At 57.3% G+C, this 57,671-nt stretch carries 48 protein-coding genes (2 of these 48 running past the window's edge); 28 read left to right on the plus strand and 20 right to left on the minus strand.

All coding sequences use genetic code 11. The features are described 5' to 3' along the window. Positions 1-879, plus strand: the 3' portion of a protein-coding gene (locus ABD890_RS11070) for a hypothetical protein (RefSeq protein WP_345088759.1). The gene continues 228 nt to the left of window position 1, outside the view; 879 of the gene's 1,107 nt are visible here — the last part of the coding sequence; its start codon lies off the left edge, out of view; its stop codon occupies positions 877-879. 126 nt (positions 880-1,005) lie between these two features. Here ABD890_RS11070 and ABD890_RS11075 read toward each other — a convergent pair whose 3' ends face one another. Both ABD890_RS11075 and pepT read right to left on the minus strand, forming a co-directional pair. Beyond that, positions 1,006-1,905 carry a glycosyltransferase family 2 protein gene (locus tag ABD890_RS11075; protein ID WP_345088761.1) on the minus strand — a complete coding sequence of 300 codons (900 nt, stop codon included), beginning with the start codon at positions 1,903-1,905 and terminating at the stop codon, positions 1,006-1,008. Positions 1,906-2,093: 188 nt separating this feature from the next. Beyond that, positions 2,094-3,341 carry a peptidase T gene (gene pepT / locus ABD890_RS11080; protein ID WP_345088763.1) on the minus strand — a complete coding sequence of 416 codons (1,248 nt, stop codon included), beginning with the start codon at positions 3,339-3,341 and terminating at the stop codon, positions 2,094-2,096. Between the two features lie 192 nt (positions 3,342-3,533). Between pepT and ABD890_RS11085 the strand changes: the two genes are divergently transcribed. Both ABD890_RS11085 and ABD890_RS11090 read left to right on the plus strand, forming a co-directional pair. Next, positions 3,534-4,349: a 3'-5' exonuclease gene (locus ABD890_RS11085; RefSeq protein ID WP_345088765.1), complete on the plus strand. Its 816-nt coding sequence runs from the start codon at positions 3,534-3,536 to the stop codon at positions 4,347-4,349. A gap of 19 nt (positions 4,350-4,368) precedes the next feature. After that, positions 4,369-5,646 carry a glycosyltransferase gene (locus tag ABD890_RS11090; protein WP_345088767.1) on the plus strand — a complete coding sequence of 426 codons (1,278 nt, stop codon included), beginning with the start codon at positions 4,369-4,371 and terminating at the stop codon, positions 5,644-5,646. 29 nt (positions 5,647-5,675) lie between these two features. Here ABD890_RS11090 and ABD890_RS11095 read toward each other — a convergent pair whose 3' ends face one another. After that, entirely contained in the window at positions 5,676-6,818 is a 1,143-nt protein-coding gene (locus tag ABD890_RS11095) for a formylglycine-generating enzyme family protein (RefSeq protein WP_345088769.1), read from the minus strand. Positions 6,819-6,933: 115 nt separating this feature from the next. On the opposite strand from ABD890_RS11095, the gene ABD890_RS11100 reads away from it, so the two are divergent. Then, a complete protein-coding gene (locus tag ABD890_RS11100) occupies positions 6,934-7,911 on the plus strand; it encodes a HEAT repeat domain-containing protein (protein WP_345088771.1) in 978 nt (325 codons plus the stop codon). A gap of 3 nt (positions 7,912-7,914) precedes the next feature. On the opposite strand, the gene ABD890_RS11105 is transcribed toward ABD890_RS11100, so the two are convergent. Next, the gene (locus ABD890_RS11105; RefSeq protein ID WP_345088773.1) at positions 7,915-8,616 is read right to left on the minus strand and encodes a hypothetical protein; all 702 of its coding nucleotides are present in this window, start codon (positions 8,614-8,616) and stop codon (positions 7,915-7,917) included. Between the two features lie 182 nt (positions 8,617-8,798). Here ABD890_RS11105 and ABD890_RS11110 point away from each other — a divergent pair, with 182 nt between their 5' ends. After that, a complete protein-coding gene (locus ABD890_RS11110) occupies positions 8,799-9,137 on the plus strand; it encodes a four-helix bundle copper-binding protein (RefSeq protein WP_345088775.1) in 339 nt (112 codons plus the stop codon). Between the two features lie 111 nt (positions 9,138-9,248). Here ABD890_RS11110 and ABD890_RS11115 read toward each other — a convergent pair whose 3' ends face one another. Further along, a complete protein-coding gene (locus ABD890_RS11115) occupies positions 9,249-10,247 on the minus strand; it encodes an endonuclease/exonuclease/phosphatase family protein (protein ID WP_345088778.1) in 999 nt (332 codons plus the stop codon). Between the two features lie 181 nt (positions 10,248-10,428). Between ABD890_RS11115 and ABD890_RS11120 the strand changes: the two genes are divergently transcribed. Then, positions 10,429-11,676 carry a HEAT repeat domain-containing protein gene (locus tag ABD890_RS11120; protein ID WP_345088781.1) on the plus strand — a complete coding sequence of 416 codons (1,248 nt, stop codon included), beginning with the start codon at positions 10,429-10,431 and terminating at the stop codon, positions 11,674-11,676. Between the two features lie 12 nt (positions 11,677-11,688). Here the strand turns inward: ABD890_RS11120 and ABD890_RS11125 are convergent, their stop codons facing one another. Next, positions 11,689-12,087 carry a hypothetical protein gene (locus ABD890_RS11125; protein WP_345088784.1) on the minus strand — a complete coding sequence of 133 codons (399 nt, stop codon included), beginning with the start codon at positions 12,085-12,087 and terminating at the stop codon, positions 11,689-11,691. Between the two features lie 106 nt (positions 12,088-12,193). After that, positions 12,194-12,556: a DUF2237 family protein gene (locus ABD890_RS11130; protein ID WP_345088786.1), complete on the minus strand. Its 363-nt coding sequence runs from the start codon at positions 12,554-12,556 to the stop codon at positions 12,194-12,196. Between the two features lie 397 nt (positions 12,557-12,953). On the opposite strand from ABD890_RS11130, the gene ABD890_RS11135 reads away from it, so the two are divergent. The 4 genes from ABD890_RS11135 (at position 12,954) to ABD890_RS11150 (ending at position 20,574) form a co-directional block, all read left to right on the plus strand. Continuing rightward, positions 12,954-14,738 (plus strand): tetratricopeptide repeat protein, encoded by a 1,785-nt coding sequence (locus ABD890_RS11135; RefSeq protein ID WP_345088789.1) that lies wholly within the window; start codon positions 12,954-12,956, stop codon positions 14,736-14,738. 157 nt (positions 14,739-14,895) lie between these two features. Beyond that, positions 14,896-17,163, plus strand: a complete 2,268-nt coding sequence (locus ABD890_RS11140) for a hypothetical protein (protein ID WP_345088792.1) — start codon at positions 14,896-14,898, stop codon at positions 17,161-17,163. 202 nt (positions 17,164-17,365) lie between these two features. Further along, positions 17,366-18,529 (plus strand): formylglycine-generating enzyme family protein, encoded by a 1,164-nt coding sequence (locus ABD890_RS11145; RefSeq protein ID WP_345088795.1) that lies wholly within the window; start codon positions 17,366-17,368, stop codon positions 18,527-18,529. A 509-nt stretch (positions 18,530-19,038) separates the two neighbouring features. Beyond that, positions 19,039-20,574, plus strand: coding sequence for a sulfatase family protein (locus ABD890_RS11150; protein WP_345088798.1), 1,536 nt, complete (start codon positions 19,039-19,041; stop codon positions 20,572-20,574). 251 nt (positions 20,575-20,825) lie between these two features. On the opposite strand, the gene ABD890_RS11155 is transcribed toward ABD890_RS11150, so the two are convergent. Continuing rightward, positions 20,826-21,707, minus strand: a complete 882-nt coding sequence (locus ABD890_RS11155) for a hypothetical protein (protein ID WP_345088801.1) — start codon at positions 21,705-21,707, stop codon at positions 20,826-20,828. Positions 21,708-22,340: 633 nt separating this feature from the next. Between ABD890_RS11155 and ABD890_RS11160 the strand changes: the two genes are divergently transcribed. From ABD890_RS11160 to ABD890_RS11180, 5 genes are all read left to right on the plus strand, one after another. Beyond that, positions 22,341-22,706 (plus strand): cupin domain-containing protein, encoded by a 366-nt coding sequence (locus ABD890_RS11160; RefSeq protein ID WP_345088804.1) that lies wholly within the window; start codon positions 22,341-22,343, stop codon positions 22,704-22,706. Positions 22,707-23,017: 311 nt separating this feature from the next. Then, positions 23,018-25,837 carry an outer membrane protein assembly factor BamB family protein gene (locus ABD890_RS11165; RefSeq protein WP_345088807.1) on the plus strand — a complete coding sequence of 940 codons (2,820 nt, stop codon included), beginning with the start codon at positions 23,018-23,020 and terminating at the stop codon, positions 25,835-25,837. Between the two features lie 61 nt (positions 25,838-25,898). After that, positions 25,899-27,605: a PQQ-binding-like beta-propeller repeat protein gene (locus ABD890_RS11170; protein WP_373355711.1), complete on the plus strand. Its 1,707-nt coding sequence runs from the start codon at positions 25,899-25,901 to the stop codon at positions 27,603-27,605. 97 nt (positions 27,606-27,702) lie between these two features. Next, positions 27,703-28,074: a PleD family two-component system response regulator gene (locus tag ABD890_RS11175; protein WP_345088810.1), complete on the plus strand. Its 372-nt coding sequence runs from the start codon at positions 27,703-27,705 to the stop codon at positions 28,072-28,074. Positions 28,075-28,076: 2 nt separating this feature from the next. Then, positions 28,077-28,415 carry a tRNA-binding protein gene (locus ABD890_RS11180; RefSeq protein WP_345088813.1) on the plus strand — a complete coding sequence of 113 codons (339 nt, stop codon included), beginning with the start codon at positions 28,077-28,079 and terminating at the stop codon, positions 28,413-28,415. Positions 28,416-28,442: 27 nt separating this feature from the next. Here ABD890_RS11180 and ABD890_RS11185 read toward each other — a convergent pair whose 3' ends face one another. Together ABD890_RS11185 and ABD890_RS11190 are read right to left on the minus strand one after the other, a co-directional pair. After that, positions 28,443-29,474, minus strand: coding sequence for an agmatine deiminase family protein (locus ABD890_RS11185; RefSeq protein ID WP_345088816.1), 1,032 nt, complete (start codon positions 29,472-29,474; stop codon positions 28,443-28,445). Then, positions 29,471-30,358: a carbon-nitrogen hydrolase gene (locus ABD890_RS11190; protein WP_345088819.1), complete on the minus strand. Its 888-nt coding sequence runs from the start codon at positions 30,356-30,358 to the stop codon at positions 29,471-29,473. Before ABD890_RS11190 ends, ABD890_RS11185 begins: the two co-directional genes overlap by 4 nt. Before the next feature lie 67 nt (positions 30,359-30,425). Between ABD890_RS11190 and bioD the strand changes: the two genes are divergently transcribed. The 6 genes from bioD to ABD890_RS11220 all read left to right on the plus strand — a co-directional run bounded on the left by bioD (position 30,426) and on the right by ABD890_RS11220 (position 38,345). Further along, the gene (gene bioD / locus ABD890_RS11195) at positions 30,426-31,145 is read left to right on the plus strand and encodes a dethiobiotin synthase (protein WP_345088822.1); all 720 of its coding nucleotides are present in this window, start codon (positions 30,426-30,428) and stop codon (positions 31,143-31,145) included. A 133-nt stretch (positions 31,146-31,278) separates the two neighbouring features. Beyond that, positions 31,279-33,474: a vWA domain-containing protein gene (locus tag ABD890_RS11200; protein ID WP_345088824.1), complete on the plus strand. Its 2,196-nt coding sequence runs from the start codon at positions 31,279-31,281 to the stop codon at positions 33,472-33,474. Between the two features lie 477 nt (positions 33,475-33,951). Continuing rightward, positions 33,952-34,947 carry a DUF1559 family PulG-like putative transporter gene (locus ABD890_RS11205; RefSeq protein ID WP_345088827.1) on the plus strand — a complete coding sequence of 332 codons (996 nt, stop codon included), beginning with the start codon at positions 33,952-33,954 and terminating at the stop codon, positions 34,945-34,947. Between the two features lie 61 nt (positions 34,948-35,008). Then, entirely contained in the window at positions 35,009-35,434 is a 426-nt protein-coding gene (locus ABD890_RS11210) for a carboxypeptidase regulatory-like domain-containing protein (RefSeq protein WP_345088830.1), read from the plus strand. A gap of 265 nt (positions 35,435-35,699) precedes the next feature. Then, the gene (locus ABD890_RS11215; protein WP_345088833.1) at positions 35,700-36,782 is read left to right on the plus strand and encodes a WD40 repeat domain-containing protein; all 1,083 of its coding nucleotides are present in this window, start codon (positions 35,700-35,702) and stop codon (positions 36,780-36,782) included. 54 nt (positions 36,783-36,836) lie between these two features. Continuing rightward, entirely contained in the window at positions 36,837-38,345 is a 1,509-nt protein-coding gene (locus ABD890_RS11220) for an acid sphingomyelinase family protein (RefSeq protein ID WP_345088836.1), read from the plus strand. A gap of 71 nt (positions 38,346-38,416) precedes the next feature. Here ABD890_RS11220 and efp read toward each other — a convergent pair whose 3' ends face one another. After that, positions 38,417-38,983: an elongation factor P gene (gene efp, locus ABD890_RS11225; RefSeq protein WP_345088839.1), complete on the minus strand. Its 567-nt coding sequence runs from the start codon at positions 38,981-38,983 to the stop codon at positions 38,417-38,419. 88 nt (positions 38,984-39,071) lie between these two features. Between efp and epmB the strand changes: the two genes are divergently transcribed. Then, positions 39,072-40,118 carry an EF-P beta-lysylation protein EpmB gene (epmB, locus tag ABD890_RS11230; RefSeq protein ID WP_345088842.1) on the plus strand — a complete coding sequence of 349 codons (1,047 nt, stop codon included), beginning with the start codon at positions 39,072-39,074 and terminating at the stop codon, positions 40,116-40,118. Positions 40,119-40,207: 89 nt separating this feature from the next. Here epmB and ABD890_RS11235 read toward each other — a convergent pair whose 3' ends face one another. The 3 genes from ABD890_RS11235 to ABD890_RS11245 all read right to left on the minus strand — a co-directional run bounded on the left by ABD890_RS11235 (position 40,208) and on the right by ABD890_RS11245 (position 43,044). Continuing rightward, positions 40,208-41,344: a TlpA family protein disulfide reductase gene (locus tag ABD890_RS11235; protein ID WP_345088845.1), complete on the minus strand. Its 1,137-nt coding sequence runs from the start codon at positions 41,342-41,344 to the stop codon at positions 40,208-40,210. A 111-nt stretch (positions 41,345-41,455) separates the two neighbouring features. Further along, a complete protein-coding gene (locus tag ABD890_RS11240; protein WP_345088848.1) occupies positions 41,456-42,592 on the minus strand; it encodes a TlpA family protein disulfide reductase in 1,137 nt (378 codons plus the stop codon). A 239-nt stretch (positions 42,593-42,831) separates the two neighbouring features. Next, positions 42,832-43,044 (minus strand): hypothetical protein, encoded by a 213-nt coding sequence (locus tag ABD890_RS11245; RefSeq protein ID WP_345088851.1) that lies wholly within the window; start codon positions 43,042-43,044, stop codon positions 42,832-42,834. 145 nt (positions 43,045-43,189) lie between these two features. Here ABD890_RS11245 and ABD890_RS11250 point away from each other — a divergent pair, with 145 nt between their 5' ends. After that, positions 43,190-44,542 (plus strand): outer membrane protein assembly factor BamB family protein, encoded by a 1,353-nt coding sequence (locus tag ABD890_RS11250; protein WP_345088854.1) that lies wholly within the window; start codon positions 43,190-43,192, stop codon positions 44,540-44,542. Positions 44,543-44,561: 19 nt separating this feature from the next. Here the strand turns inward: ABD890_RS11250 and ABD890_RS11255 are convergent, their stop codons facing one another. Next, entirely contained in the window at positions 44,562-46,091 is a 1,530-nt protein-coding gene (locus ABD890_RS11255) for a hypothetical protein (protein WP_345088857.1), read from the minus strand. Between the two features lie 126 nt (positions 46,092-46,217). Between ABD890_RS11255 and ABD890_RS11260 the strand changes: the two genes are divergently transcribed. Both ABD890_RS11260 and ABD890_RS11265 read left to right on the plus strand, forming a co-directional pair. Further along, complete coding sequence (locus ABD890_RS11260) at positions 46,218-46,643, plus strand: hypothetical protein (protein WP_345088860.1); 426 nt, start codon at positions 46,218-46,220, stop codon at positions 46,641-46,643. A gap of 17 nt (positions 46,644-46,660) precedes the next feature. Then, positions 46,661-47,686, plus strand: a complete 1,026-nt coding sequence (locus tag ABD890_RS11265) for an extracellular solute-binding protein (protein ID WP_345088863.1) — start codon at positions 46,661-46,663, stop codon at positions 47,684-47,686. A 34-nt stretch (positions 47,687-47,720) separates the two neighbouring features. On the opposite strand, the gene ABD890_RS11270 is transcribed toward ABD890_RS11265, so the two are convergent. Together ABD890_RS11270 and ABD890_RS11275 are read right to left on the minus strand one after the other, a co-directional pair. After that, positions 47,721-48,929, minus strand: a complete 1,209-nt coding sequence (locus ABD890_RS11270; protein ID WP_345088866.1) for a DEAD/DEAH box helicase — start codon at positions 48,927-48,929, stop codon at positions 47,721-47,723. A gap of 428 nt (positions 48,930-49,357) precedes the next feature. Beyond that, on the minus strand, positions 49,358-49,615 hold the full coding sequence (locus tag ABD890_RS11275) for a hypothetical protein (protein ID WP_345088869.1): 258 nt from the start codon (positions 49,613-49,615) through the stop codon (positions 49,358-49,360). Positions 49,616-50,184: 569 nt separating this feature from the next. On the opposite strand from ABD890_RS11275, the gene ABD890_RS11280 reads away from it, so the two are divergent. Further along, positions 50,185-51,792 (plus strand): HEAT repeat domain-containing protein, encoded by a 1,608-nt coding sequence (locus ABD890_RS11280; RefSeq protein ID WP_345088872.1) that lies wholly within the window; start codon positions 50,185-50,187, stop codon positions 51,790-51,792. 83 nt (positions 51,793-51,875) lie between these two features. Here the strand turns inward: ABD890_RS11280 and ABD890_RS11285 are convergent, their stop codons facing one another. Continuing rightward, on the minus strand, positions 51,876-53,069 hold the full coding sequence (locus ABD890_RS11285) for an amino acid aminotransferase (RefSeq protein WP_345088875.1): 1,194 nt from the start codon (positions 53,067-53,069) through the stop codon (positions 51,876-51,878). Between the two features lie 351 nt (positions 53,070-53,420). Here ABD890_RS11285 and ABD890_RS11290 point away from each other — a divergent pair, with 351 nt between their 5' ends. After that, a complete protein-coding gene (locus ABD890_RS11290) occupies positions 53,421-54,623 on the plus strand; it encodes an inositol-3-phosphate synthase (RefSeq protein ID WP_345088878.1) in 1,203 nt (400 codons plus the stop codon). On the opposite strand, the gene ABD890_RS11295 is transcribed toward ABD890_RS11290, so the two are convergent. Next, entirely contained in the window at positions 54,620-55,759 is a 1,140-nt protein-coding gene (locus ABD890_RS11295; RefSeq protein ID WP_345088881.1) for a sodium:calcium antiporter, read from the minus strand. The two genes, ABD890_RS11290 and ABD890_RS11295, sit on opposite strands and share 4 nt — an antisense overlap. 12 nt (positions 55,760-55,771) lie before the next feature. Continuing rightward, positions 55,772-56,749 (minus strand): aldo/keto reductase, encoded by a 978-nt coding sequence (locus tag ABD890_RS11300; RefSeq protein WP_345088884.1) that lies wholly within the window; start codon positions 56,747-56,749, stop codon positions 55,772-55,774. Between the two features lie 285 nt (positions 56,750-57,034). Between ABD890_RS11300 and ABD890_RS11305 the strand changes: the two genes are divergently transcribed. Further along, positions 57,035-57,671, plus strand: partial view of a leucine-rich repeat domain-containing protein gene (locus tag ABD890_RS11305; protein ID WP_345088887.1) — the 5' portion only. The gene runs 479 nt beyond the window's last position; only the first 637 of its 1,116 coding nucleotides appear in the window; it begins with the start codon at positions 57,035-57,037; its stop codon lies off the right edge, out of view.

Consider the following 57,671-nt stretch of genomic DNA (forward strand, 5'->3'; position numbering starts at 1 on the left):
GGACAGAAGAAGATCAGCTCGCTGGTAACCCTGCTCAATCGAGCCACCAAAGAAGACGCCGGTTTCGAGCCCTCGCAGGCCGCTGCTCGTGAAGTTCCCGCCGAAGACAACTTCTCGACCAAGAGCCCGCTGGATGCCGACGGTAACTTCGATCCTTCCCTCGTATCGGAAGTGCTGTGGCTTCGCTGGCGTGAAACGGTTCGTCGCCACAATCTGGGCAACGAACGCCTCGGCCGTCTCGCTCCAACCCTGACCGACTTGCCAACGGTCATCTGGAACACGCCGCTGGAATTCTACATGGGTCACAGCCTGGCTGAGATCCGCCGCTTGAAGACGCATGGCGAAAAGCGTGTTCGCGTGGTGCTGGAAGTGTTCTATCGCGTGCACGAAACGCTTGACCTCGCTCAGGGCCAGCCTCACCTGTCGATCATGCTTCGCCCGAAGATGGTTCCCGTTCTGGAATCGTGGAGCCTCGATCGTCTGGTCAGCGAAACCCCGATCAGCCGCAGCGACGTCATGGATCGCCTGACGCGCCCACTGCTGCAACAAATCATGACCGACGCCGGTCAAACCGTTTACGATCTGGCCGCAGGCCGTCTGGGGATCGAATCGGCTCCGCAAAGCGTTCGCATGCAGGCTCGTAACCTGGGTGTGACTCGTGCTCGCATCTACCAGCTTCTGGAAGACTGCCAGAAGATCATGGCCGTTCGCTGGCCAGAAGGTCGTGCCCTGCTCGATACGCTCTGCAAGAAGATCGAAGAGAAGCCAGGCGAAGCCGAAGCCTTCCAACTGCTGACCGCGACTCGCGACTTGTTCTATGCCAGTAAGACGGAAGAAGACGACGCGACCGCCGACGAAATCGAAGCCGCTGGCGTTTAATCGACACCCGGCTTATCCCAAACAACAAAAAGGTCCGCAGCGAATTCGCTTCGGACCTTTTTTTGTTCTTGAATTGTTTCAACCGGAGCCACGACCTGGCATCATTCGTCAGGCCGACGCAAAGGCTTAGGCGGCGTTACGATGCGGCGTCGTGGTTGGGTTGTCGTGTCGGGGGTCGAAGCGAAAGGTCTGGTTCCGACCTTCCACTACCGCTCGGACGTCCTCCAGATCGGGCAGGCGATGGAGCGCCGCGCGACTATCTGCCTTGGCCGTCAAAGCCGAAACCATCGTCGACAGCGATCCGCTCCCGACGCTACGCGACAACCAGCCCAGCTTGCCGGCATTGGTCCCACGCGAAGCGAACCACTCTTGGTGGCGAAGCTGCAAGGTCTTGGCCAGCCGGATCCGATCGGCCGTGACGCGGCTTAGATCGTTGGCCACGTTCAGTTCGATTTGCGACTGCGTTGCCAGCTCGCACGAACCACCAGCCTGGGCGATCCACAGACCAATGTCCAAGTCCGCGTATTCTTCCAAGCGTGTCGGGAAGCCCCCCAGTGCCGCCAACAGCGAATAGCGGTAGAACGCCGCTTGTCGCATTGGTGCCAGCAAGCCTTCGCCGTTGGTCGCCGAGCGAATCCCGAACTCGTCGGTCCGCAGACCGCCAATCGGTTGGCTCCCGTCGTTGAAGTGCACCACCGGGCTAACGGCCATGACTTCAGGGCGATGGAACTTGGCTAAAGCATCGTCGAGCCAGCCAGCTTCCACCGTCGCACCAGCACCCAAGGTGTGGACGATCGGGGCCTGACACATCGACCATGCCACCGCCAGCAGCTCTAGCTCGCTCTTGGCGGCCGGAACTTCAATCAGGCGGACTTCATCAGCAATGTTGTAGGGGTCATCGTAGTAACCGGAATGGGGCACGACGATCTCGCAATCGCTCGGACGGTTCTCCAGCAGCGATACCAGGGTCGTTTCCAGTTGACGAGCGTTATCCACACTCGGGATGACGATAGAGACGTTCAGCACAGATTATCATCCTTCTGCCGCGGCCTTACATTCAGGGGAATGCCAAATCACGCTCGGTAAGGGCTAGGTCGGCCGGGCTCACGTTGGAAATATTCGGAACGAAGGTGGTCACAAGTTTACCTGTTTTGCCTCAAAACCGACGCTGCTGCTGGCTATAGAAAGCACTGATGGCAATGCTAGCGGCCCTGTTACGTGCTCTTTTTCTCCTGCGACCACAGCTCGAGCATCTTCAAAAGCAGCTCGACCGCTTGCTCCATTTCGTCCAGACAGGCCCACTCCAGCGGCGAGTGAGGGTTGTGCTGTCCGGTAGACAAGTTGGGCGTCGGAAGCCCCAGAGCGGTCAACTGAGAGCCGTCGGTGCCACCTCGGATGACACTCTTCTTCACCGTGCGTCCGAGAGCCTCGTGAGCCTTCTCGGCGATCGGCACGGCGCGGGGCTCTTTGTCCAAGCCATCACGTAGATTTCGATACTGTGGCGTGATAGCAACGGTAACACTGCAACCAGGAAATTTGGCTTCGACTCGCTGGGCGATGTCACGCAGCGTCTCGGCCTGGGTGGTCAGCTCTTCGGTCTCGAAGCTTCGCAGAATCAACTGGATGGTCGCTTCCCCCACGCCACCGCTGATGGTGACCGGATGGATGAAGCCTTCGCGCTCTTCGGTCGTTTCCGGCGACATCCGATCACTGGGCAGCAAGGCAATGAAGATCGATGCCGCACGCAGGGCATTCACCATCCGCCCCTTGGCGATCGAAGGATGAATGTTGATGCCGCGAATCGTGACGGTGGCACCGTCGGCCGAGAACGTTTCGGCGTTCAGCTCGTTCGCTCCGGGACCATCCAACGTGTAGCAGACATCGGCACCCAGTTTCGCCAGATCGACGTGGTCGACACCATGGCCGATTTCTTCGTCGCAGGTAAACAATATCTTCAGTGGTCCGGTCGCGGCCGGCCCCTTCCCTTCCAGGATCCGCTGGGCGACTTCCATGATGACCGCCACGCCTGCCTTGTCGTCGCCGCCAAGCAGTGTCGTGCCGTCGGTCGTAATCAAAGTGCAGCCATGCAGGTCCTTCAGCTCCGGGTTCTCTTGCAGCGTGATCACGCGGGTCGCATCGCCAGGCAAGGCGATATCGCCACCGGCATAGTTGGAGATGACCTGCGGTTTGACGTTGGCACCGGTCGTTTCAGGCGAAGTATCGACATGCGAGTTGAGCGCGACCACCGGGCAATCGGTCACCGAACCGGGCACGGTCCCGTAAACGATACCGAACTCGTCTTGCTGGGCGTCGCTGATCCCCATCGCCTGCATCTCTTCGGCCAGCAGTTTCCCCAGGACGAGTTGCCCGTCTGAGCTTGGATATTTGGCGCCAGGCACTCCGGCGGTGGTGTCGATCTGAACATATTTCAAAAAGCGTTCCAGCAGGCGTTCGCGACTCATAGTAAATCCTTGCGAGGGCATATCAGTTTCTATCAGCTTAGTGAAACCGATCTGAATCCAACACCCTCCGGCGTTCTCCCGTCGTTTCCCACCGTGGGTTGTGTTAGCCTGTAGAGATCTAATCGCAGGCGCAGCCTGGCAAGCCACTGCCTGTCACCGATTTCTCTCGACTTCTCTAGGAAAGCAAAGCCAATGTCGGAAGCCGCCGTTCGGTACCTCGTGTTCGATGTCGAATCCGTCGCCGATGGCAACTTGGTATCGCGATTGAAATACCCCGACGAAGGGCTCCCGCCACAAGAGGCGGTCAATCGGTTTCGGGCGGAGCTGCTAGAAGAAAAGGGAAGCGATTTTATCCCCTACACCTACCAGGTGCCGGTCTCGGTGGCGATCGCCAAGCTCGACATCGAACTGAACCTGATCGACCAGGTGGTGCTCGACGCCCCTGCCTTCCGCCCGCCGGTCATTACCGAACACTTCTGGCGGGGCTGGAAAGCGTATCGCCGGCCAACGTTCGTGACGTTCAATGGGCGATCGTTCGACATCCCACTGATGGAGCTGGCCGCGTTCCGTTTCGGCTTGAGCGTACCAGATTGGTTCAATCTGAACGCCAAGAACTTCGAGCAGTCTCGTTATCGCTACAACAACGAAGCTCACTTCGATCTGTACGACATTCTGACCAACTACGGTGCCAGCCGATTCACGGGCGGTTTGAATCTTGCGGCCAACTTGCTGGGGAAGCCTGGGAAGATGGAAATCGAAGGTTGGATGGTCCAAGACCTCTACCACGAAGGCCAGCTGGAAGAGATCAACGAATATTGCCGCTGCGACGTGCTCGACACCTACTTCGTGTTCCTCCGCTGCTGCGTGCTGCTGGGGAAGATCACACTGGAGCGCGAGCAGGAACTGATCCACCAGACCAAGCATTGGCTGGAACTGCGAACCGCCGAGACTCCCATCTATCAAACTTATCTCGATGGCTGGGGCGACTGGGAAAATCCATGGGAATAAGACGGCATCGGTTGGCAGCATGAAGATTGGCCTGCACTGTCCCGAAGTGCCAGGGCACCTGAACCCGCTGACGACGCTCGGCAGCGAACTTCAAGCCCGCGGTCACGACGTGATCTTTCTCGGGTGCCGCATGGCGGAACCAATCGTCCGCCGCGCCGGCCTCCCTTTTCATGCCCTTGGTCCTGAAGACGAATTTTCAGACCAACTCGAAGCCTCGTTTTGTGCGCTGGGCAAAGTCACCGGCACCCAGGGAATGCTGCTGACCGGAAAACTGTTTGGCATTCAATCGACGCTCGTTCGCCGCTACTTACCAGAAGCATTAAAAGCTCATTCGTTCGATGGGCTAGTGATCGATCAAGTCGCCCCCGCATGTGCTGTGGAAGCCGAGCGTTTGGCGATTCCCTATGCCGTCGCCTGCAATGCCTTGGCCGTTTACTGGGATCCGCTGATTCCACCACCTCCATTGGCGTGGGATTATCGCACCGACTGGTTCGGGCGTGTCCGCAATCAAATGGCCAAGCATGCGGTGCTCATGGCGTATCGTCTTTTGGCTGGGGAACGCAAGGTTGGCGTCGATCCGCTAAAGCTCATTCGAGGTGGCGACCCGGCCCTGGTTCACCTGTCGCAACAGCCTCCCTTCTTCGAGTATCCCCGGACCGCCTACCCCCAGCATTTACACTTCACCGGACCATGGCATCGCGCGGCCCGGGATGATCAGGCGATCGACTTCCCGTGGGATTGGCTCGACGGGCGACCACTCATCTATGCGTCGATGGGAACCCTCCAGAACGCGGTGCCGCATGTCTTTCGCGCGATCATCGATGCGGTGAAAGATTTGCCGGTGCAGCTAGTGCTGAGCAAAGGTGGCGGCGAGGTCGATGTGCCAGGCAACATTCCGGCGAATATCTTGCTCGTCGAGAAAGCTCCGCAGTTACGCCTGCTGGAAAAAGCGAGCCTGGTGATCACGCACGCCGGCATGAACACCACGCTGGAATGCCTGGCGTATGGCGTGCCGATGCTTTGTTTACCGGTCACCAACGATCAGCCAGGCGTCGCCAAACGCGTCGAGTACCATGGCAGCGGCCGCGTGATTCCGGTGCAGAAGGTAACGACCAAGCGGCTTCGCGCAGAGCTCGATCGGCTGCGAAACGATCCGAAGTTTCAACAGAAAGCTGACCAGTTTCAAGCCGACATCGCCTCGCGCGATGGCCTAGGACTGGCGGCCGATCTGATCGAACAAGCATTCCGCACCAGGCAACCGATTACCAATCAGCAACACCCTGAGCCGGTGCGGTGAACGCTTCGCAACCGAGGTAGATTCCGGGGTTACTTCACGGCGGAAAGATCTGGCTCGACGAAGCCTTGCACCGCCCGACGCTCCTCAAGCTGATCTTCCACGTCCTGCTTGAGTTGCGGAATGTCAGGCAGATAGTATTTCGCCGCTTCGATCGGTGGTACGTCTCGAAGTGGCCGCATCACGCGGAACCCGATGCAATCACCGGGATAGTCGGTATACCAGTGTGGGCTGAGGGTAAACATTGGGTCTTCCGACTTCCATCCTTCGTCGTCGCTCCCTAGCTTCGCCGCCAGACGACAAAGCGCCGCACCATCATCCCAGCTTCCCCCCTTCCGCATCAAGGGATCGATTTGCGTGGGCCACAATACCGACTGAAGCGCCGTCGGTCGTTGGCCTGCTAAACGCTGATAGCCTTCGCTCGAATATTGATCGAGCACCCATTCCCACACATTGCCATGCATGTCGTACAGCCCGAATGCGTTCGGTTTCTTCTGCTTGACGAAGTGTGGCGACTCGTCGGAGTTGTCGACAAACCAGCCGTAGTCGGCCAACTGCTGTGGATCGTCTCCGAAATGATACGCCGTTTCAGCCCCGGCTGCGGCGGCGTACTCCCACTCTGCCTCACTTGGTAGGCGATAGGTATGCTGGGTCAACCGGCTGATCCACTTGGTATATTGCCGGGCCGCGAAGTTCGTCAGCATCGTCGCTGGTAGCCGTTCGTCGGTACCATGCACATAGACGAGCGATGGGTCGTAGATCATGGTGGGCGAAGTGATGGCCTGCACGCTCAGCTTCTCGAGCAGATCGCGATCGAAACCTTGATCCCGAAACTGACGTTCCAGATCTTGAAAGGCTCCGTATTGCCCCCAAGTCGTTTCGGTTTCCGCGATCCAGAAAGGAGCCACCCTGACTTCGACCTCAGGCCATTCTGCCGGTGTATGTCCAAATTCCGATCTTGGACTTCCGAGTCTTACCGTGCCGCCAGGAACCGGAATCATCGTGATGACTGAGTTCGATGTCGGCAACGCGATCTCGTAGGGCACCATGTACCCACCTTCGATGGCAACGCAGGGTCCCTTCTCAGGGCGTTCCGCTTGGACTCCCACGGTCTCGGCACGCACCGTTTCGACAAGCAGCAGCAATAAGAGTGTCGAGAACGTAACGCGATTCATGGTGCTTCGACCGCCAATGGTTTCCGGCGAACAAACAAGCCTTTACGATATCGCCTGGGGAAACCCCTGGTCAAACAAACTTGCATCCGCGTGCCCTCCCCTTTTGCGAGAATCCATGAACGACGACATCGTCGGCAATCAACTACGCCAGTTGCGACTGCTGGAAGATCGACTCGATCAGCCAGAGGCCCGTCGTGAAGTGCGGGCCGCGTTAGGGAATGCCTCGAATCAAGTCGTGAAGCGAGCCGCCGAGTTGATTGTCGATGCGAACGATCGGGACGCAATCGAATCGCTCGTCAAAGCGTACTGGCGGTTGAAGCGAAACCCGCTCAAAAAAGACCCCGGCTGTCTTGGCAAAACGGCCGTGATCAAAGCGTTGGCTCATTTAGAGTTCGCCGACATCGACCTCTTTCGCGATGGCATTGCCTTTGAACAAATCGAACCGCTGTACGGCGGCGAGGTCGACGCGGCTGCCGAACTGCGGGGACTTTGTGCCATCGGTCTGACGCACTTCGCACCGACGGCGGAGGTATTGAATCGCTGCGCGGTGCTGCTGGTCGATCCCTGGCCGGCGGCTCGTTACGGAGCGGTTCAAGCGATCGGCGTTCTCGGGGTGCTGGAAGGGGCTCCGCTCTTGCGGCTGAAACTGTTGGTAGGTGACGACGAAGCAGACGTCATGGGCGAGTGTTGTTCATCGCTGCTCAAGATCGAGAAGACCGACGCTTACGACTTTCTGCAGCCCTTCCTGCTTGATGGCGACGCGGACATCTGCGTTCAAACCGCCCTGGCGATTGGCGAATCGCAACTGTCGGGAGCGTTCGAGAGATTGCGAACGGCGTGGGGTCGTCGCCCGGAACTCGCGGCACGCGAAAGCATTTTGCTTTGTATCGGTCTGTTGCGATCGACCGAATCGCAGTCATTTCTGCTGTCGCTGATTCACCCGCGGGATCTCCGTACGGCCAGCGATGCGGTGAAAGCTTTGCGACTGCACGGAGCAACGGAAGATCTGCGCCAACGCGTGGAAGAGGCCGTACAGCAAGTCGACAGCGAACCACTGCTACGCGTCTTCCGGGAGGAATGGAACGGGCAGTAGTCGCTACGGAGCGAACGGATCTTCAACCCATATCGACTGAAACGAATCGTCGGATCCCGAGAGTGCATTGGGATCGAACGGGTCTTCTGTGGTGAATGAATCCGGGTAAAGCTCGTGAATATCCTCAGCAGCCAACGCGGCCTGATCCTCCGGCGTGACGAGCGGAATGAACTCTTCGAATTCCCCCGGAAGAATCAATTCGACTTCGGGATGTCGAGTCACGAATTGCCGAGCGGCTTCCTCGACCGCCGCAATTCGCTCGCGAGCCTCCGCCGGCTTATCCACCCCGTCGAAAAAATTAAGACTCAAATGAATCGACTTCAGACAACGAAACGATTCGAGATGCTCGATAAGCTCTGGATCTGCCTGACTACCTAATTCAATGGAGTGAACCCGGCGAAAGAGTGCCAGTTCTCCGTCGTCCGACGAACGAGTCCGCCCCAGCCATTTCGACATCCGGTCGGGAATCTGCATACCAGGTGCCGGATCCGTTCGAACGATCACATCATACCAGTATTCACTGAGATCAATGGTCCCGCGACGATCCACCAATAGATACGTACCACGCAAACCGGACTTGATGCGATTCAGTGCGGCCTGCTCGGCGGCACAAGCACGAACGTTGGCGGCATACCATCCACAACCTGCGGCCAAGATTCCTATCACGACCAAAAGTGTCCGCAATCCGATCCGAAATCTCATCATCGGCATCCTTTGGCAAACCAAACGTTCGATTGATTCCGAGCATCCATCATCGCCCGTTGTTACAACCACTACAAACATTTCGTTGTCAATGTTTTCCTATTCAATGGCATAGAGGTTGCGACGGTATCGTTATCGGCTGGCTTTGAACTTCCTATTTCTGAACACGAAGGAGGAAAACGACTATGTCGACTAGCAAATATGCCGAATGTATCCGCCTTTGTATCGAATGTGCCCAGGCCTGCGAGCATTGCTCGGACGCCTGCCTCAGTGAGCCCAATCCCTCCAAGATGGCTGACTGCATCCGCACCGACCGCGACTGTGCCCAAATTTGTTGGGATGCGGCAGTGTTCCTCAGTCGCGGTTCGCAGTTTTCCAGCGAGATCTGCCATGTATGCGCCGACATCTGCAAGGCATGTGCCCGCGAGTGCGCGAAGCATAAGATGAATCACTGTCAGGAATGTGCCGATTGCTGCCGTCGCTGTGCCGATGCATGTGACGAGATGGCATCGGTCGCTGCATAAGGATTGAATGTCCAACTCGCACGTTGGTCATCTCCGCCCCCGATCCTCAAGAATCGGCCAGAGAACTTGGGGATTGCGGGGTGGGTATTCACTTCTCCGCATCGCTTAGCATTAGCGGACGTTTGCCGGAATGTTCGTCAGAGGTCCCTGCGGGGCGCCTCCTTCATAGATGCTGAACTCGGCCCAGATCGGTAGATGGTCCGAAATCTCTAAACCTTCGGCCAGCGTCAGATTGTATTCTCGCAGAAAGTCAAATAGTCCGCTCCGTCCGGTGTATTCGGTCGTTGCGTGACGCTGCATGAAGATGTTGTCGTACAACGCTGTCCCACGCGTGTTGGTTGTCGTTCCGCTGATCGCCCAGGTAATTCCCGGGATCGTTGCGAGCTGACCAATCTGCGATTCGTTGGCGTTAAAGTCGCCGAGCAGAATCACGTCGTCTTCGCCACGTGGATCATCGCGGACCGCGCGGAAGACATCGTCCATCACGTCCATCTCTTGGGCGACTTCATCCGGATCGACGTGCACGTTCACCAGCGAAAAGGTAAACGCCTGACTCGGATCAGGGCCTCGGACACGGAACCAGGCCACCAGCGGTTCGCGATGGAGCACATCGAGGGGATCTTCCACGGTATAGACCTGAGATCGATCGACCTGGAGGCTGGCGGTATCGAAGATGTAGGCGAACTGCTCTTTGCTTTGGGTCCGGCCCAGACGTGGACCAATCACATAGTCGTAATGCCGTCCGGTGGCGTTGATCATCTCGATGAAGTTCGGGATCAAGCCTTGATCGCTCGCCCGGATCTCTTGGATGGCGACCACGTCGAATTGACGAATGATTTGAACCAGCCGGCTGGCGACTTCCGGTTTTTGAAGTTTGGCGGTCCCAAAGACCTGGATATTGAACGAGGCGATCCGAATGGTGTCCTGCTTACGGGCCATGGCCGGCACGGCAGTCGGATTATTGGTCGAGGTCGGAGTCGTAGCGGCAGGCGCAGCACCGCGCGGAACGACCACCAGGTTGTCGAACCCTTCGATGCGATAGTTCTGAAAAAAGAACCAAGCGCCGGCACCAGCGATCACTGCCAACAGCAAGGCACTTGTCCGTCTCACCGCCAACCTCCCTAAGATTCCGTCGACTCTTCTGTTCCCACCCGCGCACAACGGGGGCGGCAGACCTTACCGGAAAGTCAGGTACCAAATCCATATCATTTCATGCGGAAATCGTTGTCGAAGATGCTATCAGTGCCTATCCTGAAGGTGCTTATCCTTTCTCGTTTCGGAGACTTCCCTGGTGCACCGCGCGGTTATCAGCTTCAGCCTGCTGATCTTTTTCGCGCTGCCGCTTCGCGCCGAACGTCACGTGGTGCAGCTCACCAACGGGGGGCAACTGGAAGCGACTGCTAGCACCGATTCGGAGATCGCCAGCGAAGGCAATGTCGAGCTGAGCTTCGAGGGTTTTGGCTCCGTCATTCTGCCGGGACAAATGATCGCGCAAATCGAAGCCCCGGCGGTGACCGAAGACGAATACTTCGACCAGGCCTCGAACTTCGCCGACTCGATCGGCGATCAATGGAAGCTGGCTCTATGGTGCCGCGAGAAAAGGCTCACCTTCCCGTTCGAGCGTCATGCCCGGCGTGTGCTGGAACTCGATCCTAACCATGCCGAAGCCCGCAAGGCACTCGGTTACCAGCGCCGCGATGGTCAGTGGGTCAGCCCTAGCGAGATCATGCATCAGCGGGGGTACATCCGCTTTGACGGCCGCTGGATGACCAAGCAGCAGGCCGCCTTGCTGGTCGCAGAGCAGCGGCAAAAAGAACAACTGATCGACTGGAAACTGCGGCTACATCGTTGGCGTCAGCAACTCGGCAAAAGCAATGCCCCAGAAGTCCAGATCGACTTTAACACGCTGCAAGATCCCGACGCGATCCCTGGGCTGATTCAATTGCTGGGGCAAGAAAGCGAGAAGGAACTGGCCCTGCTCTACATCGAAACGCTCGGCCGGATCAACAACCCGCGCGCTCGTAGCTTTCTGATGGAGAACGCCGTCTATCAGAACAATCCGATCTATCGCGATGCCTGTTTGCGGCAAGTCTTGGCCCAGCGCGACCCGCATATGGTCGAGTTTTTCGCCAACTTGCTGAAGAGCTACGACAACATCATCGTGAACCGGGCGGCGTTTGTCCTGGCGGAACTCGACTATCCGACGGCCGTCTTTCCGCTGGCGGCGGCCCTGAATACCCAGCACCTGGCACCCCATTCGTCGCGTTACACCTACTTCTATACGACCCTCAAGCCAGAGTCCCGTTTCGATATCGACGGGCCGAAAGAGTCCTACCGCATGCTGACGCTGGAAGAGTTCATGGGACGCAGCAAGAATTCGTACGATACGATTCGTGTGCCGAACCAGGGCGTGCATCTGGCCCTGCGGCATTTATGCGACGGGCAAGACTTTGGCTTCAATCCCGAGGCCTGGAAGGCGTGGTACCAGCAAGAGCACGCCCCCAAGTCACCATCGATTCGATTGGCTCGCGATCAGTAAGCGGCGACCGTCTTAGGTCGCTCGATCCCCTTTGATCGGCGTCAGGGTCTCGTCGTAGACCCCGTTCAGCGAAGGATCGGTCCACTTTCCTTCCAGCGTCCCATTGTCTTTGATCTTGTACAGCAAGACGCCGATCGCGGTTCCGTTGACCGTTTTCACCGTCCAGGCCACGCTCAGATAGCCATCGTGAATGAAACCGATGCCGGCATACTTGGTCTTATCGACGGTCCAGGTCAACTGATACCCCTTCCGAACCTTCTTGATTTCGACCACCCCTGAATAGGGCGTCCCTTGGTCGGAAGTTCCCTGGCAGCGATACATGCCACTGAGATCGGCCGGGGCGGCATCAGCGGTCGAGGTGGCCAGCAGCAGAATCAGCGAACCAAGAACAGCAAGCGAAAATCGGCACATTGGGGGGAACCTTCCAGCCTCTCGGATGCAACGGATCAGTTTTCGGACTCGTTGCACTGTAGAAAGTCTGGTGGCCAATGGGAAGGAAAATCCCCCCTAACAGCGTTTACTCAGGGACTGCATGGTTTTGCAGGTCTTCCAGATCGACGAACTCGAGCGTAGAGATATGGGTCGCTTCCAGCACCACCGCCGGAGCCACGCCCGCCTCGAAGGCTTCTTTCCACCGCAAAGCACATAAACACCATCGATTACCCGGTTTAAGGCCAGGGAAGCCATACTCAGGTCGAGGTGTGGAAAGGTCATTTCCGACCTGCTTCGAGAACGCCAGGAAGGACTCGGTCATCTCGCTACAAACCAGGTGCAGCCCCAGGTCTTCGGCTCCGGTGTTGCAGCAACCATCCCGGAAGAAACCGGTTAGGGGATCGTGGCTGCAATCTTGCAGATCGGTTCCTAGTACATTTTTGGCCATCGTTTGGTTTGCCTTGACATAGATTTAGATAGGGCACGTACGCATCCCGTCGACCGGTCATCTTATCATGGCCTCTCGTGTCGCAAGTCCCCACCGCTCGGCAACTTACCCCAAATGGGCGGGACCTAGTCCAAAACTTGCAATTCGAGCGTGAGCCAACTACGATACGCAGATGCCATGGTCCCGGCTCCGGGACTGAAAGATGAAACCTTGCGCGGGCCATGCCTGCCGATCAGGTTCTCTTCAAGGACGAGGGACGAAATGACCTAACATTTCGTCGGGCGAATGGTTTCGCCAGGCGTATGCCCCGAATGCGCGTCCACTTCCCACAAAGTCTCATTACTTTTGCGCCCCTCGAGCGCGGCCAACCGAATTGGTACCCAGGGAGTTTTTATTGATGACGAGGAACGTTATCGCCGGCGGACTGTTGTCCTGCTTCTGTCTGCTAATGAACATATGTGCAATTCAAGAAGCATCTGCCCAAGACTCCGTTCTGACCGAACTTTATGGTCGCGGTGTCCACGCTTACTTCCGGGCCGACTATCCTGAAGCGCAAAAGCTGCTGGAAACGGTCGTCCAAGAGGGAACTACCGATCCTCGGGTCTACTATTTCCTCGGCCTGTCGAACTACGCCATGGGTGACGATCAGGCTGCCGAAGCCGACTTCACCAAGGGTGCCCAACTGGAACTCTCAGGAGCGACCTCTTACCCAGTCGGCAAGTCGCTGGAACGGGTCCAAGGTAACGCTCGCCTTTCGCTGGAAAGCTTCCGCGAAAAGGTCCGCACCGAGACGTTTCTGAAGAAGAAAGAACAAGAGCGTGCTCGTTACGAAGCACTGAAGCGTCAGGAAGATCAGATCCTGCGTGGCCGTCCTGCTGCCGACACCAAGGTTCCTGTCGACGTTCCGATGAACGACGCGACCGATCCTTATGGTTCGCAAGATGCCGCCGCCGTGCCAAAGACGCCACCCGCTCAGTCGGCCCCGCTGCCAGAAGTCGACAGCAACACCGATCCATTCGGTAGCGCCACGCCAATGCCAACCACGCCTGCTCCAAGCGATCCGTTTGGTGGCAGCGCTCCAATGCCGGCCGACCCTGCAGCTCCTGCGGATCCATTCGGTTCTGCTCCGATGCCAGCCGATCCAGCTGCTCCATCGGACCCATTTGGTACGGCACCTGAACCGGCAAATCCTTCGGCCCCGAACGATCCATTCGGAACCGCTCCGGAACCAGCCGATCCTGCGGCACCTTCCGATCCTTTCGGTAACGTGCCAGAACCAGCCAACCCCGGCGATCCGTTCGGTGCTGCTCCAGCTCCTGCGATGACGCCAGGCGGCGACGATCCATTCGGTGCCGCGACGCCTCCGGCAGCAACGCCACCCGCCGCTGCTCCTGGTGCCGATCCTTTCGGTGCTGCTCCAGCTCCAGCGATGACCCCAGGCGGCGACGATCCATTCGGTGCCGCGACACCCCCGGCAGCAACGCCACCCGCCGCTGCTCCTGGTGCCGATCCTTTCGGTGCTGCACCAGCTCCGGCAATGACGCCAGGTGGTGACGATCCGTTTGGTGCCGATGCCTCCGCTCCGGCTGCGACGCCATCGGGCGGCAAGAAGAACCCTGTCACCGCGGCGTTCGGTGCTTTGGGCGATGCTTTGATCCCCAGCGTGAAGGTTCCTAGTGTTCCTGGCGTTGGTGGTGGTGCCGGTCCTGGCCCTGCCAACTCGATGCCTTCGGACGATCCATTTGGTGCCGCACCGCCAGCCAACGACGACCCATTCGGCGCGACCCCTCCAGCGAATGACGATCCGTTCGGAGCAACTCCACCGGCTCCAACTTCGCCAACGCCAAACCAGCCGTTTGGTGTTCCTTCGGCCGCTCCGAGCACGACCGTTCCTTCGGGCAACGATCCATTCGGCGCTGCACCTCCTGCTGCCGGTATGGCTCCTGGTGGTAGCGATCCATTTGGTTCGGCTCCAACGCCAAAGCCGATGCCGAAGCCAATGTCGCAGGATTCGAGCGACGATCCATTCGGGGCAACGCCTCCGCCGAGCAACGATCCGTTTGGTGCTGCTCCACCAGCCGCCGATGATCCTTTCGGAGCGACGCCACCTCCAGCGTCCGCACCGGGTACCGATCCATTCGGTGCCGCACCTCCAGCAATGGACGATCCTTTCGGCAACTAAACTGGCGAATCGCATCGCAAGAGACTTCTGCATATCCCGAACAACGGCGCGTTTTACTTGACGCGCCGTTGTTTCGTTACGGACAATAGGGCGAGCCTTTCTTCCCTCCTGCCCTGCCGCGACTCGCGGACTTTCCCACCCAGAGGAAACTTGTCTCATGCTGCGTTCTGCAACATTGCTTGGCCTCGCGTTGATCGCCTGTTTGCCGGTCACTGTACTGGCGGCTCCACGAATCGATGCCGTTTCGCTACGTGGCATCACTATTGGTGAAACGACGCGTTTGACCATCACCGGAAAGCAGCTTGGCCCTGAACCGGAAGTTCACTTCGACTTCCCCACGGCCGCTATCCGCGTGCTGCCAGAGTCGACCGCCGATCGCTTGGAACTGGAAGTCGATCTGCCGGCCGACACCCTCGCAGGGCATGGCCACGTGCGGGTCGCTTCGGCCAGTGGTATTTCCGCCCCCGTCACGCTGGGCGTCGACCGTTTGCCCAATGGCCCTTTCAGCGAAACGATCACCACGCTTCCGATCGCGATGACTGGCAACCTGGCCGGGGCACAGCTTTTGACCTCCACCTTTCAAGGTAAGGCTGGTCAGCGGGTAGTGATCGAAGTTGAAGCTCAGCGGATCGGCAGTAAGCTACAGCCGCTGGTCAGTATCGTCGATCAGCGCGACACGCAGCTTGGTTATTCGAGCCGCGAGGTCACCGCCCAGGGAGATGCTCGCCTGGTGGTCGACTTGCCGGCCGATGGCCCTTACACGATCAAGCTTCACGACGCGCAATTTCGTGGAGCCTCGCCAGGTTACTTTCGCTTGAAGGTGGGAAACTTTGGCTTCGCTGATCTCGCGTTTCCGTTAGCCATTTTCAAAGCGGAAGATGCCAATGCATTGGCGGCGATTGGTGGCCTGAGCGACGATCCAACGATCACGCCTTCGCTGGCGATGCCTCTGCCGACAGAAACCTTGATGGCGACGCTTCCGGTCGAGTTCAGTGGAAACTTCTCGGGACCGCAGCCGAGCGTTTTGCGTAGCGACGTGCCAGAGTATCACGAAGTTGCCGATCGCGATCCTGCTGCTTCGATCGGTCCGGCTCCGCTGGGAATCAGTGGCATTTTGCGGGAACCGAAAGAACGGGATGCGTTTCTGATCGATGTCACCCCAGGCACCAAGTACCGCGCCGAAGTCTTCGCCCAACGCTTGAACTCGCCCGTCGATGCTGTGCTTGAAATTCGCAAACCAGACGATGGCATGCTGGCCACGTCCGACGATCAAAACAACACGCCCGATCCCGCGACGATGTTCGACGTGCCCGCTGGGGTTAACCAGGTGAAGATCGTGGTGCATGATGTCAGCTACTCGGGAGGCGACGCCAACGTCTACCGCGTGCTGGTAACTCCGGCGAATCATGCCGACTTCACGCTGACCACTTCGCAGCCGAACTTGAATATTCCGGCAGGCGGCCATGCGGTTCTGGAAGTGATCGCCCAGCGGCGAGGCTATGGTGGCCCGATCGAGCTTGCGTTCCCGAACCTTCCGAGCGGGATCGAAGTCGGACTGAACGAAATCCCTGCCAAGGCCGATCGAGCCCTGGTCACATTCACCGCTTCGGCCGACGCAACGCAATCTGCCGTCGGACCGATCGTCGGCAAGGCGGTCGCCGGCGGTCGAACGATCGAGCGGCTTGCGGCAGCCGGCACCTCCAAGGCGACGGTCGGACTCGCGCCGCTTGATACCGATCTGGGCATCGGTATTCAGCGAACCCCTGCATTGACCTTGGCCTGGCAACAGCCACCGGCGGCGAACGCACTGGGCCTGGGGCAGTCGACCGAGGTCGGCGTGACCGCGACCCGTGGAGCGAATCAAAAGGGGCCGGTTCGCTTCTCGCTGGAGACCTCGCAGGTCATCCCACAAGACAAAGGGAAACCAGACATGTCGAAGGCGATTCGCATCGCAGGAAGCCCGGTCCTCGCCGCCGATCAATCGGAGATGAAGCTGAAGATCGTCGTGCCAGAGGCGCTGAAAGACATTGCCTGGGATGTCGCTGTGAAAGGGGAACTGCTTTCCGACGATCAAAAGCAAGTTCGTGCGACGGCCTCGACCGGAGCAAGCCGTCTGACGCTTGGGTCGCCCGTTTACCTTGCCTTAAGCGGCGAAACGATCGTCCGCTTGAAGGGGAACATCACCCGGGCAGGCGGATTCGGAGAAGCGGTCACGGTCGCTCTCGAGGGGCTGCCTGGCGAAGCGAAAGCGGCTCCTGTCGAGATTGCCGCGGACAAAACGGAGTTTGTCATCGAAGTGATCCTCCCCCCCGGAATGAAGGCCGAACAACTCGGCAATGTCCGTTTGATCGCCAAGAGCAAGCGTAATGGGGCGGAAGTCACCAGTAATCAAGTCGGCATCCGACTGGATTATGGGGTAAAATAAACCAAGCCCCCTCTCGGGATGGAAATTTCTTAATTTCCCGGGAAATCATCCGGTAAGACGAGCGGTTTATGCCTATACTGAAGCTGCTCGAAGGTTCCCCCGCCTGAAATTCCGGAATCCTTGAGAGTCCCACGAGGGTGCTTCCCACCGTCACTCGGGCACCCCGAATGAGATGAACATCCGAACAAGAGAGAAAGAGCGCATGCACAAGTTTGTCTTGACCTTGGCAATGGTTTGCTTCGCGGCAGCATCCACCTCTGCGGCTGAGGTAGTTGGCATCAGTCCGAACAAGCCAGAGTCGGGCCCATTCGTGAAGATCGACGAGGGCTACATGGTCCCTTACGAGATCACCATTCCTGGGACCGACGTCAAATTGAAGATGGTTCCTGTTCCTGGCGGCACGCTGAAGCTGGGCAGCCCAGAATCGGAAGCAGGCCACACCGCCGCGGAAGCTCCGGAAATGGACGTCGAGATCGAACCATTCTGGATGGCTGAACACGAAACGACCTGGAAGCAGTACAAGCCTTACATGGAACTGTACCAGCAGTTCAAGAAGTTCCAGGCCGCTGGCGTTCGCAAGGTAACCGACGACAACAAGATTGACGCCATCACCGCTCCGACTCCGCTCTACGAACCAAGCTTCACGTTCGAGCATGGCGAAGATCCGGAACTGCCCGCCGTGACCATGACCAACTACTCGGCTCGCCAGTACACGAAGTGGCTCAGCGGCGTGACCGGCATGCAGTATCGTTTGCCCAGCGAAGCCGAATGGGAATTTGCCGCGACCGGTGGTTCCAAGACGGCCTATCACTTCGGTGACGACGCCGAACAACTGGGCGACTACGCCTGGTTCTCGGGGAACTCGGACGAAGCACCTCATCTGGTCAAAGGTAAGAAGCCGAACCAGTTCGGTCTGTACGACATGCACGGCAACGTGTGGGAATGGGTTCTGGATCAGTACAGCGAAGAAGGTTTCGCTCGCCTGGAAGGTAAGAAGCTGAAGGCTCTCGACACGGTTGCCTGGCCAAGCGAACCCGATCCGCTGATGGTCAAAGGTGGCGGTTGGGACGACGACGCCGAAAGCTGCCGCGCCGCTTCCAAGATGGGTAGCAGCGACGAAGACTGGAAGCAGGAAGACCCCAACGTTCCGCTGAGCCCATGGTGGTTCACCAGCTATCCATCGACCTGCGTTGGTTTCCGCGTCATTCGTCCTTTGCATGAAGTCGAAAAGAAGGATGCCGACAAGTTCTATCGTCCCGAAATCGAGTTCCTGAATCTCGACGTCGGCGATCGCCTGATCGAAGGTCGCGGAATTCTGGGGCTGGTCGATCCGGAACTGCCAGCCGCGATCAAAGAATCGGAATAGTCTCCGATCACGATTACACAAAGCGAATCGGTACTTTTGCCGATTCGCCAACGACGATAATCCAGTAGCCAGATCGAACCCGTTCGACTGGCTATTTTGTTGTTCGAACACAGGCCGTTCGAACGCGTTCTATTGGCACTTCTGGCCAGCTCTTTCTTACGCCGTCGCTGCTGCAAAATGGTAGCGTGCGGACTTGAACCGTCTTAGGCGAACCCCCTGCTGTGCGGTTCACTCATGGGCATTCCTGCGTCGCGTGAGCACCCCCGATGCGCCTGTCTTATTTCACCGATTGGCTAGTTGCTTTCCGCTGAAATAGAAGGCACATTTTTAAGAGTTCATAACGGTATTGCTTAATAGTTGTCGTTGAAAATTTGACGCGCTACGCGGCAGCACCCACAATGAATTCCTGCCCATCTTCGGCCTGACCTTTCGAGGTTCGCGCACAGGCCAAGCGGCTCCTCCGTTGCCTTGCTTCACTTCCCCCCCCCTCGCTTAGTCAGGAGATCTCCATGACCGCGACCCTTCGTTTTCTTCTTCCCATGCTTGGTCTGGTATGGCTTGCCAGTCCATGGTGCGCGAGCCAGGCTGACGCGGCTGATACGCCTGCGGCCAAGCAGCCCAACATTCTGTTCATCATGGCCGACGACCACGCTTACCAGGCGATCTCGGCTTACCCAGGCGCCCTCAACAAAACGCCTAACATCGATCGTATTGCCAACGAAGGGATGCGGTTCAATCGCTGCTACGTGACCAACAGCATTTGCGGTCCTGCTCGGGCCGTGATCCTGACGGGCAAATACAGCCATCTGAATGGCTTCTATCAGAACGGCAACCGATTCGACGGCAGCCAGATGACTTACCCGAAGTTGTTGCAGAAGGCAGGCTATCAAACGGCTGTCGTTGGAAAGTGGCACTTGGAAACGGACCCGACCGGGTTCGACTTCTGGAGCGTGCTGCGTGGCCAGGGTCCTTACTACAATCCGCAGATGTTGACGTCGGATGGCCCGAAGAAGTTTGAAGGCTACACGACCGACATCATCACCGATATCGCGCTCGATTGGCTGAAAGAGAAACGCGATCCCAACAAGCCATTTCTGCTGGTCTATCAGCACAAGGCCCCCCACCGCAACTGGATGCCAGGACCGAAGTACTTGAACAAGTACGACGACGTCGAGTTCCCAGAGCCTGACACCCTGTTCGACGATTACAGCAATCGCGCTTCGGGTGCGACCAATCAGGACATGACGATCGTCAAGACGATGAACGCCAACGACCTGAAGCTGACGCCAGCGCGTGGTTTGACACCCCAGCAAAAGAAGCTGTGGGACGCCGCTTACGGTCCGAAGAACAAGGCGTTTGAAGAAGCCAAGCTGAAGGGGGATGCGTTGGTTCGCTGGAAGTACCAGCGTTATATCAAGGACTACCTCCGCTGCATCGACTCGGTCGACGAGAACGTGGGTCGGGTGCTCGATTACCTCGACGACGAAGGTCTCGCCGAGAACACGCTGGTCATGTACACCTCGGACCAAGGGTTCTATTTGGGCGAACATGGCTGGTTCGACAAGCGTTGGATGTACGAAGAATCGTTCCGCACGCCGCTGCTGGTTCGCTGGCCTGGGCATGTCAAAGCAGGCACGGTCAGCGATGCCCTGGCAATCAATCTCGACTACCCGGAAACGATTCTGCAAGCAGCCGGCGTCGAGATCCCGAATGAGATGCAGGGCTTGAGCCTGATGCCGGTGCTGACCGGGGATGGTAAAGCTCCGGCCGATTGGCGGGACTCGTTGTACTATCACTATTACGAGTTCCCCGGTGCCCACAGCGTGCCGCGGCACTACGGTGTTTACGATGGCCGCTACAAGCTGATCTATTACTATCAGCTCGACGAGTGGGAACTGTTCGATCTGCAGCAAGACCCGAAAGAAATGGTCAGCGTCTACGGCAAGCCTGACTATGCCGACGTGCAGGCCCAGATGCACGAGAAGCTGAAAGAACTTCGCGAGAAGTATCAGGACGACACGCCGCGGAAGGTTGCGAAGAAGTAAGCATCAACTCGGCAAACTTTCAAAACGATGGCTACGTCCTACAAGGCGTAGCCATTTCTTTTTGCCCATCCCCTGCGAGGCTTGGATGGATGTTTGCTGCTACCTTTTGAGGGACGGGTGAACTAGTTCATCGCCTCTTGTCCCTCGCTTTCCTATGGGAGTGAGGGTTGAAGCTTCGATGCGCGCACAAAAAAACCTGGCTGAGTTTCCCCAGCCAGGCTTTTTGTTTTTTCTAGCAGGTATCGCTGGGCTTAGTTAGCGGCCAGACGACGACGAGCTGGAACGAAGGTCATGGTGTCAGCCGGAACTGGAGCCGGTGGCATCATGTCAGCTTCGGTAGGAGCACCAGCTTCAACTGGAGCCGAGTAGGTAGCACCACAGCCGCAGCTGTCGCCGCAACCAGCGTCGCAACCGGTGTCACATCCGCAGCTCGACGAGCAGCAGCTCTTCTTGCAGCAGAACAGACGAGCGATGGCGTCCTTCAGCGGGGTGCAGCTCTTCTTGCAGCCACACTTGCCAGCGAACAGGCCGCAGCTCTTCTTGCAGCACGAACCGCAAGCTGGAGCACCGCAGGTGGCTTCTGGAGCACAACCGCAAGCCGATGGAGCAGCACAGGTAGCTTCTGGAGCACAACCGCAAGCTTCTGGAGCTGCACAGGTGGCTTCAGGATCGCAACCGCAAGCTTCTGGAGCGGCACACGAAGGTTCGCAACCACAAGTCGACGAGCAGCAGCTCTTCTTGTGGCAGCTCTTCTTGCAGCAGAACAGGTTGCTCAGAGCGTCCTTCAAAGGAGTGCAGCACTTCTTCTTGTGACACTTTGGAGCACAACCACAAGCCGATGGAGCGGCACAAGTGGCTTCTGGGGCACAACCGCAAGCTTCAGGAGCAGCACAAGTGGCTTCTGGAGCACAGCAGGTTGGTTCCGGAGCACAGCAAGTAGCTGCAACCGGAGCACAGCAGGTCGGCTTTGGCATGCAGCAGCGCGGTTTTGGCGAGCAGCATTTTGGAGTCTGGCAGCAGGAAGTATCGCAACCACAGCCGGTACCCAGCATCTGGTTCAGAAGACCTGCGGCATTGGCCTGGCTACACACAAATGCGAGCACCAGCGTTGCCAAGAGAGTGTTCAGTTTCATCGAGTCATTTCTCCTTCTGAGTGGTGGACTCTATATCCCATTCATCTCAGTCACCAGGCCGGCGCTCTCGTGAACAATCACGGTATGCGACTACCACGCCGCGATTGCTCGCACCCCAAGGCCTGTCCGTTTGGCGGGTTGGACAACATAACCTCAAGAGATTGAGCGTGTAGTCGAACCTGTTGAACTAAGTTTCTTGGTCTCTATCGTCCCCACAGTCCTCTGTCTAAGTTTCGTCGAGCCAATCCTTGACCCGAATGTTCCCCATCGAAACTTGACAGCCCCTCATGATCCGCCAGAGGGAATTCCGTTTGGTTTAGACACATCGTGCAGGTATGTCTGACAGTCCGTATCGGCGTAATGACAGGGGCGGCTTAATCACTCGGAACCAATTTCAGCTACTTGGTTTACCTCTTCGGTTGCAGCAACTTTTCCCGACACGCAAGACAGGCAAACCTTAACGGTTATGCGTGCGAGCCAGGCGTTAAAGCTTGCCAAAAACGACCGCAACAACACCGCAACCCGCACAGTTTAACCTGCAGCTATCAGTGGCCCCTCGCCCTCGTGGCAAGTAGAATATGCGGCCACACGCACTCCGATTTTTCTCTCTGCGAATGGTTTAACGGACCCACCATGACTCAAACCCCATCGACCAAGGGATACGAAGTCGTCGACTTTGCCAGCATTCCCGGTGTTCCTTGCCCATGTGGAACCGCCAAACGCGGTCTGGCCGACGTGGAAGACTATCCCGGCACGATTCATGTGACCGAAATCTCGCTGGAAGCGAAGGTCCACTACCACAAGCAGCTCACCGAGACCTACTTCTTCCTGGAATGTGGCGAAGACGCTCAGATGCAACTGGATGACGAGATCATTCCGGTTCATCCCGGGATGTGCATCATGATTCGCCCTGGTACACGACATCGGGCTTTGGGAAAGATGAAGATCGTGAACATCGTCTATCCCAAATTCGACCCGGAAGACGAGTGGTTTGACTAAGTCGGGAATGTCCTACGGGGGGACAGAGCACGTTTTTCCCGTCGCTGGGGCCTGCCAGCTGGGCCGTTCTAAGGCGTAAACGGCTCGAATTTCTCGGTTTTGCCCGCCAAATGACCTCTTATGCCCCGGCCAAACGCCCCGCTACCCTCCTGTTGGTTTTGGGGCACCTCAATCGGGCTAAGTGCTAGCCACGTTACGGTTTTCCTCCCTCGCCAGGTCTGTGCAACCAGGAGATTCCTTGCATAGACGTTTAAACAGGTATAAGCTTGAGGCTGCGAATCGACCTTCCCCCCAACGATTTAGAGATCCCTATGTTCAGGCCCAATACACTCCGGCAATATCCAACGGCGGCCACAGCGACGTTGGTGCTGTTTCTGTCCCTGGTAGTTGTCTCACTTGGCTGTACCCCACCCCCGACCGGTCGGCCGTCGACTTCTAACACCACGCTCAATCCAAATCCCAACACCACCATCCCGCCGTCCAACGTGACGTCCCCGGCCAAACTGCCTTTGCCTGACCAGGTTCCGGTAGACGAAACCGAGATGGCCGTCGAAAACTCGAAGGTCACTCCTGCTAAGAGCAGTGAAGAATTGACCCCGGTCGTGACGCCTGACGAAAAACCAGGTGTCACCCTGGTGGATGAAAACGCAGCCGTACCTGCCAAGCCAAGCGAAGAGCTGACGCCACCTTCGGTTACCGACACGCCAGCCGACGCCGAAATGAAGGCGGAAGAGGCGCAGGAAGAGGTCAAGAAGGAAGAAGCGGGCAAAGAAGAAGAGAAGCCAGCTCCGGAAGCAATGACCAAGTCGGATGCCCCTGCCAAGGAAGAAGCTCCGGCCGAAGAAGACAAGAAGCCAGAACCAGTCGCAGAAGTCGCTTCGGCGAAGATGACGACGACCGCTGCCTCGTCGACCACCGACTCGAAGGCAGATCCTCAAGACTGGCTTTACTGGCGTGGTCCTGAATTCAACGGCATCAGCCGTGCAACCGGTTTGCCAGAAACCTGGGACCCTGCTGGAGGTGAAGGCAGCAACGTCCTGTGGAAAAGCGACGATCTCGGTACCCGCAGCACCCCTGTCGTGATGAATGGCAAGCTGTTTGTCCTGTGTGCTGCCGAGCAAGGCACGCCACGCGAAGGGGAACGAGTTGTCTGCGTCGACGCCAAGACGGGCGAACCGATCTGGGAAAACCGCTTCAACGTTTATCTATCGGACGTGCCTGTCGAACGCGTCGGCTGGTCGGCCGTGACTGCCGATCCGGAAACCAATACCGTGTTCGCCCTGGGCGTCTCGGGGCACTTCCAGTGCATTGATGCCGATACCGGCAAGACCATCTGGGTCCGTAAGATGCACGAACAGTTCGGTATGCTGACCACGTATGGTGGTCGTACCAACTTCCCAATCGTCTACGAAGACCTGGTGATCATCAGCGGGATCGTGATTGGCTGGGGCGACATGGCGAAGCCAGCACATCGCTTCCTGGGGATGAATAAGAAGACGGGCGAAGTCGTCTGGTTCACCGAAACCACGCCACTCCCTTACGACACCACCTACAGCGCTCCGAGCATCAAGATCGTTGATGGCATTCCTCAGTACATCATCGGTGCTGGCGACGGCAAGATCTGGAGCATTCAGCCGCGTACCGGTCAGCACAACTGGAGCTTCGCGTTTGCCGCTCGCGGTTTGTACGGAACGCCGATCATCGAAGGCGATACCGTCTTCATGGCTCAGGGGGAAGAAAACGTCCAGCCGAAGGAAGTCGATGGCAAGATCGTGATCGACGTGGCCAACACCATGGGTGCTGTCGTCGCTGTCGATGCCACCAAGAAGGGCGACATCTCGATCACCGGCCAGAAATGGAAAGTGGTCGAACTGAACGGTAACCGTAGTGCTCCGCTCTATGTCAACGACAAGCTGTACGTGATCGACGATCGTGCCAAGCTATTCGTTCTCGATCCGGAAACCGGTGAAGAACTGTTCAAGAAGACGGCGCTCGGCACCAAGATGTTTGCCTCGCCACTCTATGCGGACGGCAAGATCTACACCATCACCGAAAACGGCCGTTACTACGTGCTTGGTTTGAAGGAAGATGGCGAAGTCGAAATCTTGACCAAGGGCCGCTTGCCCGATGGTGACGCCCTGGGCTCGCCAATCTGTGCTCAAGGTTTGATCTATTTCCCAACCACGACCGCGTTGTACTGCGTTGGTGTGGAAGGCAAGGAAACCGGCTTCAGCGGTCTGCCAGAGCAGCCGAAGGAAGTGCCGGTTTCGGAAGATCCAGAACCAGCAACCGTTCAGGTCATTCCAGCCGAAGACCTGATCTACCCTGGCGACAAGATCGACTACCAGGTCAAGCTGTTCAACTCGCGTGGTCAATTCCTGAAGGATGCCGAATCGGTTGACTTCAGCGTCGAAGGCCCAGCGAAGATCACTGAAAAGGGTGAACTGACCGCCAACGCCGACGCCAGCCATGCCCCGGCTTACATTAAAGCCAAGGTGGGTGAACTGACGGGCGACGCTCGTATTCGTATCGTTCCGCCACTGCCATGGGCCTTCGACTTCGAGGGCATCAAGATCGACGAAAAGTCTGGCAAGGGCGAACCACCGATTACCTGGGTCGGTGCTCGCTACCGTCACGTCGTTCGCGATGTCGATGGCAACAAGGTGATGGTCAAGATCACGACCATTCCGAAGGGTACCCGTAGCCAGTCATGGATGGGTCACACCGATCTGCACGACTACACCATCGAAGCCGACGTCATGGCCCAGGAACAGGAAGGTCAGCTGCCAGATATCGGCCTGATCGCTCAGGGCTACGAGTTCATCCTGATGGGCAACGAATCGAAGGCCAAGGCGATGACCTGGATCACGCAGCAGCGTATCGCCAAGGGAGTCGACTTCAAGCTGGAGCCAACCGTTTGGTACCACATGAAGCTGAAGGTCTCGAACCAGGAAGATGGAACCGCTAAAGCCCAGGGTAAAGTCTGGAAGAAAGATGAAGCGGAACCAGAAGAATGGACGGTCGAGATCGTCGACGATGTTCCGAACACGACCGGCAGCCCAGGACTCTTTGGTAACGCCAAAACGGGCGAAATCTTCCTGGACAACATCAAGGTGACCCCGAATAGTTAATAAGCCGGGTCCCTCCTAAACTCATCCCTCCTAATCACTGATTCACGTACGAGCATAAATAATGAAATCGACGTTTGCTTATTTTGCGATCGTAGGCTCGACCTGCGTTGGCATGACAATCGCCGGCTTGTTGCCTGAACAATCGGCACGCGGCCAGGAAGCAGATGCCAAGGCCAAGCCAGAAGCAACCAAAGACTGGTCCCAATGGGGTGGCGATTCGAAGCGTAACAACGTGCCGACCGCAACCAACATTCCGACCACCTGGGAAATCGGTGGCTTCGACCGGGCAACCGGCCAGTGGCAAAAAGAAGACTCCGAGAACATCAAGTGGGTCGCTGCCCTCGGTAGCCAGTCGTACGGCAACCCGGTTGTCGCTGACGGCAAGGTGTTTGTTGGTACCAATAACGGTAGCGGCTACATCGATCGCTATCCATCCAAGGTCGACCTCGGCTGCCTGGTTTGCTTCGACGAAGCTACCGGTGAGTTCCTCTGGCAGCACTCCAGCGAAAAACTGCCGACCGGTCGTGTCCACGACTGGCCGCTGCAGGGTATCTGCTGTGCTCCTTACGTCGAAGGCAAGCGTCTGTGGTTCGTCACCAGCCGTGGCGAAGTCCGCTGCCTCGATACCGAAGGTTTCCGCGATGGCGAAAACAACGGTCCCTACACCGATGAAGAATTCACCGGTGAAAAAGAAGCTGACACCATCTGGGTGTTCGACATGATGAAGGAACTGGGCACGTCGCAGCACAACATGTGCAGCTGCTCGGTAACCTGCTTGGGCGATATCCTGTTTGTGAACACCTCGAACGGTGTCGACGAATCGCACATCGTGATTCCATCGACTGATGCGCCTAGCTTCATCGCCATGGACAAGAACACCGGCGAAGTCCTGTGGACCGACAAGTCGCCAGGCACGAACATCCTGCACGGTCAGTGGTCGAGCCCAACCGTCGGCGTCCTGGGTGGCGTTCCGCAGGTGATCTTCGCTGGTGGAGATGGCTGGATCTATGCCTTCAAGGCCGACAAGGGTCAGGATGGCAAGCCAGAACTACTTTGGAAGTTTGACGGCAATCCAAAGACCTCGAAGTGGGTTCTGGGTGGCCGTGGTACGCGTAACAACATCATCGCAACTCCTGTCATCTACGACGACAAAGTCTATGTCGCCGTCGGTCAGGACCCGGAACATGGTGAAGGCGAAGGTCACCTCTGGTGCCTCGACCCAACCAAGCGTGGTGATGTGAGCTCGGAACTGGCCATGAAGATCGAAGGCAGCCAGCGTGTGCCTCTCGAACATCGCCGTATCCAGGCCGTCATCGAAGAAGATGGCGAAGTCGCCGTGCCGAACCCGAATAGCGCCGTCATCTGGCACTACTCGGTCTTCGATCAAGACGAAAATGGCAAGATCGACTTTGAAGAAACGATGCACCGCAGCATCGGTACCGTCACCATCAAGGACGACATCCTCTACATCGCCGACTTCAGTGGTCTGCTGCACTGCTTGAACGCCCAGACCGGCAAGTGCAACTGGACCTACGACATGTTCGCTGCCGCTTGGGGTTCGGCCCTGATCGTGAACGACCATGTTTACATCGGTGACGAAGATGGCGACGTCGCAATCTTCAAGCTTTCGGCCGATCCTGCCGATGGCGAACCGATCGAAGAAATCAACATGGGCAACTCGGTCTACTCGACCCCAATCGTTGCCAATGGCGTACTGTACATTGCCAACAAGACCCACTTGTTCGCAATCACCGAGGGTGGCGAGTAATCACTCGCTAGACCTTCGCAATCAAATCAGCGCGGGAGTAGCCTCGGCTCTCCCGCGTTTTTTTGTGGCCTGTAATCTCCTTAGCAAGGATTCCCCGATGCCCAAGCAAGTTCTCGACGTCGGCAGCTGCGGCTACGACCATGGCTCGCTCCGCAACCTGATCGAACGAAACTTCGACGCCAAAGTGATCCAGTCGCATGGCCCCAAAGATACGCTGCGAATGCTGCGCGAACAAACCTTCGCGTTGGTAATCATTAATAGAAAGCTCGACCGCGATCATTCCGATGGGATGGATATCTTGCTCGACATCAAGTCGGACGAGAAGCTGCAAGACATTCCCGTCATGATGCTATCGAACTACGAAGATGCCCAAGCCGCCGCGGAAGAAGCGGGTGCGGTGCCAGGCTTCGGCAAACGCGATCTGGGCAAAGAAACGACTCTGAAGAAATTAACCCCCTACCTCGGTTAGCCATGGCAGAGATTACCTGGAACGACTTCGAGGCTGTCGAGCTCCGTGTCGGCACGATCGTCGAAGCAGAAGACTTTCCCGAAGCACGTCGCCCAGCCTACAAGCTGATGATCGACTTCGGCGATCCGATCGGCGTGAAGAAGTCGAGTGCTCAGGTCACGCAGCTCTATACGCGTGAAGAATTGATCGGTAAGCAGATCATCGCGGTCACCAACTTCCCTCCCAAGCAGATCGGCCCGATCCGCAGCGAAGTCCTGGTCACCGGGTTCTATGGCGAAGATGGAGCGGTCACGCTCGCCGTTCCGGACAAGCCGACCACCAATGGGAATCGGCTTGCCTGACGTTTCAAGACGCCGCCCAGCGCGGCGTTATTTCATGATCTGCTGCGAGATGCAGTGGAACGCACCCAGCCCCCAGACCAGGTCGATCGCATCGATCGGGACCATCTTGCGATCGGGGAAGCACTGCTGCAGTGTATCGCATGCCTTCTCGTCGGCATCGTCACCAAACTTCGGCACGACAACGATCTCGTTGGCGATGTAGAAGTTACAGTAACTGGCCGGCAAACGCTGGTCGTCCTGATACTTCGCCTTCGGCAGATGCAACGGAATGACTTCCAACGGCTGGCCGTTCAAGTCGGTCATCTTCTGCAGATCCTGGAAGTTCTGCTGCAGGCCTTCGTAGTTCTCGTCGCTCGCGTCTTCCTCATAAGCAGCGACGACAGTGCCCAGCCCGACAAAGCGAGCCAGCTCGTCGATATGGCCATCGGTATCGTCCCCAGCAATGCCGCGATGCAGCCACAGAATCTTTTCGGCGCAAAGGTAATCGCACAGAAACTTCTCGGTTTCAGCCTGCGACAAGTGCGGGTTGCGATTCGGATTGAGCAGACATTCGGTCGTGCTCAGCACCAGCCCTGTCCCGTTGCCATCGACGGCGCCACCTTCCATGACGATGCCTGGCTGAAACCGGCCGAAGCCAAGCCTCTCGGACAATCGCTCGGGCACCGCGTCGTCGTTATCCCACGGAGGATACTTGCCTCCCCAGGCGTTGTAGTTCCAGTCGACCGCCATCCAAGGCTGCCCTTTCGGAGCCTGGAGGAAGCTGGGGCCATGGTCGCGAGCCCACGCGTCGTTGGTCGGAATCGCGTGGATCGAAACGTTCGGCAGGTGTCCGACCAGGTCTTCGGCCTGAGTCAGCACATCGCCGGCGGCTGCCAGGATGTGGACATCTTCGACCTCACTCAAAGCGGTGACCAGCTTCTTATAGACGCCAGGCACCGGCTCGAACTTATCGGGCCACGAGTTTCGGTTATGAGGCCACGAGAGCAGCGTACCAACGTGCGGCTCCCATTCGGCTGGCCAGCGGTAACCCTGTTGTTTGGGCGTGAGCCGATCGATCATGTGGTGATGTCCCCGTCGATGAATCGCTTGGTCAGTCCGCTGTAGGCATCGATACGCCGATCTCGCAAAAACGGCCAATGTGTGCGCGAGAAGTCGATCTGAGCCAGGTTACACTCGACCACCAGGATCTCTTCGTTTTCGTGCGAGGCCACCGCCAGCATCTTGCCGGTTGGATCGACGACGAACGAATGCCCCCAGAACTCGATGTTGTCTTCGATCCCGACCCGGTTCGGAGCCGCCACGAACACGCCATTGGCGATCGCGTGACTTCGCATCATCGTTTCCCAGGCCGAAACCTGGCCAGGGCCGTACTCTTCCTTTTCAGGATGCAGCCAACCGATCGCGGTCGGGTAGACCAAAATCTGAGCGCCAGTCAGTGCGGTCAGCCGCGCAGCTTCCGGGAACCATTGATCCCAGCAAATGCAAACGCCGACCCGGCCAAACTTGGTATCGAACGTCCGGAATCCGACATCGCCCGGCGTGAAGTAGAACTTCTCGTAGTAGTGCGGATCGTCTGGGATGTGCATCTTGCGATAGATCCCCAGAAACGCCCCGTCCGCATCAAAGACGGCAGCCGTGTTGTGATAGACACCTTCGGCCCGTTTCTCGAACAACGAGGCCACCACGACCACACCATGCTCTTTGGCGGCAGCTTGGATCTTCTGACTGGTTGGGCCAGGGATCGGTTCGGCCAGCTCGAACTGGATGTGGTCTTCTTCCTGGCAGAAGTAGAGACCGGGAAACAGTTCCTGCAGGCAAACGATGTTCGCTCCCTGCTGGGCTGCCTGAGCGATCTTTTCGATCGCCTTCGCGACGTTCTCTTCTTTGCGGTCACTGCACGTCATCTGAACGACGGCAACGTTGACCTTCTCCGGTTTGCTCATGTTTTCGACTGTTTCTTACCTAACGGGGCGCTGGGATGCGAACTGGCAAAATGGTACCTTTTCCCCTATGGACAGAAAACCACCAAAGGGACTCTTCATTACCGGAAATAATACGGCCGTCGGCAAGACCCATGTCTCGGGTTTGATTGCCCGCGGCTTGACAGCCCAGGGGCTCCGTGTGGGCGTCTACAAGCCGGCTGCCAGCGGTTTGATCGAGCAAGATGGCCAGTGGATCTCAGAAGATGTCCAAACGCTGTGGCAAAGCAGTGGCGAAATCTGGGATCGCTCGCGGATCTGTCCGCAAACCTACCATGCCCCGTTGGCACCTCATTTGTCGGCACGGGCGGAAGGTAAAAAGCTCGATCGGGCCCTTCTCCGCAGTGGGCTCGTCTATTGGAACGAACGAGCCGCCAGTGGTCAGTGCGACCTGATTCTGGTCGAAGGCGCGGGCGGCCTAATGTCGCCGATGTCGGACGAAGACTACGTCGCCGACCTCGCTCTGGAATTCGGGTTCCCGCTGCTAGTCGTTGCTGCCAACCGACTTGGAGTGATCAACGAGACACTGCAAACGTTGATCACCGCTAAGGCCTATCGCCAGGGCCTCTCCGTGGCGGGGATTGTTTTGAACGATCTCTCCCCCGAGCTCGACGACGTCAGCCGAGCCAGCAATCGAGCCGAACTTGCCACGCGATGCGATGTGCCGATTCTCGCCCATGTTGGCTATCAAGCCGACCAGTTCGCCGCCGAGGTCGACTGGCTGTCGCTCGCCGGTGCTGGCACTCGTTAGGGCATAATTTCTAAAAAAGTCGATCTCACAGGAATCGGTATCGGTGGATGGCTCGTCTGTTCTGGTGAGCTCACCTTGTTCGTCCAGCCAATGGACACAACCTCCGAAAAACCAAATTGTGCGGATAAGACCCATGAAAAAGATCTGGATTCTGACTCCTCTGTTGCTCGGCGTGGCTTTGGTGGGCTGCAGCGCTGATCGGCCTGTCGCGACCGGAGACGTCGCTCGCCCCGAAAGCACTCAATCACCCGCCGAACCAATCGACGAAATGGTGATGCAAGAGTTCGAGCCAATTTACAAAGGCAACGCCGACAGTTCTCGAGGCAGCCGCGTGGCTCCATCACAAACGGATGGTGCCGCCTCGGCGTCCACGCAACCATCCGACATGGGAATGGGCTCGATGGAAGGCATGGGCATGGGTGGAGGCTATGCACCTCCTACGGAAAGTGAGTACCGAGGCGGGATGACATCCGACCTTAAGCGTTCGAACACGCCTTTCAATCAAGGCATGGAAGAAGCACCGCCAGCACCAGCCGAGGTCGAATTCGATGTAGCACCCGACAGCTATGGAGCGATGCCAGGCCTGGGAGGTCGCTCGGCCGGAATGGGGAACGAATCTGGCACAGCGCCACGACCTACAGCCACGCCGGCGCCAACGACGCCTACGCCCATGAGCATTCGCGTCGAAAAGTCTCAAGAGCATGCGGAATCCAAAATGGATTTCCTGCCTGGATACTTTGCCGAACCAGGCAAGCCCGTCGAATCCATGGCTCGCCAGCAGAATAAGAAAGAAGCCGAACGCCTGAAGCAGTCCCGAATGGGCGATACCCGCGATCGTTTGCCGGAATCGATGACCGAGGAAAACAAGCCCGGCTCAGGCGTCGGTCCCGGAGATGGTGGCGACAAATTTGAACCGATCGAAGAGAACAACTTCATTGCCGTGGCCGATCAGCCGTTGTCGACTTTCTCGATCGACGTCGACACGGCCAGCTACTCGAAGATTCGCTCTTACTTGAGCCAGTTCAATCAACTGCCACCTCGCGATGCGGTTCGCGTGGAAGAACTGGTCAACTACTTCACCTATGACTACGCCCAGCCCACCGACGAACATCCGTTCGCCGCCAATGTGGAAGTCGCCAGTTGCCCCTGGAACCCTACCAATCGCCTGGTTCGGGTCGGTATCAAGGGGAAAGAAGTCAACATCGACGAACGCCCCGCCAGCAACATCGTCTTTCTGCTGGACGTCTCTGGTTCGATGAACTCGGCGAACAAGCTACCCCTGCTGAAAAAGGGGATGAAGATGCTGGTTGACCAACTGGGCGAGAACGACAAGGTCTCGATCGTGGTCTATGCCGGGGCAGCAGGCATCGTGCTTGAACCAACCTATGGCTACGAGAAAGCAACCATCCTGGCCGCTCTCGATCGCTTGCAGGCAGGCGGTTCGACCAACGGTGGGCAAGGGATCAAGTTGGCCTATAAACTCGCCACGGATAACTTCATTCAGGGTGGCACCAACCGCGTGATCTTGTGCACCGACGGCGATTTCAACGTCGGCGAAACGAGCACCGGTGGATTGGTCGGCATGGCCGCCGAGCAAGCGAAGAAGAACATCTACCTCAGCATCATGGGCTTCGGCATCGGCAATCATAACGACTCGATGCTGGAACAATTGTCGAACAAAGCGAACGGCAACTACTCGTTCATCGACAACGACAAAGAAGCCGAGAAGGTGCTGGTCGAACAGATGAGCGGCACGCTGCTGACGATTGCCAAGGATGTGAAGATTCAGATTGAATTCAATCCGAAGAAGGTCGCCGGTTATCGACTGGTCGGTTACGAAAATCGCTTACTCGCTGCTCAAGACTTCAACGACGATAAAAAGGATGCCGGTGAAATCGGAGCGGGCCACACCGTGACTGCTTTCTACGAAATCGTTCCGGCCCAAAGTGGCAGCGATCAGATTGCCGCAGCCGAACCGATGGTCGACGAACTGAAGTATCAGACCAAGCCAGAAACGACCGATGCTGCCGACACCAACGAACTGATGACTCTCAAGCTGCGATACAAGCAGCCAGAGTCGGATGTCAGTACCTTGATGACCTACCCCGTGCTCGACGAAGGTCACCAGTTCAATCAGGCCACCGGCGACTTCCAGTTTGCCTCGGCGGTTGCGATGTTCGGTTTGAAGCTTCGCGGAAGCCACTTCCACGATGAAACGAACTTCGCCGAGATCGAAGAACTGGTTGCCTCGAACGTCGATGGTCCTGGGGCTTCGTACCGCGAAGAGTTCCTCAACATCGTTCGCCAGGTCGAGAAGCTCGGTAAGTAACTTCGACCGGCTTAGAATTGACGTCGATCAACACACAGACCAGGGGCAACTTGCCCCTGGTTTCGTTTCGAACCGCCCCAACGATGGGCCACAATCTTAAGGCTCTTGTGAAGCCTGACAGAGACGCCGGAAGCAACCGATTTGCACCGTGGCTTCTTCTGTCTCGCGATAACTGCCAGTGGCTTGCTGGCAGTCAATTGGCAACAAATCTCAATCGCGATACCACTATGCTCAATTGCGTGGCAAATAGGCACAACTGAATCGCAACCATTCTCAATGACTACCAAATCTACAACGATCGCGTGACGTTTTTGCAATGGCGCAGGGGCATGTCACCGCAAAAATATTCAATAACCCTGGTTTTTTGCGTGCCCCAACTCTTGCGAGCCGCCTCGGTTACCCGGCCAGCGGATGCCGTCGACTAATTCGACTGCCTCCACTACCCTCACTCGTCACCCCAGCTCGAGGTATTTTCTCATGCGAACCCACACGCAGCGTGGCTTCACGCTTGTCGAACTTCTGGTTGTGATCGCCATCATTGGTGTCTTGATCGCCCTCTTATTGCCGGCCGTCCAGCAGGCTCGCGAAGCCGCCCGACGAATGCAGTGCACCAACCACCTGAAACAGCTCGGGCTGGCGATGCACAACTATCACGACATCTACCATGCCTTCCCTGCGATGAGCTACGACCACGAAGTGAATGGCGGCAACGAAGGAACCCATTCGAGCTGGAGTTGGGGCACGTTGCTTCTTCCACAGATCGAGCAGTCGGCCGCTCACGATATTCTGGCCCCCAGCTCGCCTGATCGTTTGCATGAAGCGGTTGGCAAAGCGGCCAAGCTTTCGGTGCTGCAGAATCCGATCAGTGGCTTTCGCTGTCCGTCCGACACCGGCCCACCGCTCAACTCGCATTACTTGATCAACGAAGGCAGTCCTGACTATGAACTGGCCACTTCCAATTACATCGGTGTGAACTCGGCGGGTGACATCTCGCGAGAAGACCGTTACCTCAACGGGATCTTTGTCCCGGGGACCGACGTTGCTGGCAATCGCCAGACCCGGATCGGCATGCGAGACATTACCGACGGAACCAGCAACACGGCCATGATTGGCGAGCGTGCCTGGATGCTGTTTGGTGTGGAACTGGGTGCTGCTGTGGTGTTCGGTCACAACGGCAACTCCGACATCGAGTCGAACCACGATTACAACAACGGCTTCATTAGCGTCGCCGGTGCTGGTAAGCCCTACATCAACGAAACGATGACCTGCGGCTCTTCGTGCAACGACAAAGATGGCCGCCAAGGCTTTTCCAGCAATCATCCTGGTGGAGCCCAGTTTGTGTTCGCCGATGGCTCGGTGCACTTCATCACCGAACACATCGATCACACGCCTGATGGAAACACACCATCGGACTCGACCTACGAACGTCTCTTGAATCGACGCGATGGAAAGCCGGTCCAAGGTTGGAACTAATCTCCGACCGCTTCCGGTTCTTATTCGATACCATCCCCACTCTGTTCAAGGAATACGTTTGATGAGTATTCACACTACGATTCCCGCGCTGTTACTGTCGGCAGCGTCCCTGCTGATGGTTGGTTGCAGTTCTGGCGATCATCCGGATGTTGGTCGCGTCCACGGCAAGGTCACCCTCAATGGCGAGCCAATGGAAGGCGTGGTCGTTTCGTTCGAGCCGGCCGAAGGTGGTCGCGGCTCGTGGGCTTTGACCGATGCCGAAGGCCAGTACGAACTGAACTACAACGCCAACACGCGGGGAACGCGGACGGGCGACAACCTGGTTCGGCTGAGCAAGCAGAAGCCCGTCATCCGCGACGACAACGGCCGAGTCACCGATCCTGGGTTTAAAGAGAAGTTTCCCGCCGAGTACAACACGCAGTCGACGCAGATCGTTACCGTCCAAGGGGGCGATAACGAGTTCAACTTCGACGTGGTCAGCGATTGACCACCCGCCGACAGCCCTACAATCGTCACAACCAAAAACCGGGAATGTGAAATGTTCCTGGTTTTTTGCATGGACCATGCGATCTCCCCTCGTCGGAGGACCATGCCGACCGGAACGTCCTAAGCTTCTTGCATCTCATTCTGTCGCCCCAGAGAATAACGTTCTCGCTCGACGGCAGATCGAGGATAGCCATTCGCAGGAAACCTTTCCCCCCAGGTCGCACTTGTGGCCTGACCGGAATGTTGTTCTATCACTTAGGATTCCCATGTTCGTAGCAACTCCGCGCCGCCTCTTGTTCTTTGTCGTAACGTCCGTTTGCGTCGCTTTCGCAGCTTCCACCGTCCAGGCCGAAGAGACCCTTTGGACCACGCGTGGAGCCAGCGGTCAGCTTCGGTTCAGCAAAGATGGCAAGTATGCCTGGTCGACTGTTCCTGGTGATACGAACGTGATCATCAAAGAGAACAACGTTTGGGAGATGCCTGCCGGTACGAAGGTCAGTGGTTGGCAAGATCGGGCAAGCACCGTCTTTCGTAATTTCCTGAACGACGGCAAGCATCTGCTGCAGATTGGCCAGGCCTACACTGAAACGAATGAAGCACGCAGCGAAGGTCGCGTGATCGAACTGGCCACCGGCAAATCGATCCTCGACGTCGACGTGCCATCGCGAATCATATCAGTCGTGGTTACCAAGGACGACAAGGTTTACTTCTTCTCGATCGAAGGGGTGACCCAGTTCGATACGAAGACTGGCGAACAGAAGCTGGTTTCGGATATCATCGCTTCGCAAGTTGCCATCATGCCAGATAGCGGCCGCGTGCTGGCGGTGATGGACCCGCTGGGTGAATTGCAAGACTCCGTTTACGTCTTCAACTCAATGGCCGACTTCCTTGCCAAACGCAAGCCTCGCTACAAGTTCGGTCCCTTCGAGGTTGCTCATGTGACCCCAGCACCCGACGACAAGACCATCGTGATTCGCCACATGGCGACCGGCAACGATGGCCTGGAAGTGGAATCGTTTACGTGCGTCGATGTCGTTCGTGGTCGTCGACTGGCCCAGTATCAACTGACGAATCCTTCGGGAATCGGCGAGCCTGATTACTTCTCGGCCGATGGCAAGTGGGTGATGACCGGCTCGCCACCGACGATCACGGTCTTTAACGTCGAGAAAAAAGAAGGCACGCCGCACGAAGACGACAAAACGCCAGTTGGTTTTACGCCGGGCAGCGCGTTGATTATGTCGGTTTATGGCAAGCCGTTTCAGTTCCTCGACCCTGCCACCTATCAGCCGCTAGACACGCCGCTGGAAGAAAAGTGGCTGAAGGTGCCCGCGAAAAGCGGTCGACGATAAACGTTCGGTCACGCTTGAATGGCATGTTGTCCCTCGACTGACGAAGGCGGCCTTATGTTCTGCAATCGCTTCGCTGCCTCGCTGTGCGCGGTACTCGGTACCTGGTGTTGGCTGCTGAGTTTCGCCTCGACCGGTCTGGCTGCCGAGTTCCTGGTGATCTCGGACATCCACTTCAACCCGATGGGGCAGCTCTCGAAGTCGCAGTTCCAAACGCTGCACGACTTGCCCGCCGACCAGTGGGGCAACTATTTGATTCAATTGGCCCCGCAGCCCAATGGCTTAGGCCAAGATAGCAACTACGCGTTGATGTCTTCGGCCCTGGACGCCGCCCAGAAGCGTTTGCCGGAGCCTGCTTTTGTGCTCTACCCAGGCGACTTCCTGGCCCACGACTGGCAAGCCACCTACGACAAGCTGGCCCCGCAAACCATTGCGGAAAACCCGGAAGCGTTTCGCCAGTTCACCAACAAAGCGTTGCAGGTAATCGCGTCGGAATTCGAGCAGCGCTTCCCACAAACTCCGATCCTCGCCACGCTAGGTAACGATGACTCTTACTGCGGCGACTATTGGATTCAGCCCGGAGGATCTTTCCTGAAAGCGTTCGCCCAAATATGGCGACCTCGCTTGAACGATCCTGCCACGCAGGCCTCATTCGACGAAACTTTTCCGCGGCTCGGTGCCTATCGCGCCGATCTACCAGGCTTCGCCCACGATCGCTTGCTGGTGCTGAACTCGGTCCTGTGGTCTGGCAGCTACTGCTGTGCGTACCATGCCCCTGGCAACCAGAACTGCTGCGAGTGCGCCAATCCCGGCACGCAGCCAGGGCGCGAGTTGATGGCATGGCTCAAGCAGGAACTTGCTCAGGCAAAGCTCGACGGGACGCGGATCTGGCTTTTAATGCACGTCCCGCCAGGGCTCGATAGCTACGTCGAAGAAAAGTCGAGTGGCAAGAGCAAAGCGGCCGAGATGTGGACCGCGGAGTTCACCAGCCGCTATCTCGCCTTGATCGATGAATATCGCGACATCCTTCATGTCTCGTTCACCGGGCACACGCACATGGACGACTACCGGACCGATCAGATCGAGGGCGAACCGGTGCTGCTGCATAAGATCTCGCCCGCGGTCAGCCCGATCTTTGGTAACAATGCGGCGTTCCAGGTCTTCCACACGGCGGATGATTCGTCGCTGATCACCCACTGGGAATGCCACATGCTGAACCTGGCTTCACTACCCAAGGCCCCCTTACCAGCGTGGCGACAAGAGTACGACTCGCGGCAGACGTATGGCCTGGAAGAGATCACGCCCCGATCGATGACTGCGTTGCTCCAGAAGATGCGAGCCAATCCCACAGAAGAGCACGCGACCGCCTATCGGCAGTTCTACACCGTCAGTGCGTCGACGATCAGCACGAAAGACTTGCCGATCTACCTTTGCACGGTGCTGAACTCGACGTTCGAGGCGTTCACCCGCTGCTTGAAGTCGCACGGCCTCGAGAAACCAACGCACGTCGCCGAACCTGCCGAGCTGCGACGAAACGCGGGCCGCACTGCCCTGCCATCTTCATAGCATCATTCAAGAAGCACAAAACGTCCGACGAATTCGCCGGACGTTTTGCTTGAATCGATCTGATCCGTCGCTTACTTCTTCACGCGTTCGACGTATTCGCCGGTGCGGGTATCGACACGGATGACGTCGTTCTGATTGACGAACGCTGGCACTTGGATTTCGGCACCCGTTTCGATCGTGGCTGGCTTGGTCACGTTGGTGGCCGTGTTACCCTTGGCACCTGGTTCGCAGTAGGTGACTTCCATTTCGACCTGGATCGGTGGAGTCATGTCCAATGGGTTGCCATTGAACAGGGTCATCATGCACTTCATGCCATCCTTCAGGTACTTCCAGCCATCGCCCACGGCGTCGGCGTCGAGTTCGTACTGCTCGAAGGTTTCGTTGTCCATGAAGACCCACGTGTCCCCTTGCTTGTAGAGGTACTGCACGTCGGTTTCTTCGACGTCGGCGGATTCCAGCGTTTCACCACCACGCAAGGTACGGTCCAAGTTGGTGCCGCGGATCAGGTTCTTGAGCTTACACTTGTACAGCGCGTTCCCCTTACCTGGCTTCACGAAGTTGCACTCGGTCATGATGTAGGGTTCGCCGTCGATCTGAACCTTCAGACCTTTACGAAAATCGCTGGTACTGTATTGCACTGGGGGACTCGCTGAAAAAAAGAGATCCGTCGTCTATCCAAGGCCTCGGGGCTCCTTTCGCCCCTAGGCTTTTCTGTAAAATGGAAAGATGAACATTGTAACTACCGATTCGCAATCTGCGAGTAGCAATTGTATCGCGAACCCCAACCAGTCGCCTAGCGAGGGTTGGAAAGGCTCGATGCGCACCGCATTTCGGCGACTCGACGACCTGGCGGCCTATCTGCAGCTACCAGAATCGGTCGGAAACGGAGTGCAAGCAGCCAGCGACCAGTTCCCGCTATTCGTCCCGCGCGAGTTCGCCGCCAAGATGACGCCCGGCGATGTGCTCGACCCGCTGTTGCTCCAGGTGCTTCCGCATCCACTGGAAACTGTTTCCACAGAAGGCTTTACGACAAACCCTGTTGGTGACGACGAGGCGACCCTTACTCCAGGTTTACTGCAGAAGTACCATGGCCGAGCCTTGATGGTGACGACCGGGGCGTGTGCGGTCCATTGCCGATATTGCTTTCGGCGGCACTTTCCGTACAGCGAAGGACCGAAGGGAATCGAGGCCTGGGGACCAGCCTTAGAGGCGATCGCGGCGGACCAATCGCTTCACGAAATCTTGTTATCGGGTGGCGACCCGCTCACTTTGACCGACGGAATTTTGCGGCAACTTGCCGAGCGGATCGCCTCGGCCAGCCACGTTCGACGGTTGCGGCTGCATACCCGGCTGCCGGTCATGATCCCCAGCCGGATCGACGACCAATTGCTGGCCTGGCTGACCGGAACTCGGCTGAAACCATTTTTGGTGATCCATACCAACCATCCGCGCGAGCTGGCCGAAGATGTCGCCGGAGCCCTGGCCCGTTTGACCGAGGCAGGCGTGCCGCTGCTCAACCAGACGGTCATGCTGCGCGGCGTGAACGACAACGCCGATACGCTGATCGAGCTCTCCGAGAAACTGCTCGACCTGGGCGTGATGCCGTATTACCTGCATCAACTCGATCGCGTGCAAGGCGCCGCTCACTTCGAGGTCCCCAAAGCCGAGGGACTTCAGATCGTGGAAACGATGCGAAGCCGGTTGCCTGGCTACGCGGTGCCACGCTTCGTCGAAGAAATCGCAGGCGATACCAGCAAACGGGTGATCGCCTAGCGATACGTTTTTCAACGAGTAAAAGAAACAGCACGACCAACCGGCGATGGCGGGTCGTGCTGCGACAAAACTTAGCCTCTCCAGATACCCTAATTGGCTGGCTGGGCGAGTAGCTCTTCGATCTTCTGATTCAGGATTTCGTAGTTGGCTTCGGTCGCGCCGACTTTCAACAACTGAATCTTGCCGGTTTGATCGATCAGCACCATGTGCGGAATGCCTGAGACCAGGTAGAAGTCGTACAGCTCGCGAGGCTCCGCCACCATCGCGGTCGGATAGACCAGGTTGTTCTCCTTGATCAAACGGGCCATCGCGTTCTGCTCGATGGCAGGCTCGACTTCCCCCTCACCTTTCTCCGGCCGCTCGGCATCTTCGGGCCAATGGAAATCGTAGTACGTCGTCACGCCGATCACCTGCAGGCCTTTGTCGCCATACTTCTGCTGCAGTTCGTTCAGATGCGGAAGGGCTTTGATGCAAGGATGGCACCAGATCGCCCAGAAGTCGAACAGCACCACCTTGCCCTTCATGCTAGCCAGGTCGATCGGTTCGCCATTGAGCCACGCATCGACTTCAAACGGAAGCATATCCTTGCCAACCATCGCATCGAACTTTCGCTGCCGCTCCAATCCTTGCAGCATGCCGTCGAAGCGGCGCGAGATCTGGTTGTAGACCTTAGAGACGTCTTCGTCCGATTTTTCTCCCGCTTGCTTGGCGAACTGGCTCTCGTCCTTCAGCCATTGTTCATTCTTTTCGACCTGCTCGCTTAAACCCTGCGGGAGGTTTCGCGACAGCAGGTACGTGAACTCCTGGGCAGTCTGTAGATCGTTCGGATTTTCCACGACCGCCTGACGAACCTGGTCCAACGTCTTCCCTTGGACTGCCAGCTTCAGATCCAGACTTTGAAAAATGCCATTCATCATGCGCACAGCCATCGTGGCCGTTGGGTCCGAACTGACGTCCAGATTATCGATCGTCTTGCGCACGGCATCGATCCGCTGCTTGGCCTCTTTCGGGGACGACTCGATAATCGCGTTGATCTTCTCCGAGTTCTTATTGCAGAACTCAAAAAAAGCTTCTGTATCTTTCGGATCGGCTTTAAAACGGTTCAGCGCATCGACGGCCAAAACAGGCGAATCGCTCGTTATCGCGGCTGGTTCGTCGGCACGCAGGGCCGGGGTGCTGCCCAACGCGAGCAGCAGAAATGCAATCAATATTCGTGTGGTCTTCATAGCCTGATAGCTTTGGTTTGAAATGGTTTAAGCAGAAAGAATCCACTTGCCACGAGTCCTCTCGAAGCGACTCGTGGCAGGATCCATCGACGGCAGAAAAGCTTGCGACCGTTATTCAGCAAGCAGCTTTTGAATGGTCTCGTCGAGCTTGGCGAGGCCTTCTTCGCCGATGCCAACCTCAACGAGGCGAATCTTACCGTCGCGACCGATCAGCACCAGTTCTGGAATGGCGGTCACCGAGTAGAAATCGTAGGCCTCTTCCGACTCAGCCAGGACGGCAGTCGGGTAATTCAATTCCTTGTCCGCGACCAGCTTCTTCAGCGTGACCTGTTCCAGCTCTGGCGTCATGTCTTCCGGCTTGATGCCTTGGCCGGAGAAGTCGATCTTGTAGTACGTGGTGACGCCTACGACCTGAAGGCCCTGGCTACCGTACTTCTCTTGCAGGTCGACCATGTGTGGGAAACCGGCGATGCAAGGACCACACCACAGCGCCCAGAAGTCGAGCAGGATCACCTTCCCCTTCATCTCTTCCGGGGTTGGTCCTTGTCCATTAATCCAAGCGTCCGGCACGATCGGATACATCTCTTTGCCAATCATGCCCAAGAAGGCACGTTCACGATCGACCGTCGCGATCATCTTTTCGATCCGGCTGTCGAGCGACTTGTAGGCACGCTCGGCCTTGGCATCTTGCGAACGCTGCTGCTGAGTCTGCGAGAACTGCTGGGCTGCTTTGGCGTACTGCTCCATCTTGTCGAGATCGTCGCCGAGTTCTTCATCGAAGACCATTCGTAGCTTCATCGTCAGCAGGCTGATCGCCTCGAAGTCGTCGGGGTTCTCGACCATACGGGCTTCGATATCTGCCTGCGAAGTTTCACGGGCTCCCAGTTCGATCTTCAATCGCCACAACTGATTGCCCAGGCTGTTCAAAACCATCTGGGTCGAAATGGTCGCTTTCGGATCAACCGTTTCCAGAACCTCTTTGATCGCCGCGATTCGCTCGCCTGCTCGGGCTGGGTTCGACTGCATATCCTGTTCGATCAGTTCCAGATTCTTCAGCCCAAAGTCGTGCAGCGTGTCGGGCTTGGTTGTGTCGGCCCGATAGGCCTCTAGAACGTCGAGCGCGACCAGTGGCGACTCGGCGGACTCGGTTGCAGCCGGCGGCATCCCATCTTCTGCCGCGCAGGCAACATGGAGAGAGCCCAGCGGCAGAAGCACTGCCGCGAGCAACGTGAGAGAGAGTTTCATCATCGATTCCTGTGTGGGTGGAGACCCGCGAAGCGCTGGGGTCGCCTAAGGGGAAAGTGACCAGCCAGCATGCTCAGCGGCGCGATCACAGCTACCTGGGGCGATATACGAAAAAACGCATGATGGGGATTCACTCATTATCAATCCCCAAGCCAGAAGGGCTAGCGACTCGCACCCAGAATCGACGATTTTTATACTTTTTCGCGCACTCTGACCCCCGCGACACGGGGAGGTTACTCGAGTTACTCTTCCATTCGCTTCAACGCTTCACTGATCACTGCATCCAGGTCCAACTGTCCATTTCCGATGCTATCCATGATGGAGTCAATTCGCATATCTACTTCGTACTCTTGTACTTGCGAGATGATCTGATGGATTTGGGTATCGTTGTATCCCTGTCCCTTGAGGAAGGTCGAGAGCTCTTCGTACTTATGGAAATTGTCCTGCGTCGTCATGGTTTCCCTCGTTCGTGGAAGCGCAGTCCGGCACGTTTGGGGGCGTGGGACTTGGATCAAAAATGCTCGATTTAACCCATCTGGCGTGGTAAGTTATGGCAACTTCCCTCCAACCAACTCCCCTAATCTTACCCTACAAATCGACATGATCGAGATTTCTGCACTGGCATTTCGAAACCGTGGTTTTGCCTGCCTGATTCTGCTTTTGGCACCGACGTTTCTGCTAGCGGACGAGCCGATTTGGAAGCCGGTCATTCAAGGGAATGCGAACGACTGGCCTGCCTGGCGAGGCCCCGAGGGAACCGGCGTCGCGCTGGCCAAGACTGCTCCGACCAAGTGGAGCGAACAAGAGAACATCGCGTGGGAAACTTCACTGGAAGGCTGGGGCGATTCAACGCCAGCGATCGTGGGCGAGCATGTCTTTGTGACGTTACAAAATGAATCGAACGAGCTTCGTGTGATTCGTTTGAATGCTGAGACCGGTAAGATCGATCGCAACATCCTCGTCGATCAGGCCGAGACGCCACGGACCGCTCCGAAGCGAAAGACCCAGAAATTCCATAACCTGCACAATCTCGCCAGCCCTTCTCCGGTGGTCAGCGGCAACTACGTGGTGGCTCACTTCGGGAATGGAACGTTGGCGACGTATACGCTCGACGGCGAAAAAGTCTGGCAGCATAACCTGCAGCAAGAGTTCGGCGAGTATTCGATCTGGTGGGGACATGCCAACAGCCCGGTCGTCTACGATGGGCTGGTGATCTCGGTCTGCATGCAGGACTCGCTCTCCGATCTTCAAGACGAGCCTGCCAAGAGCTACCTGGTTGCCCACGATCTGAAGACAGGCAAGCAGCGCTGGATGACAATGCGAATGACCGGTGCCCCGGCCGAAGAAGCGGACGCGTACACGACACCACTGCTTCTGGAAAAAGATGGCAAGACGCAGTTGGTCGTCATGGGTGGCAACACGCTCGACGCGTACGACCCTGCGACCGGCAAGCAGTTGTGGTTCTTACCAGGTCTGGTCGGAGGCCGCACAGTTACCGGTCCAGTAGTCGCCGACGGCAAAGTTTTCACGACGCGCGGTATGCGGAAGCCATTGCTCTCGGTCAAGCTGGATGGCAACCAGGGCGAACTCACGGAGGACGCCATTGAATGGGAAGTCGATAAGTCGACGCCAGACACGCCTTCCCCAGTCTATGCCAACGGCATGCTGTTCACGGTGACTGACGACGGCATCGCCCACTGCTACCGGGCGGAAGATGGCGAACTGCTGTGGCGTGAACGTCTCGGTGGCAACTTCAAGGCATCGCCGATCGTGGCTGCTGGCAATGTTTATTATTTGAACATCGACGGCAATTGCACCGTGGTCGCGGCGAAAGATTCCTTGGAACTGATCGCCGAGAACGAGTTGAAAGATACCACGATCGCGTCGCCAGCCGTTGCCGGCGGCAAACTCTTCCTGCGTGGCAAGGCAAAGCTGTACTGTATCGGCAAGTGATGGTCCGGCCAGGCTTCGCTTAAGGAGCCAACCGTTTGATCTGAACCTGAATCGTACCTTGATTGTCGGACAACTCGGCCGGGCTCTCGTTCACTTTCAGGAACAACACCGAAGGTGTACCAGGGTACAACGTTGTCCCCAGCCCGACCTCGTTGGTCTTCACCAAGGGGGTGATCGCTCCACCATTCCATGGTTCCGGTCGGAGCGAACCGACCAGTTGCCCCATGGGTCGACCTTGCCAGTAATGAATGGTGACGCCGTTGGGTTCGCTGATCCAAGGTGTTCCATCGTTGCGTATTTCGTACTGACCGATCGCTTGGACCTGGTACTGCTGGTTCGCTTCCAGCAAGATGCCGGTCGACTGCCAGCCTTGGTTCGCTTCTATCTCAACCACCGCCGAATCGCCCGTGAGGGGTTGTGGATCGCGGTACTGTATCTCGTTTCGCTTCCAGTCGTAGCCATACTCGGCGTTGGTGACAAAGACTTCCCACGACTCGGCCAACTTCGGCATCACGTCGCCAAGCTTATCCCACAATCGCTCGCTGAAACCGCCGGTCAGCTTCACCTCGGCGACCATGTCGCGGAACGCTTCCTTCGAGAGGGTGTGGTTATCGAAAAACGCACACGCCCCCCAACACCACGCATATGGTCGGTTCTGCAGGAAGCTATCTTGAGGCGTTGCCATGATGCGGCTGAGCGATAGTGCGTTGCCTGCTTTGACTTCGTCCTGGATCACTTTCAGACGACCCCACATCGGCGTTGCTTCTTTGGAAGCAGGCATCACGCGGGTCTCGAGTTGTCCGTTCTCCCAGCGATGGGTTCCGAAGTGCTCGGCCATCCCTTCCATGTACCAAGGTGGACCGGCGCCCCCCAACAAGATGTTCATGAAGGCGTGGGTGCCTTCGTGAATCAACAGATGGCGGCGATAGTAGTCACTCGGCTGATCCAGCAACCAGACGGCGTCACCGCGATAGTAACCATGCAGAAACTCCGGGAGCGAATCGGGAAAGATGCCTGCTCGACGGAACGGTTCCTTGCTCGACATCAGCACCGCTTTGATTTTCCAGTCGGAGTTGGCAGCCGGATCGACGCGGAAGTAGTCGCACCACTGCGGATAAGCGGCATCGAACACCGCGGGCAGTTCCTCGATCTCCGGCGACTCGGCCAGATCGGTATAGAGGATGACATGCTTCCCTTCCAGCGAGCGGATGCCGTTCGCTTCGAGCCGGGCCGGGTCGACCTCGAATTCGATCTGAGGTTCGATACGCCCCACCTTCAAGCGATTGCGAAGGGCATCGGTGCTCATGAATCCTTCGCCCAGCGCGTTCGATCCATCCGACTTGGGCTTCGACGGGTCGGCCCCCATCGATGCGGTTCGAATCGGCTTGGAAGGGGTTGGCTTCGTTTCCGCCGGAGGCTTCGGCTGCGAAGGAGCCGGAGCAGGCGCGGTAGGAGCCGGGCTTGTTTCTGGCGTCGGCTTCGGTTCAGAACCACCACAGCCAGGCAGAAAGAGCATGCACACCAAGATTCCGAGAACAATACGATCCATGGGCCGCCTTTGCCCCAACAGAAGACAAGTAGTCGATTTAGTGCTATTTTAGACCAAAATCGGTTTCGCGTCTTTGTTCATGTAAGTCGTTGTATGCAGGAAACTTCGCCCCCAACCAAGCTCGGCATGCCCAAGGCCCACGGCATGTGTGCGTTAATCTGCTTCTCTGGAGCGCTGATTACCTGCTTGAACTGGCCGACCCCGGCCCCTCAGCATGGATCGGTGTTCGTTCCAGCGATGTTGATTTGGGGCGTCGCTTCGCTGTTTCAGTTCCTGCTGGCGGCTGGGCATCTGCGGACATCTATTCTGGATCATCTGCATCTGTTCAATGCGGGTCGCCTCGAACGCCAGGGAGACCTTGGCTGGATTGTAGCGAACGTGGTTGTGTTGCTGGTGGTGGCAATGTTCTATGCCCGACAAGCTGATTCGATTCCGGTCCTGGCCGGGCAAATGCCGACGCTCGTTTCGTTGCTGGTGACCAACCTGATTTCGCTGGTGATCTGGAGTATTCGCTGGAGCGTGATGAGTCGCGTCCCGAAACCTTCACCCTAACCCCCTCCCCCCATGCCATGAATGCTCGTCTCTCGCTGTTGCTGGTCGCGTTGTTTACCGTAATCGCGACCACGTCTGGCTGCCGACCTGGGGCATCGCAGGAAGTGGTCGTCTACACGGCGCTCGATCAGGAGTTCTCGGAGGTGCACTTCGATACCTACGAGAAAGCGACCGGCGTCGACGTCGTTCCAAAGTTCGATACCGAGGCCAACAAAACGGTCGGACTGACCGAAGCACTATTGGCCGAGAAAGATCGTCCCCGTGCCGATCTGTTCTGGAACAACGAGATCTTGAACACGCTTCGCTTGGAGAAGGCTGGCCTGCTAGAGGCATATCAGCCCGAGCATCGCGATCAGTATCCAGCCGAGTTCCGCTCGAAGAACGATACCTGGTTCGGGCTGGCGGGTCGGGCTCGGATCTTGCTGGTAAATACCGAACTGCTGACCGAGGAGAATCGCCCCACCTCGATCTTCGATCTGACGAAGGAAGAGTGGAAAGGCCAAGGTGGCTATGCGAAGCCACTATTCGGTACGACTGCCACGCATGCCGCGGTGTTGTTCTCGGAACTTGGTGACGAGAAGGCCGAAGAGTTCTTCTCAGGTCTGGCCATGAATGCCCGCATGTACCCTGGCAACAAGCAAGTCGCCCAAGCCGTCGGCAGCGGTCAGATCGCATTCGGCCTGACTGACACCGACGATGCGATTGTCGAGATTGAATCGGGACGTCCGGTGGCGATTGTTTACCCTGATCAGCAGGAAGGAGAACTCGGCACGCTGTTCATCCCCAACACGCTGGCGATCATCAAAGATGGCCCGAACCCCGAGTCCGCGAAGAAGCTAGTCGATTACCTGTTGTCGGCCGAAGTCGAAACGGCGCTGGCCAACGGACCGAGTGCCCAGATTCCCCTGAATACGACCGTCGAGATTCCACTGAGGATTGAATCTCCTCAGACCATCCGCCCGATGTCGGTCGATTGGGATGCGGCGGTCGATCATTGGGAGCCTGCCGCCCAGTTCTTGCGCCAGTCGATTCTGACGCATTAGAAGTTCTGCTAGGCTTGGCTACCTGATGGGTAGCTTAGAGGGCCCGGCGATGACGACGGCGTGGCGTCTTCTTCGGTGGCCCATCTTCAGGCTCTTTGGCATCACCATCTGCCGGAGTGTCGCGGCTATGAACCGGGCTGGTTTCGACCGAAGTCTTCACGTATGGATCGAAGCCTTCCATTTCGTCGCGGATCAGCAGCTTGTCGATTCGCATTTCGATGCGGGTCAACTGGTTGCCTTCTTCCGGCGTCACGAAGGTGTAGGCGACCCCTTCTTTACCCATACGTCCAGTACGTCCCACGCGGTGGACGTAGTCGTCGGAGTATTCTGGCACGTCGTAGTTGATGATCAACGTCACGTCCGAGATATCGATACCGCGCCCCACCACGTCGGTGGCAATCAGGATGCGGTAGCGATTTGCCTTGAAGTCTGAAATCGTGCGGTTACGGGCACCCTGATGCAAGTCGCCATGGATACAGCGGACCAGCTTGGTCTTCTTCTGCAGTCGCTGGAACAACTTCTCGGTGCCCCGTTTGGTTCGGCAGAAGACAATCGCCTTGGTTGGCTGTTCGCGGCGTAGCAGTCGGATCAGCAGTTCCATCTTCTTCGGCCCGTCGACCGTGAAGTAATGCTGCTCGATCGTGTCGGCCGAGATATTGGTTGGCGAGAAGTCGACTTTCACCGGGTCTCGCATGTAGCGGTTCGCCAGGCGCTCGATGGGCGGCGGAACGGTCGCGCTGAGGAGCATTGTCTGACGGTCGTCTGGGCAGCGACGCAGAATCTTCTCGATGTCTGGTCGGAAACCGATATCGAGCATCCGGTCAGCTTCGTCCAGCACCACCACCGAGAGATGATCGAGTGCCAGCGAATTGCGTGTCATATGATCGATCACGCGGCCAGGCGTACCAACCACGATCTGTGGGTGGCGTTTCAGCTTGTCCATCTGCCCGCGGATCGGCTTACCGCCATAGATCGCAACACACTGAACCCCCATCCCCTTGGAAAGCTTGGTGAGCTCGTCGCGGACCTGAACGGCCAACTCTCGGGTTGGCACCAGAATCAAGGCGTGCGGACCTTTTCCCTCGGGCAGGGTCTCGATGATTGGAATACCAAAGGCGGCCGTTTTCCCGGTACCGGTTCGGGCCTGGCCAAGAACGTCTTTGCCTTCCAATGCGATCGGAATCACGCCCGATTGAATAGGCGAGGGAACCTCGTAACGCGCTTCAGCCAGAGCGGCGAGCATATTCTTCGAGAGATTGAGGTCGGAAAATCGCTGTGTAGGGGAATCTTCGGGGGTCGACAAGGTACTAAGCCGTTTCTGAAATATCAGCCAAGAGGGGCGTATCCGTCGCTGCTTGTACTGGCCAACAGGGATCCGATGTTGGTCTTATGTCGCGGGTACGCGTCTTTTTCTCTGCCGGACGCCCCGACAGAGGTAGGTGTTTCACAAATCTACAAGCTCTAACAATAATGCAGAAACAACGATAGGACAATCGAGCGAGGGGCTTAAACGTTGCGGAAGAGCGCAAACAAATAGGCCGAACCTCTGGCTCGTTCTTTATGAACGGGACAAAGGTCCGGCCTTTCTCGTCGTTATCATCGAGGCCGCCCCGGGGGGACTCGGTCGAAGAAAGTACCAAATGGCCGAACTGGTTGGTTCGGCCGTTCGCCTTAGGTGGCTGGAGTTGCCGGAGCAGCAGCGGCCTTCTTGGTGGTCTTCTTCTTTGCGGTCTTCTTGGCAGCCTTCTTTGGCGAAGCCTTCTTCGCAGCAGCCTTCTTCACCGTCTTCTTAGCGGCCTTCTTTGGCGAGGCCTTCTTTGCGGCAGCCTTCTTGACCGTCTTCTTAGCAGCAGCCTTCTTTGGCGAAGCCTTTTTGGCTGGTGCTTTCTTGGCGGTCTTCTTCGGTGCAGCTTTCTTCTTGGTTGCCATCGTTCCGTGGGCTCCTCAAGAGTTCGATGCCCGGGTTCGTTTAAGAGAGTTCTTTTGGGGCATCACAAAAGGACTCTCGAATCTGCTTAGGCAGTTATGCCGATCCCGCAACCGAAGTCGCGGGAGTGAACATCCATTTCAATCCGTCCGAATGCATGGCAGATTCGATTGGGAGGAAGCGACCCAGGGTCGATTCACCCCTTCTTCGACTCGGCATCCTCGGGGGAATTTCAAGCCGACGTTTTTCGTTGGAAGGCTTGTTGACTTGGCTCTGAAAATCATTGAGCGAATCAACACAGCGAACGAAAAACTTCATCTCGCAAATTGAATCAACTTTGCCTTTCTTTCGTCAAGGTGAATTATCGAACCTCGAATCGAATTTGTTCAGAAAAACTTCAGCGACTGACGCACACTTCGTTGAAAAAACTTCCGCGCGCTTCCAACGATGCTTCGCCAAAGGATCTCGCGCACCTCTGCGGCGATGGTGGTCGCGATAAAGGTCGTCGCCCTTTAGACTGTAGATGGACCTGATTGTTTTCCCTCGTTCACCTAGTGCGAAAGTGATACCCATGTCGGATCGATTAAATGCCGTTCTCAGTGGTTGGCTCGAAGGAGACCAGGCGCTAGAAGCATGGATCCAACGTGCCGAGGCGCTGCAATGGATTCTGAACGCTGAAGCACTGGAAATCTCGGGGATTCTGCGTTTCTTGGAGGCGGTTCCTCCCGAGATTTCCGACACCCAAAGGCGCTTCCTCGATCGCGTTTTGAACCTGCTGGCCATTCGTCTGAGGAAGTTCGACGAGCTCGACGAAGCCGACCTCGAACGCATCGTTTCGGCGCATCAGAAATGGGGCGCGACGCATCGCATGGGGCACCTGCTGTTGGCGCTTCTGGCGTCACTCGGAAGCGAACCAGCACTCAAGCACTTCGCCGAGTTGGTCGTTGAACAACCACCTGCCAATTCGAATGCAGCCACCATCGCTTTTGTTCCGCTTTTGCGTCAGGACGACATCGCGACCGAGACACTTTTCCCAAAACTGTTGGAAGCGCTGTCGCATCTCTCGGTCGCTGCGCTCGTGCTCGACCTCGCCAACCAGATGGTGCGTCGTGGTGACGTTGAACGTCATCCGGCTGCCGATCGCGTTGATGCTTTGGGCGATCTGTTCGCCGGTCTGGTAGCGCGGCTCGGGAAGTTTGAAAACGAGCCGCCAACCGAGGCCAAAGACTTTGTCGCCGCCAAGGTCGCCGTCACCGAAGCGACCTCGATCGCGCTGGCGATCTGCGATGCGTTCACCTTGATCGGCGACCAGAAGGCCGTCGGTAAACTGAAGTCCGCACTAGACTTAAAGCATCGCAAACTGCGTTCGGAAGCCGCCATTTCGCTGGCCAAACTGGGCAACGAAGAGGGGAAAGAGCTGCTCGTCGAGCTGGCTGCCGAGCCCGTTTGTCGACCACGCGTACTGGCAACCGCCGAAGAGTTGGATCTGCTTCCGAAGATCGCCGCTGAGTATCAAACCGAGCAAGCCAAGGTCGAAGGGGAGCTCGCTGCGTGGCTCTCGCTGGATACTCAGTTCGGGATGCCGCCGCACGAGATTCATCAAATCGACACACGGACGCTTGGTTGGCCTGGCTTCGAAGATCCCATCGAATGTCATCTCGTGCAGTATGCCTTTCACATGCCTGGCGGAACGTTCCAGAGCGTGGGGATCGTTGGGCCGGCGACGCAGAGCTTTGCCGTCGACCTGGCACCTTTGGGCCTGGCCGATGTCTACGCGGCCTTCGCTGGCTGGCAGGCCGAGCATCCCGAAGTGTTCGAGCTGGAGCCAGAACAGTGGCAACCAAACCAGCTTGAACTGGTCAACAACCTTCGCCAACGGATCGAAGGTGAAGGATACGAGTCGCCTCAACCGGCAATGCTGGGCTTCTTCTTCGGCGATATTCGCCTGATCGCGGCCACCAAGCGCGAAGGTCAGCCCGGAACGGCAGTCGCGGATCTCCGCAACACAACGTTCTATCCAGCTGGAGAGAGCCGGCACCCGATCGGCCCACGCGAGGCGTACTACGTCCATGTCGGTCGCGAATACATGCAGGCCTTCAACAAAGACCGCCCAGAGTGGGTTTCGTTGAACGAGAGTCTGTCCGAAGAAGAGGGCCAATCGCCGCCAGAAGCTTCTTAAGATGGCTCTGGCGGCCGCCCAATCAGGGTGGCAATCGCGGGGGACCTTCTCGGTCGAGTCGATTGCCACCTGAAAGCCGCAATTTAGGCGATCACCCGTTTGATGCCTTCGCACAAACGGTCGACGTTGGCTTCGCTGATCCCGGCAACGTTGATACGACCCGAGCCAACGATGTAGATGCTCATGTCGTTGCGAAGCTGATCGACCTGCATCTGATTCAGCCCTGAAAAGCTGAACATGCCCTTCTGGTTCTGAATGAACGAGAAGTCTTGATCGATGCCGCAGGCCGAGATCTTGTCGACAAACAGCTTGCGGATACCGTTGATGCGATTACGCATGTGTGCCAGTTCTTCTTCCCACATGGTGTTGAGCGATCCATCGGTGAGCACCGTTTCGACAACCGCGGCACCGTGCGTCGGTGGATTCGAGTAGTTCGAGCGAATCACCTTCTTCATCTGGCTCAGTACGGCGGCAGCTTCTTCTTCGGTACCAGCGATGGCGGTCAAAGCACCGACGCGTTCATTGTAGAGACCGAAGTTCTTGCTGAAGCTGCTACAGATGAGCATTTCCTGACCAGGACGTGCCAGTTCGCGAAGCCCGCCGGCATCTTCTGCCAGGCCATCGCCGAAGCCTTGGTAGGCGAAGTCGAGCAGCGGGAGCAGTTCGTTCTCTTGAATCAGGTCACCGATCGCCTTCCACTGTTCTGGAGTCGGATCGATACCGGTTGGGTTGTGGCAACAACCATGCAACAGAACGATGTCCCCCTTCGAGGCACCCTTCAACGCATCCATCATGGCGTCGAAAGCCAAGCCGTTGGTCGCTTTGTCGAAGTAAGGGTAGGTCTTCAGCGGCACACCTGCGGCCGTGAAGATGTTGGGATGGTTTGGCCAGGTCGGCTGGCTGAGCCACAGCGCGCGGCCAGGGAAGCTATCGGCGAGGAAGTCGCCGGCCACACGCAATGCTCCGGTCCCCCCTGGTGACTGCACAGTGACGGCTCGGTTCGAGGTCAGAACCTCGTGATCGGCGCCGAAGAGCAGTTCACGGACTGCCTTCGTGTAGCCAGGACGGCCATCGATGGGCAGGTAGCTTTTCGTGTTTTCGTTTTCCAGCAGTCGCTTTTCCGCTTCCTTAACACACTTCAGGACCGGCGTGACTCCCTTCTCGTCTTTGTAGACACCGACGCTCAGATTGATCTTTTCCGGGTTCGGGTCGTTACGGAAGGCTTCGTTGAGCCCCAGGATCGAGTCCGGGGGAGCCGTTTGGACTTGCTGGAACATACACTTCCCAATGGGTAAGAGAGATTCGGGGTGAAAAACGTGTTCATTTTACGAGATGCAATTCCGGTCTAATAGTTCGCCTGGGCTGTAGATACGCCCCAAGTTCAGAAAAATGGCCAGGATTCTTGCCTCCCCTGCCACTTAGACGGGGTGAATTCGGCGCCCAAACCAATCATAATGGTGAGCTTCACCCTTCCTTGCGAAGCCTGCCTGGTACGTTTCCTCACCTTAACGTGGAACAAATCGCCCCCGATTCGGGATCGTCGCGTTGTCGACGCGATGCATCTCAGGCTGTGGTATGGCACCGCCAGGAACTGATTTTTCGTATTTCGATTGGAAAGAACCTCGCAGATGGCAAGCTCGCGAACCGGGATCTGGCTGATTGGCGCCAAAGGCGGAGTCGCCACCACCTCGATTGTTGGTCTCCTCGCGCTGAAGAAAGGTCTGACCGAAAGCGTCGGCCTGGTTAGCGAATTGGCTCAATTCTCTCATTTGGATCTCGCCAAATGGGACGATATCGTTATCGGCGGTCACGAGATCCGCGATACCAGCCTGCTGGATGAAGCCTATAAGATGGTCTTCGAGAGCCGGGCTATCGATGGCCGCATGGTCGAAAAGCTGAAAGACGACCTCGTCGCGCTCGATGCCAACATCCAGGAAGGCACCCTGATCAATGTCGGCAACATGATCGCCAGCCTGGCCGATCCTAAGCTCCGCGAAGTCCAAGAGACCCCACGCGAAGCGGTCGATCGCTTGAAGGGGCACATGGCCGACTTCGCCAAGGCGAACAAACTGGACAACGTGGTCGTGGTGAATGTCTCGTCAACTGAACCTTCGGTCGATGGCGACCAGTTCCCAGCGACCTGGAAAGAACTGGAACCACAACTGGCCGACGCCAAGTGCCCGCTGCCTGCCAGCTCGCTCTATGGCATCGCCACGCTGGAACTCGGTTACGTCTTCATCAACTTCACGCCATCGCTCGGCACTGCCCTGCTGGCATTGGACGATCTGTCGAAGATCAACAACACCTGCCACATGGGTCACGATGGCAAGACGGGCGAGACGCTCCTGAAGAGCACGCTCGCCCCCATGTTCGCCCAGCGGAACCTGAAGGTGATGAGCTGGGTCGGGCACAACATCTTCGGCAACATGGACGCAAAAGTGCTGGACGATCCGGAGAACAAGAAGACCAAAGCGGTCAGTAAAGATCGCTTGCTCAGCAAAATCTTCGGTTACACGCCACAGACCCTGGTCACGATCGAAAACATCGAGAGCATGGGCGACTGGAAGACGGCGTGGGATCACATCCACTTCCAAGGCTTCCTCGGTACGCCGATGGTCATGCAGTTCATCTGGCAAGGTTGCGATTCGCTGCTGGCCGCACCACTGGTAATCGACCTGGCTCGCTTCGGTGACCTGGCTCGTCGTACCGGGGCCACCGGACTGCAGCCACAACTGTCGTGCTTCTTCAAGTCGCCTCTGGGGACGGAAGAGAACGATTTCGGCCGTCAGTTCCTGATGCTCGAAAACTGGACCGAATCGCTCAAAGGCTAACCCTGCCTGAGGGCCGAGACCTTCGCGAGGTTCTCACTCCACGAGACCTCGCTGGCGGAAGGTTCTTCTTTGAGCTGTGGCTCTCCTTCCGACCTGGTGAGCTGATAGATCCCCCAGATCGAAAGCAAGCTCAGCAGCACAATCAGCAGAGCATCTGGCTCGATCAGCGAGTACCGTTTCTGGGCCCGGTACAAGATCCCCATCGTCGCCACGCAGGTCAGCAAGATCACCGCGACGCCGGTCATGGCATGTACTGGATTGGCATCGGCCAGCAGCGACCCGTGCGAATACAACGCGTCGACCGGCAACAGGATGGCAATGTTGAAGGTGTTGCTGCCGAGGATATTTCCGATCGCCATGTCGGCCGCACCGATCCGAACCGCGACGATCGTCGTCACCAATTCCGGTAGGCTGGTGGTCAGGGCCAACAAGGTACTCCCGACGAACGTTCCGCCCAGCCCGGTGATGTCGGCGATTCGATCCGCCACCGGTGCCAGGTAGCCCGCCGCAATGAAGATGACCACCGTCGTCGCCAGATACAAGCCAATCGCAAAGCTCAGCGACATCGACTTCTCTTCAGCAACTTCTTCCGGGACCTCTTCAACCGTCTCGATCTTTTGGGCCATTTGCTGATCGAGATAAATCAGCCGTACCGAGAACAAGTAGAACACGGCACACAAGATCGGCCCCAACCCCAGGTGCCCGACGTGCAGCGGAATTCCGACGGCATCCCGTTCGAGTAAGAGAAACAGCACCACGATGGTGATCATCGCGATACTGACCATTGCCGACAACGCATGCGCCGCCGACATCGACGTGAACATGCGTGCCTTGGAATGAAACAGTAGATCGACAATCCCCAGAATCAACAGATTGAACAGCGAACTTCCCAGCACGTTGCCCAGCGTCATATCGACACCATGAGCACTATCAGGCAGACGCACCGCATTCACATTGATAGCGAACTCCGGCAAGCTGGTCGCCGCGGCCAACAGCACCAGCCCGGCCAGCGAAGCCCCCATGCCAGACTTCTCGCCGATCACATCGGCTGCCTTCGCCATGAAATTGCCGGCGAAGACAATCACGATGGCGAGTCCCAGAAAGATCAAACTTAATACGCCGAGTTCGCTGCCCATCAGACCTGCTTGTTATTCGTAGATTGGGAAAAACGTGTTGAAGGCAGCTTCGCAGAAGTCGCCTGGATCGTTGAAGCGTCGGTTCTGATTCAAGTCCGACAACTGCTGCATCTGATCGCCACTCAACTCGAAGTCGAAGATCGCGGCGTTATCTTCCAGATGCGCCGGGGAACTGGCCTTCGGAATCACGATCGTTCCCCGCTGAACGGCCCAGCGAAGAAGAACCTGGGCCGGCGATCGTCCTGTTTGCTGAGCGATCTGCTGGACCAAGGCATGCTTCATCAAAGACTCGCTCGGCTGAGCCATGCCCAGGCTGTAATAGGACTCAGCCCCGAATGACGAGAACGCGGTCACCGCGATCTCTTCCGTCGCGCAGTACCGCAGCAACTTCTCTTGCGTCAGCAGTGGATGAAGTTCCACTTGCAAGACGCTCGGTCGAATCCGGGCATACGACAGCAAGTCGCGAATCAACGAGACCCCAAAGTTGCAGACCCCAATGTTCTTGACCAGGTGCGACTCCATCAACTGTTCCATCGCTTGCCAGGTCTCACGAATCGGAACCGGGTGCGGCACCAGCTTCGGCTGAGCGGCATTCGGATCGTAGAACCACTCTGGCGGGTAACGATCTTCAAACGGAACGAACTTCAGGGAGATCGGAAAATGGATCAGGTACAAGTCGACATAATCGAGTCCCAGATCGCTGAGGGTCTTCTCGCACGCCGGGCGAACATGTTCCGCCGCATGGTAAGTGTTCCACAGCTTCGACGTGATCCACAACTGCTCGCGCGTCGCGATCCCTTCGTCCATGACGCGCCGCAGGCCTTCCCCGACTTCTTTCTCGTTGCCGTAGTCGCAAGCACAATCGAAGTGGCGGTAGCCAGCCTTAGCCGCAGCCACAATCACGTCGGCACAATTTGCCTTGTCGATCTTCCAGGTCCCGAGCCCCAACTGGGGCATCTTCGTCGCGTTGTTGAGTGTGATGGTGTTCATGGGGCTTCCAATACAAGCGAGGGTGTGATCGGGGGCATCGGTCACTATAACACATTCAGAATTGCCCATTCGAATGCCCCGGAAGGCGGAACCTTCCGCGTAACAGATCTTCATGCGACTAAGTCTTTGCTTCGATTCTGCCTCTCGACTTGCATGTCGGCGCTTTGCGGGCCAGAATCGTAGTATCTCGCCCAAATTGCCAAAACCAACGAAGGCCTTTCCTCTGGTGGTTTGGCTCCTTCCTTTACGCCCATCACGACCGTCTTCCATCGACGAGGTAGCTTGATGTTCGCCCGAATCGTTCTTACCGCTTTGCTCGCACTGACCAGTGTTGGCCTGTTCGCTCAGCCAGCCCTCGCGATTCCCTATTTCTGGGAAGTCTTCGCCGAGAAGTACGTGCCAGCCGATCCGAAGGAAGAACCTGCCAAGCAGTTTGCTTCGGCCGCGTCGTCGTCCAAGTGCAACGTCTGCCATGTCGACGGAGAAAGCAAGAAGGTGCGTAACGCTTATGGCACCGCGCTCGACGAACTGGTCGACAAAGCCAACTTCGGCAAAGACCGTCTCGAGAACGACAAAGAGAAAGCCAAGGAAGAACTGATCGCCGCTTTCGAGAAGATCGGCCCCATGAAGGTCGACGCCGGCAACGACAAGTCGCCATCCTTCGCCGAGAACATCCAGGCCGGCAAGCTTCCTTCCCAAATCGCCATGGCCGGGCCGATGACGGAACCAATGACCGAGCCAGCCCCAGCCGAAACCCCAGCGGCTGGAATCGCCCTCGATCAGGCCGCCATCGACAAACTGAAGGCCGAGATCAAAGCGGAAGTGAAAGCGGAACTCACCACCGAACTGCGCAAAGGCCTGGCCGATGCGATCAAGGTGCAGTTGCAGGTCATCGAAATTGTGAAAGCCAATCCACTGGCAC

This window comes from Bremerella cremea (assembly GCF_039541315.1).
Taxonomy (GTDB): Bacteria; Planctomycetota; Planctomycetia; order Pirellulales; family Pirellulaceae; genus Bremerella; species Bremerella cremea.

What these genes read in the sequence shown, in the direction of transcription:
- pepT (WP_345088763.1), bottom strand. Translation starts at nt 3,341, where the DNA reads ATGAGTCGCGAACGCCTGCTGGAACGCTTTTTGAAATATGTTCAGATC.
- ABD890_RS11085 (WP_345088765.1), top strand. Translation starts at nt 3,534, where the DNA reads ATGTCGGAAGCCGCCGTTCGGTACCTCGTGTTCGATGTCGAATCCGTC.
- ABD890_RS11090 (WP_345088767.1), top strand. Translation starts at nt 4,369, where the DNA reads ATGAAGATTGGCCTGCACTGTCCCGAAGTGCCAGGGCACCTGAACCCG.
- ABD890_RS11095 (WP_345088769.1), bottom strand. Translation starts at nt 6,818, where the DNA reads ATGAATCGCGTTACGTTCTCGACACTCTTATTGCTGCTGCTTGTCGAA.
- ABD890_RS11100 (WP_345088771.1), top strand. Translation starts at nt 6,934, where the DNA reads ATGAACGACGACATCGTCGGCAATCAACTACGCCAGTTGCGACTGCTG.
- ABD890_RS11105 (WP_345088773.1), bottom strand. Translation starts at nt 8,616, where the DNA reads ATGATGAGATTTCGGATCGGATTGCGGACACTTTTGGTCGTGATAGGA.
- ABD890_RS11110 (WP_345088775.1), top strand. Translation starts at nt 8,799, where the DNA reads ATGTCGACTAGCAAATATGCCGAATGTATCCGCCTTTGTATCGAATGT.
- ABD890_RS11125 (WP_345088784.1), bottom strand. Translation starts at nt 12,087, where the DNA reads ATGTGCCGATTTTCGCTTGCTGTTCTTGGTTCGCTGATTCTGCTGCTG.
- ABD890_RS11130 (WP_345088786.1), bottom strand. Translation starts at nt 12,556, where the DNA reads ATGGCCAAAAATGTACTAGGAACCGATCTGCAAGATTGCAGCCACGAT.
- ABD890_RS11135 (WP_345088789.1), top strand. Translation starts at nt 12,954, where the DNA reads ATGACGAGGAACGTTATCGCCGGCGGACTGTTGTCCTGCTTCTGTCTG.
- ABD890_RS11140 (WP_345088792.1), top strand. Translation starts at nt 14,896, where the DNA reads ATGCTGCGTTCTGCAACATTGCTTGGCCTCGCGTTGATCGCCTGTTTG.
- ABD890_RS11145 (WP_345088795.1), top strand. Translation starts at nt 17,366, where the DNA reads ATGCACAAGTTTGTCTTGACCTTGGCAATGGTTTGCTTCGCGGCAGCA.
- ABD890_RS11150 (WP_345088798.1), top strand. Translation starts at nt 19,039, where the DNA reads ATGACCGCGACCCTTCGTTTTCTTCTTCCCATGCTTGGTCTGGTATGG.
- ABD890_RS11155 (WP_345088801.1), bottom strand. Translation starts at nt 21,707, where the DNA reads ATGAAACTGAACACTCTCTTGGCAACGCTGGTGCTCGCATTTGTGTGT.
- ABD890_RS11160 (WP_345088804.1), top strand. Translation starts at nt 22,341, where the DNA reads ATGACTCAAACCCCATCGACCAAGGGATACGAAGTCGTCGACTTTGCC.
- ABD890_RS11165 (WP_345088807.1), top strand. Translation starts at nt 23,018, where the DNA reads ATGTTCAGGCCCAATACACTCCGGCAATATCCAACGGCGGCCACAGCG.
- ABD890_RS11170 (WP_373355711.1), top strand. Translation starts at nt 25,899, where the DNA reads ATGAAATCGACGTTTGCTTATTTTGCGATCGTAGGCTCGACCTGCGTT.
- ABD890_RS11175 (WP_345088810.1), top strand. Translation starts at nt 27,703, where the DNA reads ATGCCCAAGCAAGTTCTCGACGTCGGCAGCTGCGGCTACGACCATGGC.
- ABD890_RS11180 (WP_345088813.1), top strand. Translation starts at nt 28,077, where the DNA reads ATGGCAGAGATTACCTGGAACGACTTCGAGGCTGTCGAGCTCCGTGTC.
- ABD890_RS11185 (WP_345088816.1), bottom strand. Translation starts at nt 29,474, where the DNA reads ATGATCGATCGGCTCACGCCCAAACAACAGGGTTACCGCTGGCCAGCC.
- ABD890_RS11190 (WP_345088819.1), bottom strand. Translation starts at nt 30,358, where the DNA reads ATGAGCAAACCGGAGAAGGTCAACGTTGCCGTCGTTCAGATGACGTGC.
- bioD (WP_345088822.1), top strand. Translation starts at nt 30,426, where the DNA reads ATGGACAGAAAACCACCAAAGGGACTCTTCATTACCGGAAATAATACG.
- ABD890_RS11200 (WP_345088824.1), top strand. Translation starts at nt 31,279, where the DNA reads ATGAAAAAGATCTGGATTCTGACTCCTCTGTTGCTCGGCGTGGCTTTG.
- ABD890_RS11205 (WP_345088827.1), top strand. Translation starts at nt 33,952, where the DNA reads ATGCGAACCCACACGCAGCGTGGCTTCACGCTTGTCGAACTTCTGGTT.
- ABD890_RS11210 (WP_345088830.1), top strand. Translation starts at nt 35,009, where the DNA reads ATGAGTATTCACACTACGATTCCCGCGCTGTTACTGTCGGCAGCGTCC.
- ABD890_RS11215 (WP_345088833.1), top strand. Translation starts at nt 35,700, where the DNA reads ATGTTCGTAGCAACTCCGCGCCGCCTCTTGTTCTTTGTCGTAACGTCC.
- ABD890_RS11220 (WP_345088836.1), top strand. Translation starts at nt 36,837, where the DNA reads ATGTTCTGCAATCGCTTCGCTGCCTCGCTGTGCGCGGTACTCGGTACC.
- epmB (WP_345088842.1), top strand. Translation starts at nt 39,072, where the DNA reads ATGAACATTGTAACTACCGATTCGCAATCTGCGAGTAGCAATTGTATC.
- ABD890_RS11235 (WP_345088845.1), bottom strand. Translation starts at nt 41,344, where the DNA reads ATGAAGACCACACGAATATTGATTGCATTTCTGCTGCTCGCGTTGGGC.
- ABD890_RS11240 (WP_345088848.1), bottom strand. Translation starts at nt 42,592, where the DNA reads ATGATGAAACTCTCTCTCACGTTGCTCGCGGCAGTGCTTCTGCCGCTG.
- ABD890_RS11245 (WP_345088851.1), bottom strand. Translation starts at nt 43,044, where the DNA reads ATGACGACGCAGGACAATTTCCATAAGTACGAAGAGCTCTCGACCTTC.
- ABD890_RS11250 (WP_345088854.1), top strand. Translation starts at nt 43,190, where the DNA reads ATGATCGAGATTTCTGCACTGGCATTTCGAAACCGTGGTTTTGCCTGC.
- ABD890_RS11255 (WP_345088857.1), bottom strand. Translation starts at nt 46,091, where the DNA reads ATGGATCGTATTGTTCTCGGAATCTTGGTGTGCATGCTCTTTCTGCCT.
- ABD890_RS11260 (WP_345088860.1), top strand. Translation starts at nt 46,218, where the DNA reads ATGCCCAAGGCCCACGGCATGTGTGCGTTAATCTGCTTCTCTGGAGCG.
- ABD890_RS11265 (WP_345088863.1), top strand. Translation starts at nt 46,661, where the DNA reads ATGAATGCTCGTCTCTCGCTGTTGCTGGTCGCGTTGTTTACCGTAATC.
- ABD890_RS11270 (WP_345088866.1), bottom strand. Translation starts at nt 48,929, where the DNA reads ATGCTCGCCGCTCTGGCTGAAGCGCGTTACGAGGTTCCCTCGCCTATT.
- ABD890_RS11275 (WP_345088869.1), bottom strand. Translation starts at nt 49,615, where the DNA reads ATGGCAACCAAGAAGAAAGCTGCACCGAAGAAGACCGCCAAGAAAGCA.
- ABD890_RS11280 (WP_345088872.1), top strand. Translation starts at nt 50,185, where the DNA reads ATGTCGGATCGATTAAATGCCGTTCTCAGTGGTTGGCTCGAAGGAGAC.
- ABD890_RS11285 (WP_345088875.1), bottom strand. Translation starts at nt 53,069, where the DNA reads ATGTTCCAGCAAGTCCAAACGGCTCCCCCGGACTCGATCCTGGGGCTC.
- ABD890_RS11290 (WP_345088878.1), top strand. Translation starts at nt 53,421, where the DNA reads ATGGCAAGCTCGCGAACCGGGATCTGGCTGATTGGCGCCAAAGGCGGA.
- ABD890_RS11295 (WP_345088881.1), bottom strand. Translation starts at nt 55,759, where the DNA reads ATGGGCAGCGAACTCGGCGTATTAAGTTTGATCTTTCTGGGACTCGCC.
- ABD890_RS11300 (WP_345088884.1), bottom strand. Translation starts at nt 56,749, where the DNA reads ATGAACACCATCACACTCAACAACGCGACGAAGATGCCCCAGTTGGGG.